This is a genomic window from Paeniroseomonas aquatica (genome assembly GCF_030409335.1).
GTDB classification, from domain to species: Bacteria; Pseudomonadota; Alphaproteobacteria; order Acetobacterales; family Acetobacteraceae; genus Belnapia; species Belnapia aquatica.
Genome location: NZ_JAUFPN010000036.1, coordinates 1 through 50900, shown reverse-complemented (window position 1 = coordinate 50900; position 50900 = coordinate 1). Strand labels below are relative to the sequence as shown.

The 50900-nt window shown below is 64.4% G+C and carries 49 protein-coding genes; 19 read left to right on the top strand and 30 right to left on the bottom strand.

The window, feature by feature from the left end; translation table 11 throughout:
- Positions 1–941 precede the first annotated feature (941 nt).
- A complete protein-coding gene (locus QWZ14_RS04235; protein WP_290315320.1) occupies positions 942–1187 on the top strand; it encodes a hypothetical protein in 246 nt (81 codons plus the stop codon).
- A 29-nt stretch (positions 1188–1216) separates the two neighbouring features.
- On the opposite strand, the gene QWZ14_RS04230 is transcribed toward QWZ14_RS04235, so the two are convergent.
- The 3 genes from QWZ14_RS04230 to cueR (QWZ14_RS04220) form a co-directional block, all read right to left on the bottom strand.
- Positions 1217–2116 carry a CopD family protein gene (locus QWZ14_RS04230; RefSeq protein WP_290315319.1) on the bottom strand — a complete coding sequence of 300 codons (900 nt, stop codon included), beginning with the start codon at positions 2114–2116 and terminating at the stop codon, positions 1217–1219.
- Positions 2113–2469, bottom strand: coding sequence for a copper resistance CopC family protein (locus QWZ14_RS04225; RefSeq protein ID WP_290315325.1), 357 nt, complete (start codon positions 2467–2469; stop codon positions 2113–2115). The genes QWZ14_RS04230 and QWZ14_RS04225 overlap by 4 nt, the downstream gene beginning before the upstream one ends.
- A 264-nt stretch (positions 2470–2733) precedes the next feature.
- Complete coding sequence (gene cueR / locus QWZ14_RS04220) at positions 2734–3216, bottom strand: Cu(I)-responsive transcriptional regulator (RefSeq protein WP_290315318.1); 483 nt, start codon at positions 3214–3216, stop codon at positions 2734–2736.
- Between the two features lie 86 nt (positions 3217–3302).
- On the opposite strand from cueR (QWZ14_RS04220), the gene QWZ14_RS04215 reads away from it, so the two are divergent.
- The 3 genes from QWZ14_RS04215 to QWZ14_RS04205 all read left to right on the top strand — a co-directional run bounded on the left by QWZ14_RS04215 (position 3303) and on the right by QWZ14_RS04205 (position 5816).
- Complete coding sequence (locus QWZ14_RS04215) at positions 3303–3590, top strand: heavy-metal-associated domain-containing protein (protein ID WP_353959273.1); 288 nt, start codon at positions 3303–3305, stop codon at positions 3588–3590.
- A gap of 130 nt (positions 3591–3720) precedes the next feature.
- Positions 3721–4413 (top strand): response regulator, encoded by a 693-nt coding sequence (locus tag QWZ14_RS04210; protein WP_408903636.1) that lies wholly within the window; start codon positions 3721–3723, stop codon positions 4411–4413.
- A gap of 407 nt (positions 4414–4820) precedes the next feature.
- On the top strand, positions 4821–5816 hold the full coding sequence (locus QWZ14_RS04205; protein WP_290315316.1) for an ATP-binding protein: 996 nt from the start codon (positions 4821–4823) through the stop codon (positions 5814–5816).
- Between the two features lie 539 nt (positions 5817–6355).
- Here QWZ14_RS04205 and QWZ14_RS04200 read toward each other — a convergent pair.
- The 4 genes from QWZ14_RS04200 to QWZ14_RS04185 form a co-directional block, all read right to left on the bottom strand.
- The gene (locus QWZ14_RS04200) at positions 6356–7183 is read right to left on the bottom strand and encodes a cytochrome c3 family protein (protein WP_290315315.1); all 828 of its coding nucleotides are present in this window, start codon (positions 7181–7183) and stop codon (positions 6356–6358) included.
- The gene (locus QWZ14_RS04195; RefSeq protein WP_290315314.1) at positions 7180–7848 is read right to left on the bottom strand and encodes a hypothetical protein; all 669 of its coding nucleotides are present in this window, start codon (positions 7846–7848) and stop codon (positions 7180–7182) included. Before QWZ14_RS04195 ends, QWZ14_RS04200 begins: the two co-directional genes overlap by 4 nt.
- On the bottom strand, positions 7849–9615 hold the full coding sequence (locus tag QWZ14_RS04190) for a 2Fe-2S iron-sulfur cluster-binding protein (protein ID WP_290315313.1): 1767 nt from the start codon (positions 9613–9615) through the stop codon (positions 7849–7851).
- A gap of 214 nt (positions 9616–9829) precedes the next feature.
- Positions 9830–10279, bottom strand: a complete 450-nt coding sequence (locus QWZ14_RS04185) for a Spy/CpxP family protein refolding chaperone (RefSeq protein ID WP_290315312.1) — start codon at positions 10277–10279, stop codon at positions 9830–9832.
- Positions 10280–11083: 804 nt separating this feature from the next.
- On the opposite strand from QWZ14_RS04185, the gene QWZ14_RS04180 reads away from it, so the two are divergent.
- The 4 genes from QWZ14_RS04180 to QWZ14_RS04165 all read left to right on the top strand — a co-directional run bounded on the left by QWZ14_RS04180 (position 11084) and on the right by QWZ14_RS04165 (position 14889).
- Positions 11084–11707: an RNA polymerase sigma factor gene (locus QWZ14_RS04180; RefSeq protein ID WP_290315311.1), complete on the top strand. Its 624-nt coding sequence runs from the start codon at positions 11084–11086 to the stop codon at positions 11705–11707.
- A gap of 180 nt (positions 11708–11887) precedes the next feature.
- Positions 11888–12178 (top strand): hypothetical protein, encoded by a 291-nt coding sequence (locus tag QWZ14_RS04175; RefSeq protein ID WP_290315310.1) that lies wholly within the window; start codon positions 11888–11890, stop codon positions 12176–12178.
- Between the two features lie 394 nt (positions 12179–12572).
- Entirely contained in the window at positions 12573–13043 is a 471-nt protein-coding gene (locus tag QWZ14_RS04170; RefSeq protein WP_353959274.1) for a DUF411 domain-containing protein, read from the top strand.
- A 304-nt stretch (positions 13044–13347) separates the two neighbouring features.
- Positions 13348–14889 carry an alkaline phosphatase gene (locus QWZ14_RS04165; protein ID WP_290315309.1) on the top strand — a complete coding sequence of 514 codons (1542 nt, stop codon included), beginning with the start codon at positions 13348–13350 and terminating at the stop codon, positions 14887–14889.
- A 1163-nt stretch (positions 14890–16052) separates the two neighbouring features.
- Here the strand turns inward: QWZ14_RS04165 and QWZ14_RS04160 are convergent.
- From QWZ14_RS04160 to QWZ14_RS04125, 8 genes are all read right to left on the bottom strand, one after another.
- Entirely contained in the window at positions 16053–17468 is a 1416-nt protein-coding gene (locus QWZ14_RS04160; protein ID WP_290315308.1) for an HlyD family type I secretion periplasmic adaptor subunit, read from the bottom strand.
- Between the two features lie 129 nt (positions 17469–17597).
- Positions 17598–20882, bottom strand: coding sequence for an efflux RND transporter permease subunit (locus tag QWZ14_RS04155; protein WP_290315307.1), 3285 nt, complete (start codon positions 20880–20882; stop codon positions 17598–17600).
- A gap of 75 nt (positions 20883–20957) precedes the next feature.
- Positions 20958–22208 carry an efflux RND transporter periplasmic adaptor subunit gene (locus tag QWZ14_RS04150; RefSeq protein WP_290315306.1) on the bottom strand — a complete coding sequence of 417 codons (1251 nt, stop codon included), beginning with the start codon at positions 22206–22208 and terminating at the stop codon, positions 20958–20960.
- Positions 22205–23554, bottom strand: a complete 1350-nt coding sequence (locus tag QWZ14_RS04145) for a TolC family protein (RefSeq protein ID WP_290315305.1) — start codon at positions 23552–23554, stop codon at positions 22205–22207. The genes QWZ14_RS04150 and QWZ14_RS04145 overlap by 4 nt, the downstream gene beginning before the upstream one ends.
- Positions 23555–24000: 446 nt before the next feature.
- Positions 24001–24384 carry a hypothetical protein gene (locus QWZ14_RS04140; protein ID WP_290315304.1) on the bottom strand — a complete coding sequence of 128 codons (384 nt, stop codon included), beginning with the start codon at positions 24382–24384 and terminating at the stop codon, positions 24001–24003.
- 52 nt (positions 24385–24436) lie between these two features.
- The gene (locus tag QWZ14_RS04135) at positions 24437–25858 is read right to left on the bottom strand and encodes an ATP-binding protein (RefSeq protein ID WP_290315303.1); all 1422 of its coding nucleotides are present in this window, start codon (positions 25856–25858) and stop codon (positions 24437–24439) included.
- The gene (locus QWZ14_RS04130; protein WP_290315302.1) at positions 25855–26643 is read right to left on the bottom strand and encodes a response regulator transcription factor; all 789 of its coding nucleotides are present in this window, start codon (positions 26641–26643) and stop codon (positions 25855–25857) included. Before QWZ14_RS04130 ends, QWZ14_RS04135 begins: the two co-directional genes overlap by 4 nt.
- Before the next feature lie 196 nt (positions 26644–26839).
- The gene (locus QWZ14_RS04125) at positions 26840–27760 is read right to left on the bottom strand and encodes a cation diffusion facilitator family transporter (protein WP_290315301.1); all 921 of its coding nucleotides are present in this window, start codon (positions 27758–27760) and stop codon (positions 26840–26842) included.
- 94 nt (positions 27761–27854) lie between these two features.
- Between QWZ14_RS04125 and QWZ14_RS04120 the strand changes: the two genes are divergently transcribed.
- On the top strand, positions 27855–28184 hold the full coding sequence (locus tag QWZ14_RS04120) for a hypothetical protein (RefSeq protein ID WP_290315300.1): 330 nt from the start codon (positions 27855–27857) through the stop codon (positions 28182–28184).
- Positions 28185–28873: 689 nt separating this feature from the next.
- Here the strand turns inward: QWZ14_RS04120 and QWZ14_RS04115 are convergent.
- The 6 genes from QWZ14_RS04115 to QWZ14_RS04090 all read right to left on the bottom strand — a co-directional run bounded on the left by QWZ14_RS04115 (position 28874) and on the right by QWZ14_RS04090 (position 33104).
- Positions 28874–29212, bottom strand: a complete 339-nt coding sequence (locus QWZ14_RS04115) for a four-helix bundle copper-binding protein (RefSeq protein WP_290315299.1) — start codon at positions 29210–29212, stop codon at positions 28874–28876.
- 253 nt (positions 29213–29465) lie between these two features.
- The gene (locus QWZ14_RS04110; RefSeq protein WP_290315298.1) at positions 29466–30341 is read right to left on the bottom strand and encodes an MBL fold metallo-hydrolase; all 876 of its coding nucleotides are present in this window, start codon (positions 30339–30341) and stop codon (positions 29466–29468) included.
- A 223-nt stretch (positions 30342–30564) separates the two neighbouring features.
- Positions 30565–31287: a cytochrome c biogenesis CcdA family protein gene (locus QWZ14_RS04105; RefSeq protein WP_290315297.1), complete on the bottom strand. Its 723-nt coding sequence runs from the start codon at positions 31285–31287 to the stop codon at positions 30565–30567.
- A gap of 87 nt (positions 31288–31374) precedes the next feature.
- Positions 31375–31641 (bottom strand): hypothetical protein, encoded by a 267-nt coding sequence (locus QWZ14_RS04100; protein ID WP_290315296.1) that lies wholly within the window; start codon positions 31639–31641, stop codon positions 31375–31377.
- Positions 31642–31728: 87 nt separating this feature from the next.
- Positions 31729–32229 (bottom strand): signal peptidase II, encoded by a 501-nt coding sequence (gene lspA / locus QWZ14_RS04095; RefSeq protein WP_290315295.1) that lies wholly within the window; start codon positions 32227–32229, stop codon positions 31729–31731.
- Positions 32229–33104 (bottom strand): cation diffusion facilitator family transporter, encoded by an 876-nt coding sequence (locus tag QWZ14_RS04090; protein ID WP_290315294.1) that lies wholly within the window; start codon positions 33102–33104, stop codon positions 32229–32231. Before QWZ14_RS04090 ends, lspA begins: the two co-directional genes overlap by 1 nt.
- Before the next feature lie 86 nt (positions 33105–33190).
- Here QWZ14_RS04090 and QWZ14_RS04085 point away from each other — a divergent pair, with 86 nt between their 5' ends.
- Entirely contained in the window at positions 33191–33544 is a 354-nt protein-coding gene (locus tag QWZ14_RS04085; protein WP_290315293.1) for an ArsR/SmtB family transcription factor, read from the top strand.
- Between the two features lie 44 nt (positions 33545–33588).
- Here the strand turns inward: QWZ14_RS04085 and QWZ14_RS04080 are convergent, their stop codons facing one another.
- On the bottom strand, positions 33589–35775 hold the full coding sequence (locus QWZ14_RS04080; RefSeq protein WP_290315292.1) for a heavy metal translocating P-type ATPase: 2187 nt from the start codon (positions 35773–35775) through the stop codon (positions 33589–33591).
- A 92-nt stretch (positions 35776–35867) separates the two neighbouring features.
- Between QWZ14_RS04080 and QWZ14_RS04075 the strand changes: the two genes are divergently transcribed.
- The 3 genes from QWZ14_RS04075 to QWZ14_RS04060 all read left to right on the top strand — a co-directional run bounded on the left by QWZ14_RS04075 (position 35868) and on the right by QWZ14_RS04060 (position 38290).
- A complete protein-coding gene (locus QWZ14_RS04075) occupies positions 35868–36281 on the top strand; it encodes a MerR family transcriptional regulator (RefSeq protein ID WP_290315291.1) in 414 nt (137 codons plus the stop codon).
- Positions 36282–37577: 1296 nt separating this feature from the next.
- Positions 37578–37787, top strand: coding sequence for a hypothetical protein (locus QWZ14_RS04065; RefSeq protein ID WP_290315290.1), 210 nt, complete (start codon positions 37578–37580; stop codon positions 37785–37787).
- A 23-nt stretch (positions 37788–37810) separates the two neighbouring features.
- On the top strand, positions 37811–38290 hold the full coding sequence (locus QWZ14_RS04060) for a hypothetical protein (protein ID WP_456307216.1): 480 nt from the start codon (positions 37811–37813) through the stop codon (positions 38288–38290).
- A 258-nt stretch (positions 38291–38548) separates the two neighbouring features.
- Here the strand turns inward: QWZ14_RS04060 and QWZ14_RS04055 are convergent, their stop codons facing one another.
- The 8 genes from QWZ14_RS04055 to QWZ14_RS04020 all read right to left on the bottom strand — a co-directional run bounded on the left by QWZ14_RS04055 (position 38549) and on the right by QWZ14_RS04020 (position 46817).
- Complete coding sequence (locus QWZ14_RS04055) at positions 38549–38821, bottom strand: hypothetical protein (protein ID WP_290315289.1); 273 nt, start codon at positions 38819–38821, stop codon at positions 38549–38551.
- An 80-nt stretch (positions 38822–38901) separates the two neighbouring features.
- Positions 38902–42063: an efflux RND transporter permease subunit gene (locus QWZ14_RS04050; RefSeq protein ID WP_290315288.1), complete on the bottom strand. Its 3162-nt coding sequence runs from the start codon at positions 42061–42063 to the stop codon at positions 38902–38904.
- On the bottom strand, positions 42060–43514 hold the full coding sequence (locus QWZ14_RS04045) for an efflux RND transporter periplasmic adaptor subunit (RefSeq protein ID WP_290315287.1): 1455 nt from the start codon (positions 43512–43514) through the stop codon (positions 42060–42062). Before QWZ14_RS04045 ends, QWZ14_RS04050 begins: the two co-directional genes overlap by 4 nt.
- Positions 43511–44809, bottom strand: coding sequence for a TolC family protein (locus tag QWZ14_RS04040; RefSeq protein WP_290315286.1), 1299 nt, complete (start codon positions 44807–44809; stop codon positions 43511–43513). Before QWZ14_RS04040 ends, QWZ14_RS04045 begins: the two co-directional genes overlap by 4 nt.
- Positions 44810–44834: 25 nt before the next feature.
- Positions 44835–45245, bottom strand: a complete 411-nt coding sequence (locus QWZ14_RS04035) for a FixH family protein (RefSeq protein WP_290315285.1) — start codon at positions 45243–45245, stop codon at positions 44835–44837.
- Positions 45246–45445: 200 nt separating this feature from the next.
- Positions 45446–45946: a hypothetical protein gene (locus tag QWZ14_RS04030; RefSeq protein ID WP_290315284.1), complete on the bottom strand. Its 501-nt coding sequence runs from the start codon at positions 45944–45946 to the stop codon at positions 45446–45448.
- A gap of 13 nt (positions 45947–45959) precedes the next feature.
- The gene (gene cueR, locus QWZ14_RS04025) at positions 45960–46430 is read right to left on the bottom strand and encodes a Cu(I)-responsive transcriptional regulator (RefSeq protein WP_290315283.1); all 471 of its coding nucleotides are present in this window, start codon (positions 46428–46430) and stop codon (positions 45960–45962) included.
- An 81-nt stretch (positions 46431–46511) separates the two neighbouring features.
- Positions 46512–46817 carry a hypothetical protein gene (locus QWZ14_RS04020; RefSeq protein ID WP_290315282.1) on the bottom strand — a complete coding sequence of 102 codons (306 nt, stop codon included), beginning with the start codon at positions 46815–46817 and terminating at the stop codon, positions 46512–46514.
- Between the two features lie 235 nt (positions 46818–47052).
- On the opposite strand from QWZ14_RS04020, the gene QWZ14_RS04015 reads away from it, so the two are divergent.
- The 6 genes from QWZ14_RS04015 (at position 47053) to QWZ14_RS03990 (ending at position 50867) form a co-directional block, all read left to right on the top strand.
- Entirely contained in the window at positions 47053–47535 is a 483-nt protein-coding gene (locus QWZ14_RS04015) for a hypothetical protein (RefSeq protein WP_290315281.1), read from the top strand.
- 72 nt (positions 47536–47607) lie between these two features.
- Complete coding sequence (locus tag QWZ14_RS04010) at positions 47608–47997, top strand: hypothetical protein (RefSeq protein WP_290315280.1); 390 nt, start codon at positions 47608–47610, stop codon at positions 47995–47997.
- Between the two features lie 171 nt (positions 47998–48168).
- Positions 48169–48606 (top strand): MerR family DNA-binding protein, encoded by a 438-nt coding sequence (locus QWZ14_RS04005; protein WP_290315279.1) that lies wholly within the window; start codon positions 48169–48171, stop codon positions 48604–48606.
- Positions 48607–48644: 38 nt separating this feature from the next.
- Entirely contained in the window at positions 48645–49277 is a 633-nt protein-coding gene (locus tag QWZ14_RS04000) for a cytochrome c biogenesis protein CcdA (RefSeq protein ID WP_290315278.1), read from the top strand.
- Positions 49278–49321: 44 nt separating this feature from the next.
- Positions 49322–50083, top strand: coding sequence for an ABC transporter permease (locus tag QWZ14_RS03995; RefSeq protein ID WP_353959272.1), 762 nt, complete (start codon positions 49322–49324; stop codon positions 50081–50083).
- A 73-nt stretch (positions 50084–50156) separates the two neighbouring features.
- Complete coding sequence (locus QWZ14_RS03990) at positions 50157–50867, top strand: ABC transporter ATP-binding protein (protein ID WP_456307217.1); 711 nt, start codon at positions 50157–50159, stop codon at positions 50865–50867.
- The last annotated feature ends 33 nt before the right edge of the window (positions 50868–50900 follow it).

The window sequence follows — 50900 nt, the reverse complement described above, 5'->3', positions numbered from 1 at the left end:
TCAGCCCGCGCCGCAATGTGCCAACGCCACAACGCTTACTTCGCGCTATCAAGAGCGGCTCGAAATACCTGATGCAAGCCTAAGCCACCACCCAGACTTACAAAGCATTGCTGAAGTGCTGCACGCTGTTGTCGCAAGGTGGTCATGGAGGCATCTGTATCGGAGCGCCGCAATGACATGAAATGCGCCGCTTCAACGGAGATTCACAAATGCGTCTAAAACTTACCGGGCTTGCGGTAGCTGCCACCATCGCAGTCTTTGCCAGTATGAATGCCGGCGTTGCTCAGCCAACTTTAATTCCGCAGGGTGGAAGCGCTGGTCCTGAGATGGACCACAGCCGAATGGGAGGCGCCCCGGCGCCCGGACAACTTCCGCGGGGACCTGCACCGACGCTCAATCCGCAAGGTGGCAGCAGTAATGCTGAAATGGATCACAGCCGTATGGGCAGCGGTAACGTTGGTAGCCCGTCTGGTGGTACGATTACCGGGAACTCTGGCAGCGGACCGGAAGTTCGGCACGGGCATGAGAGTGGCTCAGCGCCCCGCAAATAGCTAGGCTTCAACGGCTAGCGGCAGCGGCAGGCGCGTGTCCATCCAAGCAGGGCGCCTACGATGCCGATAGCATTCTTTCAGCCTCGGCAGTTGATCCGCTGTACCACGCGGATAATGGGGGATCATGTTAAAGAGAACTGGACTTTCCCTTGCGTTGGTCTCCCTGCTGGCAGCTTGCGCTACTGCGTCGGGCGGTATGCAACGTGCATTGCAGCCCGCGCATGCCTCTGGTGAGGGCTTAAGCCGGCCAACAGGTGCAACTACAGGCACACCGTTGGTGGCACCCGAGCAGCGGTACCGCTGAGCAGACTTACTCCGGCGTGCTTCCTCCTACGACTTGAGCTTGTTTTAAGTGACCAACTTCCTGCCCTCGTCAGTGGAGCGCTTCCCATGCTCGACCACATCATCATCGCTCACGAGGCGGGATCCGCACCAAATCGCTTTTTTCTGGGCTACAGAGATAACGGCAGCTATTGCGAAATCGCTTGGACCTCAAACCCATGGGAGGCAGTGCGCATGGAGCCTAGCGAAGCAGCGATTGAGGCCAGGCGCATCGCAACACTGTGCCCCGATTTTCTAGTGCACTCATGGTGCTTGCCGGCAGAGCAACGGCCAAATCAGAATAAAGGCGGCTAGGTTGACATTAGGTTTTATATTGCGTGTCGTCAGTGCGTTCGATGAGCAAGACCTGGGGGCGAAGTCGCAACCATTTCAGCGACCGCGTAGAGCACAAGCAGCGCGACGATTGACTCTAATGCTATGGAACGGGCCAGCTTGGCCCCAGCACCAGGGATGTGGGCCGCCAGTGCAGGTGTCAGTTGAAAGCGATGCCAGGCGGCAATGCCGAGCAAGCCCGCAACAAGGGTCACCTTGCTGATAAGAATCCATCCGTACCAGGAGCCGAGTAACTGCTCGAAGTTTCCAACAATCCACCATGCCAGGAGCAAGCCTGCTGCTGCTAACACTGGGACGGCGATGGACGCGATGCGGGCCCAGTCTTCGATCAGCCGTGCCGCTTGTGGACCATCGCGCCGGGATACCCAGGCGAGTGGCGGCAAGCTGCCGATCCAGTAGGCTGCCACCATGAGGTGGACCAGCAGCAGGCCCGCTAACAGCGGCCGCGGGACGACCGAGGTGGTATGTCCGAGCAGAGCAAAGCTCGCGCAGGCGATGACGCCCCCGGCTGTGGCCAAGGCTGCCCAGCGCCTGCCAAGGGCTAGCGTCGCCACCAGCATCAGGCCGACCCCACCGACGCCGTAGGACGCCCCCGTTGGGGAGAGAAGAATGATACTCCAGCCCTCTGGGTCGGTGAGGCTCTCGCCTCCCATCAGCACGCCAACCTGGGCAGTCAGGATGCCAAAGCCTGCCACGATGGCCAGCAGGACGGCTCCCATAACCCAGTGCCGAAGTCGCCGGGCATCTTCCCTTTCCAACCGCGACCCGAAGATCAGTGCGAAGAAGGCGAGGCCCGCGCCACCGAGGCTGCCGGCATAGTAGGCAGCGCGTAGAACCACGGCGACGGCGTCCCAACCCAACTCCCCGCCTTGGAACAGGGTCAGGATCACCGGGCGGCGCGCTCGACCCGGAAGGCCAGTGTCCCGCCGCCGACGTGGCCGTCCGGCGAGGCGCCGCGCCACTCGACCCGGTAGGCGCCTGGCGGCAGCGTTTCCTGCACGGTCGCGTGCACTTTTTCGACTGCGGCGCCACGCTCTCCCTCACGAGTTATGCGCCGCTCACGGCCGCTCTCGTCAAGCAGCCGCAGGGTTACCACCCGGACCGGTACCGCAAACATCAGGGAGATAGCGGGTGGAGAGTTTCGGAGCACTGCGCCATCAGCGGGTTGGGCGTGCTGAACGTCGGAGTGCGCCAGGGCGGGACCGGCCGCAGCCAAAGAGAGCAGGACAGCGATAGCGGCCACGAGGGCGGAGCGTTGGGGAAGTTTTACGGTCACGTTGAACCTCGAGTCTGATGCTGCACCGCCCCGTCTGGCGCGGTCCAGGCATGACAAATCTCATCGCACACTCGCAGGGCGGCGCAACGGCCTGGACGGCGCCAGCAAACATTCGAAATGTGAGGCGGCGTAATACCGGCGGCCCTAGTGTAGTGATGCGCTCAGAAGATGCAGGAGTTGACGGACCGGGTTGCCATGGGGCGAAGTCACTTCCTAGCGCCCTGCACTAGCCTACGCCTCGTGACGTGGAATGGCGCCATGAGCTGTGCCATATTTCGGGTGGCTAGCATCCTTTGTCACGACGCCCGCTTGCGTTGACAAGCGGCCACCGCCCTCGAGATCATGCAAGATTGGGCAGTCGGGCCGGTGGTCGCCATGGCAGGCATCGGCCAGGTCCTGCAAAGTGTCCCGCATGGCTGTGAGTTCAAGGATCTTGGCGTCGAGTTCAGCTACGTGCTCCGTAGCGACCCGCTTGACGTCGGCACTTGACCGCTCCCGGTCTTGCCACAGGCCGACTAGCAGCTTGATGCGGTTTATAGATAGACCGAGGTCACGCGCCCGTCGGATGAAACGGAGCGTGTTCACATCTTTGACTGAGTAGATTCGGTAGCCCGCCTCGGTCCGGCTCGCCTGCGGAATCAGGTCAATGCTCTCGTAATAGCGCAGCATCTTGGTTGACACGCCCGAGGTCGCCGACGCCTGTCCAATGTTCATGTCCACCTCCGTTCCGACCGTCCAACAGCATATTCTGATCAAAAGGGTGGGGCTTCCCACGATAGGAAGGTCAAGTGGAAACCGGAATGGCCACCACCTTAGTTAGGCCCTTGACCTTCCCATTGTGGGAAGGCCCATCTGACGAGCTGTCCCGCTTTTCGGAGGTCGGCATGGTAGCCTTTAGAATTCCTAACATGAGGTGCGGCGGCTGCGCCCGTTCGGTTACAGCCGCCCTGCGCGGCGTGGCTCCTGCATCCGAGATCCGGGTGGACATGGAACGCCACGAAGTCACGGTAGAAGGTGGGGCTGACGCGGACGCTCTGGCCTTCGCGCTGCGGCAGGCGGGGTTCAAGGGCGAGAGGCTCGCCGCCTGATGCCCGGCCTGGTGCTCAGACCGGGCCCGGGATGAACCCGGTCCGCAGCGGTAATCCGCCTATAGAGGGACAGGGCCGACGCGGGCTCGGTCCAGAAGCGCACGTCCTCGTCGTTGAGGACGACGCGGCTATGCGCCACCTTATCGCCCGGCTGCTGCGTGAGAACGGATTCCGCTCGACCGGGGTCCGCGACGGCCGGGAGATGTGGGAGACGCTTCGGAATACCGAGGTCGACCTGATCCTGCTCGACATCATGCTGCCCGGTGCTTCCGGCCTTGAGCTTCTCCGTGGCCTGCGAGCCGAGCGGGGCTCACTGCCAGTGGTTATGGTCACCGCTAAGGGAGCAGAAGCGGATCGTGTTCTCGGCCTCGACCTTGGCGCAGACGACTACCTGCCTAAGCCGTTCGGGAGGCGGGAGCTGCTGGCGCGCGTCCGCGCGGTACTGCGCCGCGCTCACTCCCCGACTGCGACTCCTGCAGAACCTTTGGCTCATGCCACCGTCCAACGGCTGCGCTTCGACTGCTGGACCGTAGACCTGGCGCGGCGCGAGTTGCTGGCGCCCGGGGGCACGGTCGTTGATCTCTCCGGCGCTGAGTACGACCTCCTGCTGGCGTTCATCGAGCACCCACACCGGGTGTTGGCGCGGAACCAGATCCTGGAGCTGTCGCGCGGCCGCCTTGCGGACCCGAACGACCGTAGCGTCGACGTGCTGGTCAGCAGACTGCGCCGCAAGTTAGAGGGCAAGGAGAGTGGGACGGCGGTTATCAAGACAGTGCGTGGCTCGGGCTATATGTTTGTGCCAGCGGTGGAGCGCGTGGTTTGAGACGCGGACTCAGCTGGCTCTCGCCAGCGACACTAGCGGGCCGTACCACCCTCGCCCTATTTGTTGGGCTCCTGGTCTTCCATCTCGGAAGCGTTTGGTTGCTTGAGCGGGACGTACGTGGCGCGGTGGAGGAAGGACACGAGGCCCATTTGGCGGATCATGCCGCCATGGCCGCACGAGTCATGGGCACCCTACCCGAGGAGGTGCGCGCGGCCGCCGCGCGCGCCCTCTCGACGTCTACCTTCGAGGCCAGCTGGAGCCGCTCCCCCCCTGCGGCATCTGCGGGCGATACGGCTTTGGCACCGCTTCGCAAGCGGTTGCAGCAGCGCGCGCCCGATCTGGCAGGTCTCCGCCTCCAGCTTGGTCTTACCTCAGCGGACGAGGGTCCGAGGCGCCTCCGAGGCGCCATGCACCTCGCGGACGCCAGTTGGGTTTCATTCGCCGCCGAGTCACCGGACGTCGCGCCGGTCCCGACCCACACCTCGCTCCCCTCGCTCAGCGCAATGGCGCTCGGCATCGTGCTCGCATCGCTGCTCGTGGTGCAGTGGATTACCAAGCCTTTGCAGCGTCTCGCCTTGGCAGTGGAAGATTTCGGTAGGGGCGCGGCGCCAGTGCCGCTACCGGAGACTGGACCCCGCGAGGTCCAGGAGGCCGCGCGAACCTTCAACGCCATGCAGGCAAGGATTCATCGCTTGGTCGCCGACCGCACGCAGGCACTCGCGGCTGTTAGCCACGACCTGCGCACCCCCATTCAGCGGCTGCGCCTACGCGCGGGCTTCCTCGACGACTTGGAGGTGCAGCGAGCGATCGACGGTGACCTCGACGAGATGGAGGGCATGGTGGAGTCAACCCTCGCCTACCTACGTGGCGAAACCGAAAGCGAGGAGCCGCGGCAGGCGGACCTCGCGGCCATTCTGAGTACGCTTGTGGACGACGCCACCGATCGCGGCGCTTCCGCGACCTATATCGGACCGGATCGTATTCCGATGCGGCTCCGTCCGGTGTCGATCAAGCGTGCCATCGGGAACCTCATCGACAACGCCGTGAAGCACGGCGGTGGGGCGCATGTCACCGTCGAAGAGGCGCCGAAAGATGTCATGGTACGGGTCGAGGACAATGGCCCCGGCATTCCGGAGACGGAATTGGAGACGGTGTTCGAGCCGTTCCACCGCCTGGACGCCTCCCGCAACCGCGGCACTGGCGGAACGGGGCTTGGCCTTGCCATCGTCCGCCAAGTTGCCACCACCCACGGCGGCACAGTGACCCTCGCCAACCGCCGCGCAGGCGGGCTGGTGGCGACACTGCAGTTGCCGCGTCAGCACACAGTCGGGCGCGATGGTGATCCCCCCAGCAACGGCGCCCTTCTTTCTCCGGTGACGCCTTCTGGCGTGGGTCAAGCCTAGCCACCTACAGGTGCAGCGCCCCCACTCTGCTTCGATTCTGGAACGAGATGTAAGGCATTGAGCGCTCCTGCGTCATGTCGGCAGCCGCAGACACGGTGCCGGAACTGGCACCGAAGATACGGTCCTTTGAAAGAAAGAAAGTCATCATGACTCTGAAGATCACACGGCTTGTCGCCATCGGCGCACTGATTGCCACGCTTGCCGCTGGCGAGGCGCTAGCACAGCCCACGCTCAACCCCCAAGGCGCCGGTCCCGAGATGGATCACAGCCGGATGGGCGGCCAGGGCCAACCTCAACGTCCCGGCGGGCCTGCCCCGACGCTCAACCCCCAGGGCGGGAGCGCCGGTCCTGATATGGACCATAGCCGGATGGGGGGCGGCAACATGGGCGGGCCCTCGGGCGGTAGGATCACCGGCAATTCCGGCACTGGCCCCGATGTGCAGCACGCCCCAGCGGCCCCGGCTCCTGCGCCCGCTCCGGCGCAGCGGCGGTAGCCCAAGCCAGGGCCGCGTCCGCCTCCATCAGCGGCGGGCGCGGCCTCAGTGATGCTTGTACCAGCCGACGCCGCGGATGTTGTTCCACGCGTCGGTCTGGTGGCATAGAAAGCATTGCTCAACTCGTGCTTGCCCTTGGCCGGTGATGGTTCGGTCCATCATCTCGAAATGCATCATGTAATGGCTCGGCGGCGCTTGGTGGCATTGGACGCAGTCCCGCGAGCGCGGCGAGGGGTGCCGGAAGCCGCCCAATGTCCAAGCCGCGGTAGTGTGACAGCTCTGGCAGTCGCGGCCGAACAACGTCCGGTGCGGGTCGCGGTTGGCGTGGCAACTTGCACAATCGAGCTGGTTCGACCCCTCTGCGGGGAGCGAGTTCGGCACCAGCGTGGAACTACGCAGATCGGCAGCGGTGTGGTCAAGCAGGCTCCGGAGCCGCGCGAGGGTGTGCCATATTGCCTCCCCCTCTGTCTGCATGGCGCCAGACGTTGCCGCTCGGGAGTGCCCCGCCGCGACCAGGACCGCATGGTCCATGTTGACGGGGCGGCGCCCGCGGCCCTGGTGCTCGACATGGCAGCCTGCACACTCGCCGATGTTCTGGTGGAAGGCGGTCGAGGGCTTCGTCACCAGTTCGGGTGCCGCGGTGGCGTGGCAGGTCAGGCAGGACGCGGCCTCGACCCCACGGGTCGGCACGTGGCAGGCTTCGCACTGCGCCCCAAGAATATCATGCGCGGCAGAGAGAGGCCCTGGGTTCGCCGCAGCGGTCCATAGCGGGACGCCTTCGGACCCGAAGCGATGCACCGCCGTAGGCACAGCAACGGCCGCCGCGAGGCCGACCGCCGCTAGCGCCGTGTAAAGCAGGGTTGTGAACCTCACTGGAGCCACCTCAGACCGTAGTAAACTCCGCTCCAAACGTGCAGGGCGAGCAACGGGTAGAGCGCGATCGCCGCCGCTACATGCAGCACGGTCCAGCGCGAAAGGGTACGCTTCAACGCCTCACGTCGGCCGATCGCGTGCTCCAGATCGGCGATGGCAGCCACGAGGGCACGCATGGATATATCGGCCAACCCCACGATAGCGGCCGAACCAACGCTCCTTTCCGCGGCTAGCAGATCGTATCGATTGCGGAGTGCACCAAGTTCCTCCCGCTGGTCGCGGATGTCAGTCCCAAGTTGTACCAGGTAGTAACGGCCGACGAAGCCGCTCAGCACCACGGCCAGCATGACGGATACCAACGCGATCCCGAGCGGGCTTCGGTAGTAGTGCCCAGTATGGAGGATCCCGAGCACCGCCCCGATCATGCCCGCGTAGACATGGAAGGAGAGCATTGTGCCCAGCGCGACGCGCCGTCTCAGCCAGGGGATGCGCTTCGTCAGCGAATAAGCGAGCAACAGGAGCATGCCCAGGACACCACCGATCCCAAGCAACCCCCCGGTCAGGCTGCCCGGAAAGCGCGGCGCCGCATGCAGCAGAAAGCCAGGCACGAACAGTGCCACCATAGCCATAAGCAGGCTGACGGTGAGCCGCTCCCGGGCGCTCAATTACGCCTCCACCTCGAGGCTGCCGACCGACTTTGCTTGGCAGGCTAGAACAATGCCACGAGCCTTCTCATCGGGAGGAAGCCCCTCCTCAACCTCCATGGTCACCTCGCCCTTGAGGAGCAGCACCTTGCAAACGCCGCAGATGCCGACCCGGCAGGAGTAGTCAATCTCGACGTCTACGGCCTCAGCTGCCTCAAGCACCGTCTGGTCCGGCGCCAGCGCCCCGGTCTTGCCCGACTTAGTGAACCGAACCTCGGTCGTGACGATTCGTGGGACTGCTGAGGCCGAGGCTGTCTGTGGAGTAGGCCCGGGTGATGATGTCTGAGTAGGTGTTGGCAAGGGAGCCGGGGTTCCCGGTGCGACGCCCCGGGCCGGGCCAAACGCTTCAGTCTTGATCTGCTCCTTCGGCACTCCAAGCTCGGCGAGCGCCGCTTTCATTGCCTCCATCATTGGCGGCGGCCCGCAGAGGTGGACGCGTCGCTTGGCAATTTCGGGGACGGATCCTGCGATGAAGTCCTTGGAGACGGGTCCTTCCGGCCCCATCCAGGCGGTCCCTTCGGCGCGCGACATCGTCGCCGCGACGTGCAGGTTGGTATGTCGCTTTTGGAGATACTCGAGCTCTTCACGAAAGATGAAGTCGTCTGTCGTGCGCGCACCGTAGAGAAAATAGATGTCCCCAGGGTAGGAACGGTCGGTTAGGTAGCGGGTGACGCTCATCATTGGCGTGATGCCGACCCCGCCCGCTATCAGCACGATGCTGTTGGCCTCGGTGCCGGTGAAGGTAAACACGCCCAATGGGGCCGACACATCGAGCAGGATGCCGACCGCCACCTTGTCATGCAAATGGCGAGAGATAAGCCCCTGGTCCTCGCGTTTGACGGTTACCTCGACGTGGCTCCGCTGGGTCGGCGAGGAGGCGATTGTGTACGAGCGTCTGTTGCGCACGCCACCGATCTCGGCCGAGAAAGTCACGAACTGGCCCGGCATGAAGGTGAAAGGAATGTCCCCGCCCTCTGGATTCACGAGGCGAAAGGTTTTCACGTCGGGTGTTTCGGGAAAAATCAATGCGACACGCAGTTGGCCCGACCACGGACGCCGCGCGGCCGCAGCAGCCGCGATAGGCGACGGCGCGGCGCTGGTGGCCAAGGCGGGAGCAGCGGACGCCCCGGGGAGCGAGAGAACGGCGACTTCGGCGGGAGGCGCTGCTGGCAGATCTAGCTTGGATGCTCCTCCAAAATTTGGCGCCCGGTCCAACCTGTCCTCGGTTGTGGGCACAGGGGAAAGCCGCCGGACAAGTGCGTTGACCCGCCGCATGCGCGCGTACTGAATCAGGAGTGTCCCGACCAAGAACGCGATAAGGAACGCCATGGAGGTCAGGTGGTACCAGGAAAGGCCCCAAGGGCCGCCGTCCATCGCCATCGGTGCCGCCTCGCCAAGCAGCGGCAGGCCAAGCTGGTCCCTGAACCAGACCAGGGCGAACTGCTTCGGTGGTGTTCCTGCCTCGATAGCGCGCAGCGCCGCCGTCCCGCTCTCAAGCAGCAGCAGACCCTCTCGAACGCCAGCCGTAATCTGCTGCACCGCCGCTGTGTCGTTGGCGGCCAGCGCGTGGTGAAGCCGCGTCTGGCCCGAGGTAATGGCCTGGGACCCCCATCCGATGCGCCGTTCAGCTTCGGCCTCGATGACGCGGCGCGCCTCGGCCGTGAGTGCGGGCATGTCCAGAAGGGAGGCGTAAAATGGCCGCCCCGGACCACCCATGCAGCCCATCATACCGCCGCATCCCGCGCCCGTCTGAGGAGCGGGCATGGACGGCATGGCGGGGACGTTTGCTGGTGGTGCCGCCGGTTCTGTACTTCCCGTGGACTGGCCCGGATGGTGCGCACTGTGCTCGCCAGGATCGGTCTGCGCCACGGCGATCCCAATCAGTGCCGCGCTAAGCAGCGCTGCGAAGCGGCCGGTGTTTCCGAGGCTTCGCTGCACGCTTTTAGAAAGCTCCGATGAAAGGCAGCATTGTGGCGGTCGCCGTGCGCTTTTGAGCGTCGTCGAACAAGCCGTAGAGGTTGCCGAACGCCATCCGCGTCATGTGAATGGCCTCGGTACGCTCCCGCAAGTGGCTTTCGAAGGATGTGAGCCGGGCCATCGGATCGGCCGCCGTGCCGCTGTCCTGTAGTGCAGCACGAGCGGCGTCGAGGTGCTCGCGTCCAGCGCGGAGCGTGCTGGCAAAGGTGTCCCAGGCAGGCGCCTGAACGTCCGTGATGCGGAGCTCCATGCGGAGAAAGGCGATGCGCCCCTCCAAGCGTGCGGCGGAGCTACCCGTGGGCGGGCCATTACCCATCGCACCCATCCCGGCCGCCGCGCCGCCTTGCATCCCCTGCGGCATGGCGCCACTGCGCATCATATCCCGCATCATCCCCATCATCGGGCACTCGGCCATCGGCTGCTGAGCCTGACCCGTCGGCATCCGAGGCTGTGCCTGACTGGGCGTACCTCCACCCATTGGCATCTGGGCTCGCCCCTGCCCCGGGGCGCCACCCATACGCGTTCTGTCATCATCCATCATGCCGCTCGATGCTGGCGGCCCCGCTTGCGCGCCCGGCATTCCAGGCATCGCCGCGCCTCCGGGCGAGGCTTGTTGTGCAGCCCCGCTGCCCATCGGCATCATTTCCATCATGGCAAGCTGCAGGGGCACGGCACGCTCTTCCGCCGCTGCTCCAAGCGGGAGCAGCGGCACCAAAACTACAAGCGCGGCCGCAGCACAGAATGCCTGTCTACTATGCATGTCTCTGGTCCTTCCGTCTTGCTATGTCGAACGCAGCGCGCCGGACTGCCTGTATGACGTCGAGACCCAGCATGCCTTACAGCCGGGACGATGAGATTGATCTGACGCAACGAACGGCCGGTGCTGCGATCGCAACTGCGGCTTCCAGCCGAGCTGGCTCCGTAGGAGCATGCTGAGACAGCGTTCATGAATGGTCGGGCCCGCCGCCTTTCCACTGGAGTGGATAAGCCAAATACCTGACCGGTGCCGCCGTCGGCATGACGCTCGCTTTGGTTTGCGACAAAACATTTCCCGAAGATGCTTGACGACGGGAAACAGTGGTCTCGGTTTCCATCCGCATCTAAGCAGTGACGACGGTCCTACGACACCCTGCATGGCATGGGCATGGCGACCGCCTCGAGTACAGGTGGCTAGTGGGACGTTCATCACCTCAGGCCTCATGATCGGCGAGGAGCAAGCATGCGCGACCACGACGGCCCAATTCCCTGCGCCGAGGCTGCATCTCACGCTGCCGTCCGCGGCGCCGTCGCCGAGGCGCAGGCCAGACTGCGCGGTGTAGTCATCCGGCACTTAAATGGTGATCGCCAAGGCACCGATGACGTTCTCCAGCGCTTCGCACTGCGGGCGCTAGAACACGCGGGGGAGCTACGCGACCCGGAGCGCGTCCACGGTTGGCTCGGGCGTGTGCTGTCCTCCACTCTCGCCGACCACGGGCGCGAGTTTGCGCGTCGACGAGAGTCGCTGAAAGACCCGCAAGAATTTGCAGAAACGCTGGTCGCTCCAGAACCGGAGCCTTCTCAATGTGCCTGCGACAGCATCGTGCCACTCTTGGCCGCGATGCGGCCAGACCAGGCGGCTCTAATTCGCCTTCTCGACCTCCGCGGCGAGAAGCGGGACAATGTGGCAGCGGATCTCGGCATATTGCCGAACGCACTGCATGTGCGGCACCACCGAGCGCGGCGTGCACTTGCGTCGCTGTTACTCGCCGCCTGCGCCTCCTGTCCGTTGGAGAGCTTCATGCACGGCTCCTGTCCGAAGCCACTTGCGGTGGAAGAGGCGCGCCGTACTTGTGTAGCAGCCTAAGCAACTACGCACGATGACATGCCTTGGGTAGCTGAAGTCGCAATACGGCGGAGCACGTTATTGATTTGACTCAAGGGCGGATCGGCGCACGTCCGTCAGGATGGCACGTGCGCGAGGTCAGCACCGCGCTGCGTCGGTATGGGTTGCCACCGAGCAACCGTTTTAGAAAAGGAGAACCGCATGAAGAAATTGAAGAGCACTGGTATGGGCCTGACGGTGCTGCTGACGGCAAGCCTCTCGGCCTGTGCGCCGCAGCAGACTTCCCGCCCGGTGGCTACATCCCCCACCCCAGCTAGTGCTGCCGTAACGCCCCCGGGTGACCATCAGGCGATGATGGCCCACTGCGACGACATGCGGCAGCAAATCAGGCAGGGCGCGCCGATGTCGCCCGACATGCAGCGGATGGCGACGTACTGCCAGCACATGGACCACACCATGGGTTCCCAGCGCGGCCGCTCCGGCAATCCGTAGGCTAGTCCTGGAGCAGCTTGGTCTGGCTGCACCAGCCTTGGTGAAGCACCTTTAAGAATTGAATTGTGGTTTCATGGTTCGGAGTTGGCCGCATAGAGGCTGGATTGGTTTTGGGGCTAGCTGAATCGCATATGATCCTCGCGCCCACCCCAAGCTGGCTCAGTTGCTTTTTGGCGAGGGGGCGATGGGCGTGTCGGTGGATCGGGTAGTTGCGGCGGTGACGGCGAGAGCATCCTGCCGAGCTGCGGCAACCCACTTCGGGATCAGCGCCTGCTGACCTCAATTTCGCACAGCGGCGAGGCACTAATTGCCTCGCCAATCGACTCCAGGAGAGGGCTGGTAACAACGGAACAACTAGCAGTATCAACGATTGCTAAATCAGAAAGATATTGAAATGAAACGGCGTTTTTTCTTTGCAACTTTTGCCGCGACTGGTATTGCATCTGACGCTTTGGGACTGTCTACCGACCAGCGATTGCTTCGCGTTTGGCGCGACCCCAACTGCAACTGCTGCACTGGCTGGGTAAGGCACATGCGTGGTGCTGGGTTTATTGTAGAGGATAACCTTGTAGCTTCGGCGGACGCTGTCCGTCGCACGCTTGGCATTCCAGCGGACCTGCTTTCCTGCCACGCAAGTTCAGTCGAGGGGTACGCACTGGAGGGTCACGTACCTGCCGGAGCTGTCCTGAGGCTCCTCTCACAACGCCCGGGCGGCGTGCGCGGCTTGGCCGTACCATACATGCCTATTGGGTCGCCGGGGATGGAAGTGCCAAACCAGCCCGACGACATTTATAATGTTATTGCCTTTGGTCCGGGCAACCGGCGCCAGGTTTTCATGCGTTTTCGAGGGGGACAGGTTATCTGAGCGTCCCAATCAGTAGCATGTCGGTAAAGCACCAACACCAGTGAACAAAGATAGCGTGGCCCTGCGCGCCTCAGGCGAGTACGCCAGCGCCTGATCGGCGCTCCCCTCACGGGACGGTCCCTTTACGCATTGGCGTGCCGGCTAATCCCACCAGCTGAAGGCTAGTGCGGCTTCGCCTTCTCGTCAGATTAAAGGCAGAACATCATCTAACTGACACCGAAACTGCGTCGACCAAGCGTGACGGATGTTTACATGGGTTGTTGTTCATGTCGCCCCAAGAATGGCGCGCCGAACCGGAGCAGACATGAGCGACATCAGGACAGACAGCGCAGGCGCCGAGTTTCCCACGCTGAGCCCCATCAAGAACGTCATTCTCATGATCGCCGATGGCGCCGGGGCCAACACCCTGGAAGCGACCCGGCTGTATCTTCAGGGCCTGCCTGCAGGGGATGAGCGCGGCGGCAGCGCTGGCTCCCTGGTGGTCGATGGCCCCGGGTTCACCAATGCCATGCAGTCGGTCTACCCGCTCGATACCCGCACGACCCCCGGCAGCGACGAGCAGAACCCGGATGTCGTCTACGACCCGACACAGAACTATGATGCCACGCCGGTCGCGGGTATCAACGCCGCTGGCTATCTCCGCGCCTTCGCCGGCTACGACTGGAACCGCGCCACCTACCCAGACTCCGGCAACACCGCCTCGGCGATTTCGGACGGGCAGAAGACCTACAACAACGCCATCAACGTCGACGGTAGCGGCGACGCCCAGTTCTCAACGGCTGAGCTGGCACACTCGCTGGGTAAAGCCACCGGCGTCGTCTCCACCGTGCAGGTCTCCGATGCGACGCCCGCCGCCGGTGGTGGCGCCCACAACGTGGCCCGCTCCAATGCCCAGGATATCGCGGCCGAGATGTTTGGCGCGGGTATCCTCGACGTCATCGCCGGAACCGGCAACCCGGACTTCAACGATGACGGCCAGGCCCGCGCCACGCCGAACTACCAGTGGATTGGCCCGAATGTTTGGAACGCCCTGAAGGACGGCTCCTACACCTCGTCTGACGGCGGTTCCTGGAACCTGTTGCAGGACCGGGCCGACATCATAGCCGCTGGCACCGGCGCCCCGACCGACGAGCGCCTGGCCATCCTGGTCGAGGCTTTCACCGGCAGCAACTTTTACCGAGCAGGCGGCAGCCCACCTGGCGAGACGGAAATTCCGTTCTCCGTGCCGCGCCTCGACAGCTCGCCGACCCTCACCGAGCTTTCGGCCGCAGCGCTCAACCGGCTCAACGCCGACGAGGACGGCCTTTATGTCTCCATCGAAGGCGGCGCCGTGGACCGTGCCATGCATGCCAACAACTTTGGCCGGATGATTGAGGAGTACGTCGACTTCAATGACGCGGTGAAGTTCGTGGTCGACTGGGTGAACTCGGAAGAAAGCCGGGCTACCTTCGCCGATACGCTGCTGATCGTCACCGCCGATCATGACCACCTGCTGTTCGGCCCGGACGGCGCCACTATCCCGTACCAGCCGGTACTGCCGGACCAGGACGGCGACGGCGTCCCGGAATATGCGTGGTTCAGCAACAACCACTCCAACCAGCTGGTTCCCCTCTACACCGCAGGTGCCAACGCAGGTGATACGCTCGTCTTGTCCGACCAGGTCGATGTGGTGCGGAACGAGCAAGGTCAGGCGATTGGTGGCAGTGGCCGGACCTATACCGATGAGGCCGAGCTGGGAGACTACGTGCTGAACCAGTTCCAGCTCGGTGACACCGTGGATTGGAATGCGACCGCCGAGCGGGTGCTGGCCAACTACGCCGAGACCGGTGAGTGGTTCTTCTCCTGACGGTTGCATGACGCGACGACCGGGTGCTCGGATGCGCACCCGGTCACCTAGGAGACGATCGGCCTGGGTGACAATCTCGCGCAGGTCCAATGCCCGTTATTGATCCTGTGATGCGTAGCGCACGGCGTTTTATTTTGCCATTGAAATCAACGGCCTGTTGTTAATCGGTGTGCATCATCAAGGCGGGACGGCAATACGCCAAAATGCTGTCCTGAAAACGCCCTGTCTACGACATACCGGCTTCCCATATTAAAAGGGAAACAACAGCCGGAGACGTACTGTGCGTAGGGTCATTGCAGTAGTAGCATTGCTTCTCGCCACGGCAGTAAGCGCATGCGCTCATCCAGGGTTAGGCGGGTATACCCCTGGCGGGTTTGCGACTGGCTACCCGGTCTATGCTCCAACGCCCTACTTAGGCTCCCCCTGGTATGGCAGAGGCGGAGGCCACCGTTTCCATAACCACACTCCACCAAGACACCATCATCATAATGGGCATCACGGTGCGCATGGTGGGCAGCCCCACGGAAGCCACCGTCATCATCGGTAGCGATTAGATATTAGTTCCAGCGAAAAGAGCGGGGCACTTTGTAATCTGCAACCTAAGATTATCGAGCGGAAATAAGCAAGAATTCGACAATAAGCATCCATTTTGAACCTCGAAGTGATTCAAAAAATGGCAGGAAACATTTGCCAAATACCACGAAGTGCTGCAAACAGCACATAGAACCACGCTAAAAAAGCTAGGCATAATGATAGAACAAACGAATTTCCTGCCCAATAAGAAAATATTCCCGCCAAGACCCAGCCAATGCAGTATACATATATAGCGTCCTTTTTAAGATCAGCAGCCATACCTTATGCTCCAGTCATTTCAATTATTCAAAACAGTTTCGACGGCCTATTCCATAATATCATATGGAGCAGAACGGCGTATTTATCAACAATAAAGGACCAGCTTAAACATTTGGGTAGCGGCATTGAATCTTGCTTATAGAATCTGAGTATGCAGTTGAAAGCAAATTAAAATATGGAAGGTCATTCACCTGGGCTTGGGCAGTCGACTGCTGCAAAGGCTAACCAGCAGTCTAGCTAAATTGCAGGAAACAGCGATTTTAATATGAATATTAATTGCCAATCCACAGCGCGCCTCAAGCAGTGGCACTTCACTGCTCGCGGAAGGCGCGGTGGAAGCTGTCGCGGATCGGCTGGGTGATATAGCGGAAGAAGCTCCGCTCGCCGATCTGCACATGAGCCTCCACCGGCATGCCCGGGGTAAGGAACACGTTCGGCAAGCTGGCCAATTGTTCCTGATCGATCAGGATATAGGCCCGGTAGTATTGCTGGCGGTTCTGGTCGTTGGTGGTCACGTCCGCCGCGACCCAGGTCACCTGGCCGTGCAGATAGGGGACCAGCCGCTGCTTGAAAGCGGGCAGGCGGATCTCTGAGCGAAGACCGGGATAGACCACATCGATATCGGTGGGCTGAACGTTCACCTCAGCGATGAGCCGGTCGTGGTCGGGAACCAGATCCATCACCGGGTCGCCCGGCTTCACCACGGCGCCCAAGGTAAAGAAGCGCTGGTTCACCACCGTACCGCTTTCCAGCGCCACGATCTCGCGCCGGGTCATAACATCGGAGGAAGCGCGGAGCTTCTCCTCGGCCTCGGCCAGCTTGCCCCGAACCTCCCGCAGCTCCAGCGAGTTATCCTGCATCCGCTGCTCCTCAGTCTGCTGGATCTGCCGGCGAGATTCGGCGATGGCGCCGTTGGCGCGTTCGATCTGGCCGTTCAAATCCTCGATGCTGCCCTCAAGCCCGGCCGAACTGCGCTGCAGCGCGAGCAGCTGCGGCAGCCGCTGGAGGCCCTGGTTGACCAGGGCACGGGTCATCTCCTCCTCTTGCCTGATCAACGAGAGCTGGCGGCGGGTGGAGGCGAGCTGGCCACGGGCGCCGGAGATGACAGCGGTCTGCTGGTCGATGCGGGACTGCAGGACCTGGATCTGGCTCAGCAAGCTGGCGGTCCGCGCCTCGAACAGGGCGCGCTGGCCGGTCATGCTGTCCATGGCGCGGGCGCTGGTGCTGGCCACTAGCTCGGGCGGGAAGGCGATGTCGCGGGTCTTCGCCAGTTCGGCGGTCAGCCGGGCGTCCTGGGCCAGGAGCGCCCATCGCTGAGCGCGTTGGGTTTCTAACATTACGCTGGATTCAATACCGTCCAACCGCATCAGCACTTGGCCCTGTTGAACCTTGGCGCCATCGCGCACCAGGATCTCGTCTATGATTCCACCTTCGAGATGCTGGATGGTGCGGCGGCTGCCCTCGACCTTGATGACGCCTGGTGCGACGGAGGCTTCTGCTAACGGTGCGAACACCGACCAAGCGACGCCGCCAACGACGAAAACCAGGAAGATGGACAGCCCAAAGATCACAGTGCCGCCGGTGCGCGGCGCGGGGGAATCAAGCAGCGGATTGAAAGGAAAGGGCGGCAGGTTGGCGCCGAGGTCGCGGCTGCCGGGCACCAATACGCGGCTAGCGGAAGAAGTAACCGCCAGCGATACCTTTGAAGGTTGATTTGTAAGGCTCATAGAATAACTTCTTTCCGCTTATAATAAATAAAAGTTTCTTTTATTTGGAATTTCTATGATTAAATGGAAATGTAAACTCATTTAAGGCTTGCTCCTTTCAATAAAAATAGATGTAATTCTTACCGTATTCTATTTTACCAGCACTGGTTTATCGAAGCGCTCGGCAGCGAGTTCCACATTATTAAGTGGGCCCATTGATTTTTCGCCTTCTGGCGGCACCCCATCAGCGCTGCCGAAGCGAGCGTAGAGCGCCGGCAGTACCATCAAGGTCAATAAGGTGGCGGTGATCAAGCCGCCGATGACCACAGTAGCGATCGGTTTCTGCACCTCGGCGCCGGCCCCGGCGGCGATTGCCATTGGGACAAACCCCAGGGAAGCAACAAGAGCGGTCATCGCCACCGGTCGCAGCCGGTCCATCGCACCCTGGCGCACCGCATCCTCGCGCCCGAGCCCCTCAGCCCGCAGTTGCTTGATGTGGTTCAGCATGACCAAGCCGTTCAAAACAGCGACGCCGGACAGCGCGATGAAGCCAACCGCAGCCGAAACCGATAGTGGCATGTCGCGCAGCCAAAGCAGGGCGATGCCACCGGTGAGTGCCAGCGGCACCGCGCTGAACACCAGCAGCGCATCCCGCGGCGAGCCAAGCGCGCTGTAGAGCAGCAGGAAAATCAGGAAAAAGCAGCCAGGCACCACCACCAGAAGCCGCTGGCGCGCGGCTTCCAAGTTCTCAAACTGCCCGCCCCATGTGATGAAGTACCCGGCCGGTAGCCGCACCTCACGTGCCACCCCGGCCTGTGCCTCCGCCACCACCGAGGCGATGTCGCGGCCGCGGACATTGGCGGTGACCACTACACGCCGCTTGCCGTTTTCGCGGCTGACCTGGTTCGGCCCCTCGGTCAAATTAAAGGCGGCAAGGCTGCGCAGCGGCACCGACGCCGTGCTTGACCCTGAGCGCCCTTCATTAGGCAGCGCCACGGGCAGGTTCCGCAACGCCTCGATGTCGTTCCGCACTACCTCCGGCACCCGGACGATGATGGCGAAGCGGCGGTCGCCCTCGAAGACGAAGCCGGCCTCGCGGCCGCCGATGGCGGTACCGATGACCTCCTGCACAGCGTTGAGGCTGAGGCCGCGCCGGGCGATCTCCGCCTTGTCCACGGTGATCTCCAAGAAGGGCAGCCCCGTCGCCTGCTCCACCCGGACATCCTCGGCGCCGGCAATGCCGCGCAACACACCGGCCACTTGGTTTGCCGTTGCAAGCATTGGGCCAAATTCTTCACCGAAGACCTTGACCGCGAGGTCGCCACGGGTGCCCGCCAGCAGTTCGTTGAACCGCATCTGGATAGGCTGAGTAAATTCGTAATTGTTGCCGGGTACCTGCTGCACAGCCTCCTGCACGCGGCGAACCAGTTCCTCCTTTGTTAGGGACGGATCCGGCCATTGGTCCCGCGGCTTGAGGATGACGAATGCGTCCGAGACGTTCACCGGCATCGGGTCGGCGGCGACCTCCGCCGTGCCCGTCTTGGAGAAGACCAACGCCACCTCGGGGAAGCGCGACACCGTCTGCTCGACCCGCAATTGCATCGCCTGTGATTGGGTGAGCGAGGTTGAGGGAATGCGGAGCGCGTGCATTGCAATATTGCCCTCATCCAGCTGTGGGATGAACTCCGAGCCAAGGCGCGACCCGAGCAAGAGCGCACCGGCAAAGAGCAGGGCGGAGGCGCCGATGACCGGCACTGGCCGGCGGATAGAGAACCGCAGCGCTGGCGCATAGGCTCGCTTGAGGCCGCGCACCAGCCAATTGTCTCTCTCCTGCACCTTGCCGGTGACCACCAGCGCGATCATCGCCGGCACAAAGGTGAGCGATAGGACGAAGGCTACCACCAGCGCGATGATGACGGTCATCGCCATCGGCGCGAACATCTTGCCCTCGACGCCTTGGAAGCTGAGCAGAGGAACATAGACCAGGATGATGATGGCTTGGCCGAAGACCGATGGCTTGATCATCTCTCGCGCCGAGGCCGCAACCGTCTCCAGCCGCTCCGGCAAGGTCAGCTTGCGTCCCAGGTGGGTCTGCTTGTCCGCCAAGTGGCGCAGGCTGTTCTCGGCGATGATCACCGCCCCGTCCACGATCAGCCCGAAATCAAGCGCGCCGAGGCTCATCAGATTGGCACTGATGCCGGCTTCCAGCATCCCCGTCGCGGTCATCAACATGGTCACCGGGATGACCAATGCCGTGACCACTGCGGCCCGCAGGTTGCCGAGCAGCAGGAACAGCACCACGACAACCAACAGCGCCCCCTCGGCGAGGTTCTTTGCCACCGTCCACACCGTGGCATCCACCAGTTCGGTCCGGTTGAGGACGGTGCGAAGCTGGATCCCGGGCGGCAGGGTGCGGGCGATCTCCTGAACCTTCGCATCGACCGCCGCGGCGACGGTGCGGCTGTTCTGGCCGATCAGCATCAGCGCGGTGCCAATCACCGCTTCCTGCCCGCCAATGCTGCCACTGCCGGTGCGCAACTCCCGCCCGATCAGCACCTGGGCGATGTCGCGGACCCGGACCGGCACGCCCTCGCGGGTCGAGACCACAACGTTGCCGATATCCTCTAACGTCTCCAATCGACCACCGGAGCGCACGACGTACCCTTCGCCACCGCGCTCGATATAGCCGGCGCCGCGGCTGGCGTTATTGCGCTCCAGCGCGTCGGCCACATCCGCAAGCGAGAGGCCAAGGCCGATTAGCCGTGCCGGGTCCGGCTGGATGTGGAACTGCTTTACCAAGCCACCGATCGAATCGACGCCGGCGACCCCGTGCACATTGCGCAGCTGAGGCCGAACCACCCAGTCCTGCAAGGTCCGCAGATAAGCGATGCGCTCCAGCTCCGTCGTCAGCCGCTGGCCTTCAGCCGAGACGTAGCTGCCATCGGCTTGCCAGCCCGGCCGGCCGTCGCGCACCACGTCACCCGTGCGCCGCGGGGCATAGTCGATCGCCCACATGTAAATCTCGCCAAGGCCGGTTGAGATTGGCCCCATGCGCGGCTCGGCGCCGGGCGGCAGCAGCTCACGCGCGTCAGAGAGGCGTTCCAGCACCTGTTGCCGGGCGTAGTACACATCGACCTGGTCGCTGAAAATCGCGGTGACCTGAGAGAAGCCGTTGCGCGAGAGCGAGCGCGTCGATTGCAGACCGCGGATGCCGGCCAGCGCTGTCTCGACCGGGAAAGTCACTTGCTTCTCGACCTCGTAAGGCGAAAGCGCTGGAGCTAAGGTGTTGATCTGTACTTGATTGTTGGTGATATCGGGCACCGCGTCGATCGGCAGCGACTGCAGCGAACGCAGGCCGAAGCCCGCCGCCGCCGCGACCAGCAGCACCACCAGCCAACGCTGCCGGACGGAAAAATTAAGAATAGCTGCAATCATAGTCCGGCGCCTTCATGAGGAGAGCGGGCCGATTCAGACCTGTGGCGCCTGCGCGCCGTCGGTCGTCGGGTCGCGTCAGTGCGAGTGCTCGGCTTCGGACTTGCCGAGTTCGGCCTTGAGGACGAAAGTGTTGCCCGCCGCATAGCGTTCGCCAGCATCAAGGCCGAACACCACCTCAACGGCATCCTGGTCGCCGCGGCCAAGCACCACCTCGCGCTTCTCAAAGCCGTCCGGGGTGCGGACGAAGACCACGCTCTCCCCTTCGATCTGCTGCACGGCGCCACGGGGGACCAGCACATCCACCGGCTGCTCGGCGGTGGCGACATCGGCGGTGGCATAGCCGCCGGGCCGGAAAGTGTTTTCCGGGTTGGGTAGCTCGACTACAGCACGGGCCGAGCGCGTCTCCGGATCAAGCACTGGGCTGAGGAAGACGAGGCGGCCCTCGGCGCGCGTCTCGCCCTCGCCGCGCACCCGCACGCTCATGCCTTCCTTGACGAAGCTCAGGTCGGCCGGCGGCACCGCCATCTCAACCCAGACGGTGGCGAGGTCAGCTACCGTGTATACCTCCGCCTCCGCCGCAACGGCGGCGCCGAGCACAATGGGGCGGGCGGTGACCCGGCCAGCAATCGGCGCTCGTACTTCTTGCCGCCGCAACGCCTCAATGGGCTGCCGCGGCAGCGCCTCCACCTCGGCTTGGCCGAGGCCAAGGGCCGCCAGCTTCTGTCGTGAGAGGTCGAGCCGGATCTGCGCCTCCTGCCAGTCGGTCCGCGCCTTTAGGAAGTCCTGCTCGGCGGAGACCTTGCGCTGCCAAAGCCGCTGCTCGCGCTCGAAGGTGACGCGAGCGAGCTCAGTCGTCCGCAGCGCGGCAAGATACTCGCCTTTTACCGTGGCGATCTCGGCGCTTTCGATCAGCGCCAGCACCTCACCGGCGGCGACCTGGTCGCCCAGCCGCTTGTGCAGGGCGGTGACAATGCCGGCGACCCGCGCCGGAACGCGCGCCAGCCGGTCGGCATTAGCCGCCACCGTCCCGGGCAGGGAAACCCGCCGGACCACCGCGCCCGGGACAGCATCCGCGAGTTCGATCGCCGCGCCGGCAATCTGCGCCTCGGTCATGCGGATGCTGCCTTCGGGGGCAGCTTCGCCGCCATGGCTTTCGCCCGGCTTATGCCCGTGGCCATCGCCAGCCGCCGCCTGCGCTGGGGCTAGGCCCTGGCTCGCCGGTGCAAGGGCTAATCCGACCCGCAGCGCCGCCGGCACGCCCGGGACAAGAGCCACGACGCCAAGGGCGATGGCGCCGCCGACGAGGAACGGAATGATCGGCTTCATGGGCGCTGGTTCCCTGCGGGAAGGATGGGCGCGGGCGGATTAGCCACGGTGCCGCGCAGCCTGGCGATGTCGGCCCGGACCTGCTGAACATCCAACAGGGCGAGGTTGAGCTGGTCCCGCACATCCGACAAAACACGCTGCGCATCCAGCACCTCCAGTAGCGAGAAGCGGCCGGCGGCGTAGCCCTCCCGGGCGAAGCCTGCGGCTTCGATGGCGGCCGGCAGCACGGTACGGCGGAGTGAATCCGCAGCGCGCCAGGCCTGATCTAGCCGACGCTCGGCATCAGTAAATGTGGCGTCCAGGTAGAGCCGGCCGCGCTCCGCATCGGCCTCGGCCCGGTTCACCTCGGCGCCGGCGCGCAGGATGTTCCCCTGGTTGCGGTCGAAGATCGGCAGCGGCACCGAGAGCCCCACGACGAAAGCGGTGCCGGTGCCGGTCTGGGAAGCCTCACGGAGCCGGCTGACGCCCCCGCTGACGGTGAAGTCCGGGATTGCATTCCGCCGCTGCAGGTCCAACTCGGACCGGCGCTGGTTGACCAGGGCGTCCAGCCGCAACCGGTCAAGCTGACCGGGCGGAAGCGCTGGCGCGCGGGCGGGGTTGGGCCGCGGCCCGAGGTCGTCGAACCATGCCGCGCGGTCGGCGTCGAACTCCACCCGCGGCGCCGCCAGCAGCACCGACAAGGCGCGCTGCAACACTGCGGCCTCGCGTTGCGAGCGCTCAAAGCCGACGGCGGCGGTCTCCCGCGCCACCTCGGCTCGGCGCTGCTGCACGAAGGGCTCGCGCCCGGCCTCGAAGCGCGCGCGTGTGGCGCGCAATACCTCGTCAGCGAGGCGTACCCGCTCCTGGGCGATCCCAACCGCCCGGGCGCCCGCCACGGCGTCGGCGAGGGCGCGCACCACCTCGCGAATCAGATCCAGACGCACCGCCTCAGCATCGAGGCCAGTGATCGTCAGGGCGCGGCCCGCGGCCTCAACGCGCGCCTGCCGCTTGCCAGCGGTTTCGATGCGCTGCGACAGGCCTACGCTCGTCTCAAGGGGGCTGCCGCCCCGGTAGGGGCCTGATGCAAGAAAGCTCTGGTTGTCGATCCGGGCCTCCGGATTCGGGCGAAGCCCGGCCTGGACGCGGTCGCCCAGCGCGGCCCGGCGGCTCGCCTCGGCGCTGCGCAGAATGGGCGCGCGAGCTAGGGCAAGTTCCACGGCTTGCTGCGGCGTGGTGATGGTGAGGGTGCTGGCTGAGGCGGGCGTTGGCGCGGCCGCATGACGGCGGCTTGCCGGCTCCGCCGCCGCCGATGTGGCGGTAGTGACAACAACGGCCAGGCCGCAAGCGAAGCTGAAGTGGAGAAACATCGGCAGGCACCCGAAACTGAAGGAACACGAAGCGAGCCCGTCCCCAAAATCGGAGGCAGACTGGAACGGCGGTTCGATCAGGCTTGCGGGGGCCGAGAAGGTGGATCCGCGTTGCGGGAAGTATAAGTGCGGATCGTGCGGATCGGATGCTCGGCACGCCCGAAAGCTGTAGGCCCAGGCTGGCCCTGGGGGTCGACCCGATCGCCCAGATGGCAGGCGCAATGCGCCCCCGGGTGGGCCATTCCATCGTGATGGTCGGATGACTGGTCATTGGAGTCAGATGACGGCATTGCCGCCCAGACTGGCTGCGTTGCAACTGCAGAGGCGTGCTCAGAAACGGGCGGCACGAGCAGGGCGGCGAGCAGGACGGCAACGGATAGAAGGCGCGCCACTAACGACCGCCATCCCGCTCCCAGTGCCATGGCTCGCACGCCGTACCGCATGCCTTAGCGCACCGGATCAACGTTGTAGCGGGCCGATCCCAGGTTGCCGTTCGGCCCGCGCAGGGTCACGGTCGCGCGGAACTTCCCATCGAACGGGAAGTCGACGGCGGCGGTCAGCCGATTGGCGCCGGCCGGGCGAAATTCCACCGTCCGGCGCTCATTGCCGCGGGCGAGCACAACGGCCGTGGCGCCGAACCGCGCCGCGTCCACCGGCTGCTCCTTGTCGTCCACGATGATCAACGCGGCCTCGCTGCCGCGGACCGTCAAATCCACCTCATAGGGGCCGATCTTCTGCTCCGAACCACTATGGGCGTGGCCACCCGCCGCCTGCGACCAGGATGTCGCGGGAGCGGCGCCGGCCAGGATCGTTGCCGTGGCCTGCATCATTGTTCTGCGTCGCATTGAATGTCTCCTGCGGGTCTGTTGATGTGGAAGGGGATCAAGCGATGCCCCGGACGGGATCATGTGCCGCCCCAGCCGGCATCCCGGCCGCCCGGCTGCCGTTGGCGCCTCGGGACGCAGGTTCCGGTTCGGTTCTGGCAAAAGGCAGCGAGACGATCGCCGAAAGGCCGCCGCCTGTGCGGTTCACCAAGCGGAGCGTCCCGCCTTCAGCCTCGACCGCCCGGCGAGCAATGGTAAGCCCCAGGCCAACGCCGCCGGTGGCCCGATTGCGGCTCGCCTCCAGTCGGCGGAACGGTTCGAACACGGCCTCGAGCTGCGCCTCGGGGATGCCGGGGCCATCGTCTGCAACTTCGATCACCACCCGCCCCGCCTCCCTCCGCAACGCCAGCCGGGCGGTGTCGCCATAGGCAACGGCATTGCCGACCAAGTTGGTCAGCGCCCGCCGCATCGCCACCGGACGCAACGGCAGCACCAGCGTCTCCGGTCCCGCATAACTCACCTCGCCGCCCGCGTCGGTAGCGGCATCGCAGACGGTGCGCAGCACGGTCACCAAGTCGGCGGCGCGGCGTTCCTCGGTCTCGCGGCCCTCGCGGAGGTAGTCGAGCGTCGACTCGACCATCGCAGCCATCTCGTCAAGGTTGGCGTCGATCCGTTCACGTGCCTCGACATCATCGAGGAAGCCGGCATGAAGACGCAGCCGGGTGATCGGCGTTCGCAGGTCATGTGAGACGGCGGCGAGGGCCTGAGTGCGATCCTCCAGCAATCGGCGGATACGCTCCTGCATCGCATTAAAGGCAGCCGCTGCACGGCGGACTTCTGTCGGGCCGGACTCGGACACCCGGATCGCGCCGGCATCGCGCCCGACGCGGTCGGCGGCGGCCGACAGATCGCGCAATGGCCGGGTCAGCCCGCGCACCACGAAGATCGAGGCGAGGCCAATCCCAATCGCCATGGCGGCGAGCGAGGTCAAGCCACCCGGGTCAAAAGGCGCGGCATGGCTGGTGCGAAAGATTGGCGCTGCAAAGGAAATGGCTCCTGCCTCGCCGATCGGCAGCACGCCCACGAGTAGGTGACGCTCATCATCGGCCCATCCCAACCTGACGCTCACCAACTCCGGCGCTGTCCGGGCCAGTGATTCCCGCACAGTTAGTAGGTGGGGGTCCGCTCCGGCCTCCTCGGCCGGGGGCAGGCCCTGGCGCCAGTGCAATTCTAACCCGGGACTGGACAGGGCATGTGCCGCCCGGTCGCGCTCGGCCTCGGGCAAGGCGGCCAAGGCCCGGCCAGCGCGGGCCAGGCCTTCGGCCAAGGAGCGCTCCCGCGCCACTTGGTCGCTGCCGCGCAGCGCCGTCTCGTGGATCCAGACGCTGCCGAGATGCAGCGCCAGCAAACCAACGAGCAGTACCAGGGTGGTGCGGCCCGCGAGGCTATCTGGCCAGATCCGTGCGAGCACGCGCATCATGCGCGTTCAACTGTTGCTACGAAGACATAGCCAACGCCACGTACCGTCTTGATGAGCGGTGGTGCACTTTCGTTTGGCTCAATCTTGCGCCGGAGGCGGCTGACCTGCACGTCCACGGTGCGGTCGAAGGCGTCGCCGAGCCGCCGGCGGCCCACTTCCAGCAGCTGGTCGCGGCCCAGCACCCGCTGAGGATGGGCAAGGAAAGCCATCAGCAGGTCGAATTCCGCACCGGACAAATCCACCAACGCCCCGGCGGGAGAGGTCAACTCGCGCCTCCCGGGCTCCAGCGTCCAGCCGGCAAAGCGCAGCACGGCGGCGGCCCCCGCTGGCGCCGCCGCCGCCGCGTCGCTGCCGCCCTCCACCCGGCGCAGAACGGCGCGCAGCCGGGCGACCAATTCGCGACGGCCGAAGGGTTTGGTGACGTAGTCGTCAGCGCCGAATTCGAGGCCAAGCACGCGGTCGGTCTCTTCGCCCCGGGCCGTCAGCATCACCACCGGCAGGCGCGAGGTGGTGCGGATCTCGCGCAGCAAATCCATGCCCGAAATGCCCGGCAGCATCACGTCCAGCAGCACCAGCTCGACTGGAGGCATGGCGGCGCGCAGCACCTCCCGCATCTCCCGGCCATCTCGGGCGGCGCTGACGGCGAAACCATTTTCCCGTAGCAACCGGGCAAGCAGATGACGGACTTCGCCATCGTCCTCGACGATGAGGACATGCGGCTCCGGTGCAAGGGCATCGCGCAGGTTAGGCACGGCGCTCCCGCCATCCGGGGTGAGACCGGACATGGTTCAGTCGCCCCCGTCGAGGCGCCGCAGCGCCCTATCGAAAGAAGTGCTGCAGGCCAAGGCTGGCCGGCCGCTTGTATTCCCGCCCTGCTGCACGATCGCCTCCGTCTGGTCAGGCCACGGGTTAGCAGCGTTCGTTCGTAGTAACCTCTCTACATTATGACAAAACATGTCCGGATTACCGTCAGTGCCACCGTCAATGGATGATCAGCGCTGCCCCCGTATGCGTCTTGGGCAGTTCTATCTGCACCACCACGTGCGTGATGTGGAAGCGCTCCGCCAGCATCTTCCCGGCGAGCACCTCCAATCCTTCCTCCCGGTGCAACCGATCATCCGCCTCGACATGCGCGGTCAGCGCAACCCGACCGGAAGACAGCGCCCAGACATGCAGGTCATGCACGCCGATGATGCCCGGCAGGGCCAGGAGTGCCTGTTCCACCGCATCGAGGTCGATGCCCTCCGGCACGCCTTCCAGCAGAACGTTCGTGGACTCGCGAAGGAGGATCCAGGTGCGCGGCAGCACCCAGAAGCCGATCGCCACGCCAACCAGCGGGTCCACCCAGGACCAGCCGGTAAAGCGGATGACCAGTGCCGCCGCCACCACGCCAAGCGAGCCAAGCAAATCGGCCCAAACTTCGAGGTAAGCACCTCTGACGTTCAGGCTGCTTTCGCCACGGCCGCGCAGGAGGCGCATGGAAGCCGCGTTCACCGCCAGCCCGCCCAGCGCCACCAGCAGCATACCAAGCGATTGCACCTCCGCTGGGGCGCGGAAGCGCTGCACTGCCTCCCATAATATGTACATGGCGACCAGGAACAGTAGCGAGGCGTTGAAGGCGGCGGCCAGCACCTCGAATCGATGGTAGCCGTATGTGCGGTGCCGGTCAGCCGGGCGGCGGGCGATACGGATGGCGGCGATGGCGATCCCCAGCGCGGTCACGTCCGTGAACATGTGCGCCGCATCGGACAGCAGGGCCAGGCTGTTGAACCATAGCCCGGCCACCACCTCAGCCACCATGAAGCCACTGGTAAGCGCCAGCGCTGTTAACAACGCCCGTTCGTTGCCGGCAGCGCCGGTGGTGTGGTCATGCCCAGCGCCCATCATTGCCTCCGTCATCATTCGTCATATGCTCGAGAAGATATGACAGCGCGGGACGGCTACCTCCACGCCTATCGAAGCGGCATCAGGCCGCCCAGACGATACGGAGCCTTCCATGATCCCCCGCATGCTTACTGCCCTTGCCCTGGTCGCCGCCTTTGGTAGCGCCGCCGTCGCTCAGGGCAATCCGCAATTCGCGCCGGGCAACGTGTCAGGCCACGCCACGCCACATATCGATGGGACGACCGGCGGAGGCCCAGAGATCCATCGGCCCGTGCCGGTGTTCGGACAGGCTGATGCGCGCCAGGCGCCGCATCTCGACAATCAGAGTGATGGTCCGGTGCCGCACCAGCCGGGGCCGGAGCCACGTTCGGCGAATGCTGGCCCGGCGCCACATCTCGACAACACGACCGATGGCCCGACCCCGCATACCGGGACGCATTGAGCCAATACTGGCGCCATGCCGAATGGTAGGTGGAGAAGCGGACTGAAGCGCCTGTTTCTGAATTAGCGGCCGGGCTGGGGCGCGCCTCGACCAGGAACGTGTGGCTGCTGACCTCCACCTTGTGTGGAGTCGAAATGCGCGCCTGGTCCGCTACCCCTTTGACCGGTCGCAGTGCCTGGACGGTGCGGCTGCTGGCCATCGCCTTGCGTGCCGTCGAAGTGCGCCGGGGGACCGCTGGGTTGCGTTGGCGCGGCGTTCGGGTTGTGCGGTTGCTGACCGCCGCCCTGCGTTGAATCGAAGTGTGGACCTTGCGGGCGTTGTTCCTGCTGTCTGGTAGCCTGCGCCAGCGACAGCTCACGATCGGCAACGCCGTCCGCGATAGCTGGAGGTACCATAGCGAAGATCCCCGCCGCGATCGCAGCGCCGAGTAGTGTGTTTGAAATAGTCATTTGTTTTCCCCTGGCAAGCCGCCAAGCGCGGCGACCGCAATAAACAACAATGTAAGCCGCAACGCTGCGGGCATGCTTGGCTTCGCGTTGTCGCGTCTTAGTAAGACCTAGTAGAGGGCGGATGCGCCGCCCGCTACGACGGGCCCTAGCATCATTGCGCGGTGTTGCTTCAGCCTGTGCGCTCTTTGCGTGCCCCGGGCTTCTGAGTGGCGGGCGGCCTGCTTACCCACGCGAGACGATTCAGTCGTGGCCGCTCATCTCCCGACAAGCCACGGCGCATTGTCGACAAACCTCGGCGCAGCGCTTGAAAGTGCCGTCCGGATCAGCATGCGCTTCGCACAGCGTGGCACAACCTTCGCAGATGTCGGCGCATTCGCGACAGATATGCGCGTGATGCGGCGATGATCGGGTCATGAAGTCGGCGCAGGTTACACAGATCTGCGCACAGTCGAGTAGGGCAACAAGGTGCGCCTGCTCATCATGGCCCTGGCCGGTTCCGCCATGCAGTAGATGGATGACAGAGGCAGTGCATGTGCGGTGGCAGTCCAGGCAAAGCTGGATATGGGTGGACAGCTCCATAGGCGTGTTTCCTGAACCAGCAGATTCAAGAAACGCGGAATGTTGTGGTAAGTGGCACGTAACACTGTGACAAAATATGCCCGGGCAGATGGGACCGGCAGCAGAAGGCAGCAGCCGGTCCGTTTGACGAAAGACAAATCAAAAAATCTGGTAGCAGGGCATACGGCAACTACCCCTTTAGGAAGGCAAGCCAGACCGTCGTGAAACTAAGCCAGTTCCGCTCGCTCAATCCGTTTCGAAGAACCGCTCGTGGTCACATGCCAACACGATTCAGCGGCAGTTTGAGGTAAGAGGTACCGTTCGCCTCAGGCTCCGGCAGACGTCCGCCGCGGAGATTGATCTGCAGCGCGGCAAGCATCAACCCGGGCAAGGGCAGCGTTCGGTCGCGCTCTTCTCGAAAGCCCACGAACTCCTCCTCACTGACGTGGTCGTTGAGGTGAATGTTGCACGCCCGCTGTTTAGCCACAGTTGACTCCCAGCACGCCTCGCGCCCACCCGGGCGGTAGTCATGGCCGGTGAAGAGGCGCGTCTTCGGCGGTAGCGCAAAAATTTTCTGGATGCTGCGGTACAACGCACGCGCATCACCACCGGGAAAATCGGTCCGCGCCGTGCCGGAGTCCGGCATGAACACGGTGTCGTGGACAAAGGCTGCGTCCCCGATAAGGTAGGTGACGGAGGCCGCCGTGTGACCCGGGGAGAAGAGTACCTCGACCTCCAGCCCACCAACCCGAAAGCGGTCACCCTCGGCAAACAAGCGGTCCCAGTAGCGGTGGCCCTCCATCTGAAGCCCTGGCAGATTGTAGATATCTGCCCAAATCTCCTGCACTGCGGCGACGCGCGCACCGATGCCGGTTGGCGCACCCAGCTGTTCGCCCAAGTAGGCCACGGCGGACAAGTGATCGGCGTGTGGGTGAGTATCGAGCACCCACTCTACGGTCAGGCGTCGCGCCTGAATGTTATCAGCGATCTTGTCCGCAAGTCGGGTGTCGGTGGCGCCAGAAGCGCGGTCGAAGCCGAGCACGGGATCGATGATAACGCACCGTCCTGTCCCGGGGTCCGCGACGATGTAGGCGACGCTCCCAGTGCCCTCGTCGTAAAAGCCGTGCACCATCGGTCCGTGTGGCGTCATCGTATCTCCTTTGTCGTTTGCTAGGCCGGCGCGGCCATCAATAACCGGCGAGTATCGCCGCGCCGAGCGTGATACGCTGCCAAGCGAAGGGCGCGAAGCCGCAGTGCCCGACGAACGCCAGGGGGCAATGCGAAAGGCAGAGGCCAGGCAAGAGGGCCCGCATGGTGGGGTTCTCCGCCTTTAGGTCGATCCCACCGCCAGAGGCTACGCGGCCTTGCCACTTTCATCCAATGCTCGCCAGCCAGGGAAAAGCGCGCAGCATCCAGCCAGCCATGGTCGTCAGCTCGCCCGTGGCGATGGCGACGCCGGCCGCCACCATCACCGCACCGCTTGCCAGGCGCAGCCCATGGCCGAGCCGTCCCAGACGCCGGCCGCGCTCCAGCAGCGCCGGCAGGTAAAGGGCGGCGAGCAGGAAAGGCACGCCGAGGCCGGCCGCATAGGCGGCCAGCAGCGCCACACCTCCGGCTGGGGCCATCGCTCCGGCGGCCAGCACGGCCGCCAGCACCGGGCCGATGCAGGGCGTCCAGCCGAAGCCGAACGCAACGCCGATCAACACGGCCGAGATAGGATTGCCGCCGGCATTGGGCGCGGCGAAGCGAAGGTCGCGCGCCAGCGGAGCCAGCCGCAACAAGCCCATCTGCAGCAGGCCGAGGCACACGATCAGCAGCCCGCCTGCGATGGACAACTCATAGCTCCATCGCCGCAGCAAGCCGCCGAGCAGGGTGACACCTGCGCCGAGGGCTACAAAGACGGCCGAGAAGCCGAGCACAAAGAACAAGGCCAGGCGCAACGTGCGCCAGGGTCGCGCTTGCGCCTGGGCGAGGTTCGCGCCGGCAATCCAAGCCACATAACCCGGCACCAGCGGCAGCACGCAGGGCGAAAGGAAGGATACCAGCCCGCCGCCGAAGGCGAGAAACAGGCCAAATGCCGATAGCTCAAGCATCATAAAGGGAGGCGGCCTTATCGTCTCAAAGCGCGCGAGCACGGGGGCCACATCTGGTGTGGCCCCCAGCATCTACGGACGGCGGTAGCCCTAGCGTGGCGTGGCGGGCGCGTTCGGCTGGGCGGGCGTCGAGACGCCGGCCCGATCCTCCAGCTGCCGCACACGCTGATCCAGCGACGCCATGCGCTGCATCATCGGGCACGGGCAATCCATCATCATGCCGCCCTGGCTCTGCATCATCGGCATGTGCTGCATGCCGGGCATGCCGCCTTGCGGCGCATTGCTCTGGGCGAAGGCACCGGCAGTGGCGAGAACTCCGGCGAGCATGATGGCGGGTAGTGCAATGATCTTACGCATAAAGCCTCCTTTGCCGTTGAAACCAGTCGGTAGAGACCCTCCCTTGTGGGAAGGTGACGTGGCGAGTAGCGCGATGGAAGCTCACGCTTACCGCCCGCTCAGCGCGCGGCCCGTTGGCGCGCGCAGCTCGGCGATCAGCAGCAGCGCTACCCCAAGCACGATGCCGCTGTCCGCCAAGTTGAAGGCCGGCCAGTGGTAGCCCTGGGCGTGGAAGTCCAGGAAATCCGTCACTGCGCCGTGGCGCAGGCGGTCCATTAGGTTGCCAAGCGCCCCGCCGATGATGAGGCCAAGCGCCGCCGCTTGTGTGCGGTTCTGCGCCCGCCTCAGCCATACCAGCAGAGCCACCGTGATCGTGCCGGTCAGCAGGATCAGCAGCCACCGGCCGGCCGGGTGATCGCTCGCCAGCAGTCCGAAGGTGACACCCCGGTTATGCACCAGCACCAGGTCGAGGAAGGGCAGCACCTCGATCCCGTGTGTCAGAGCAGGGGCGGCGGCCAACGCCACCCCCTTCGTCACCTGATCTACGGCGAAGGCGAGGACGACAAAGACCAAGCCCCACACCAGGAAGCGACGCGGTTGGGTCTGCATCAGGCCGCGGCCTCGGCCAGGTCGCGCCGGGCGTCATGGATAATCGACCAGGCGGATTGCAGGAACAGCCCGGCGATCACCAGCGCCACCACTAGGTCAGGCCAGGCCGTGCCGGTCCACCAGACCAGCCCGGCCGCCACCACCACGGCCGCATTGCCGATGGCGTCGTTGCGCGAAAACAGCCAAACAGCGCGCGCATTGGCGTCGCCTGTGCGGTGCGGGATCAGCACGGCGGCGGCGGCCACGTTTACCACCAGGGCGATGGCTCCGAACATGCCCATCAGCTCGGAATCCGGCTGGTTGAGCACCAGTACCCGGTAGCCGGTGGCGACCAGCACGCCGAGGCCGAGCACACCAAGGAAGATGCCCTGGATCAGTGCCGACCGCGCGCGCCAAGCCAGGCTCCAGCCAATAGCGATCAGGCCGAGGAAGCTGATCAGGCCGTCGCCGAGGAAGTCGAGCGCGTCGGCCTTCAGTGCCTGGCTACCGGCGAGGAAGCCGCCGACGATCTCCACCAGGCCGTAGCCAACATTAAGCAGCACCACGATCCACAGTGCCCGCTTGTAGCCCTGTGTGATGCGACTGAGGTCTTTGGGCAGATCGTCGTCATCGTTGACGATCTCGGCACGGGCGGGCCGGTCCAGCCGGTCGAGCTGGTAGCCGAGGCCGGTGATGGTGCGCTCGATCTCCGGCAAGCGGGCGTCGGGATCGTCCAGGCTTAGCGTCATGATCTGTGAGGCGATAGAGACCGTCACGTCCTCCACGCCACCGACCGTCCGCGTGGCCTTCTCGATTTTGGCCGCGCAGGACGGGCAATCCATGCCGGTAATGCGGTAGCGCGCCGAGGCGGGCGCGGAGGTCGTGGTGGTATTCATCGTCGCCCTTCTCGTATCAGCGATGAATGATATGTCGCATCATATCAGTGGAACTCAATATGTCGAGCTGCTAGTTAAAAAGGACCATGCTTATCGATACCAAAGCGCAAACACTTGATCTTCAGGCAAAGCTGTTCCGCGGCCTAGCCGACCCGTCACGCCTGGCGATCCTGACTGCCTTACGCGGCGGACCGCTGCATGTCGGCGCCGTGGTCGGCGCCACCCAGCTCAGCCAGTCGAACGTGTCCAATCACCTGCGCTGCCTAAGTGAGTGCGGGTTGGTGCAGGCCGAGCCGCGCGGCCGGTTCGTGTACTATCGGCTGGGCGATGCCCGGGTCGGTGAGCTGTTACAGCTGGCTCTTGATCTACTGGGCGGCGTGGCGAATGGCATCGCCGCCTGCGACCGCTATGGAGACGAGGCGACCAAGCCGTGCACCTGACGTTGCCACGTCAGGTGCATGCCCATGATTGAGACTTGGCTGCCTTATGCGGCTTCTTTGAAACGGTAGCCGAGCAGCCGCAGCGCATTCAGCGTGACCAGCACCGTGGCGCCGGTATCGGCCAGCACGGCAGGCCAGAGACCGGTAATACCGGCTACCGTCGTGACCAGGAATACGGCCTTTAGGCCCAGGGCGATGGCTACGTTCTGGTGGATATTGGCGAGGGTTGCGCGTGACAACCCGACCAGGGCGGCAACATCCATGACGCGGCTGTTCAGCAGCGCGGCGTCTGCCGTCTCCAGAGCCACATCGGTCCCGCCGCCCATGGCAACCCCGATCGAGGCTGCCGCCAAGGCCGGCGCATCGTTAATGCCATCGCCAACCATGGCGACCGGCGCCTGGGCTTTCAGGGCGCCGATTTCTCGTAACTTGTCCTCCGGTAGCAGCCCCGCCTTCACCTCGAGGCCGAGCGTTTCGGCAATAGCGCGGCCGGTACGGGGATTGTCGCCGGTGAGCATGACAGAGTGGATGCCGAGGGCACTAAGCGCCCGAATACCGGCTGCCGCATCAGCGCGCGGCTCGTCACGGACCGCAATGAGGCCGGCGGGTACGGTATCCACCGCCACGACCACCACTGTCTTCCCCTCATTCTCCCAGGCGGTGATGGCCCCTTCCGCCTCTGACGTCAGCGGCGCCTGCTCGGCCGCATAGGACGGGGAGCCGACAGTGACCCGCTTGCCGGTAATGATGGCTTCGACAGCTTTGCCGGGGATGGCGCGCGCGTCCTTGGCCGGACGCAAAGGGATACCGTCCGCCGCCGCTCGATCCACGATAGCGCGGCCAAGTGGGTGGCTTGAGCCGTTCTCAACCGCTGCCGCTAGCCCCAGCATCGTACGCTCAGACCCGGACAGGGCACGGATGTCGGTCACGCGCGGGCGACCTTCCGTCAGCGTACCGGTTTTATCGAAGGCGACGGTACGGATGCGGCCGATAACTTCCAGCGCGCCACCGCCCTTGACCAGTAGGCCGCGCCGGGTGCCGACCGCCAGCCCGGAAGCGATGGCGGCTGGTGTCGACAGCACCAGGGCGCAGGGGCAGGCCACCAACAGGAGCGCCAGCCCGCGGTACACCCAGGTGTCCCAGTCGGCCCCGAAGAGCAGTGGGGGCGCCACAGCCACCAGAGCCGCCACGGCCACCGCAATGGGGGTGTAGATGGCGGAGAACCGCTCGATGAAGCGGGCCGTCGGGGCCTTGGCCTCCTGCGCTTCTTCGACCAGACGGATGATGCGGGCAATGGTGTTGTCCGAGGCGGGCTTGCTGACCCTGACCTGCAGCGCGCCGGAGGCGTTGACGCTGCCGGCGAACACCGGGTCGCCCTCCGACTTGGCCACGGGCACCGATTCTCCGGTGACCGGGCTCTCATCGATCTCGGATTCGCCTTCGGCCACGACGCCATCGGCAGACACCCGGTCGCCCGGTCGCACCAGCACGAAATCGCCAATTTTCAGCTGGGCGGCAGGCACCTCACGTGCCGTTCCGTTCTCCACCAGGAGCGCGGTTCTCGGCACCAGGCTGCCCAACGCTTCAATGCCCGCACGGGCCCGACCGGCGGCCACATTTTCCAGCAGCTCGCCGATAGTAAATAGGAACACGACGACGGCCGCCTCGGAGGTCGCGCCAATCAGGATGGCGCCAACCGTGGCAATCGACATCAGCATCTCGATCGAGAACGGCGAGCCGGCGCGGGCCGCCGCTACTGCCTTGCGACTAAAGAAGGCGAGGCCGAGCAGAGCGGCGGGCAAATAAGCCCAATGCTCCAGGTCAGGGAAGGCCAGCGAGGCGGCGAAGCCGGCTACAGTCAGGGCCGCAATAAAGGCTGCCAAGCGGGTCTTGGTGCCTTTCCACCAGGGCAGAGGAGTACGGCTGGGCCCCACGACCCCGGCTGCTTCGCCTGCGTCACCCGCTTCGACCCGCAACGCCTCCACAGGCGCGATGCCATAGCCCAGCCTGCGGACTTGCTCCTCGATGGCCGTCCGGGGTGTAGCCGCTTCGTCCAGGCGGAACGCCAGGACCCGGGTGCCGTAATTGACCCGAATATCCTCGGCGCCGGCCACCCGGCCAACCGCCGTTTCGATTTTCGAGGCGCAGCTGGGGCAGTCCATGCCCTCCACCCGGTAGCGCAGGGTTGCTCTCGGCTTTGCGCCTACGCTTGCCAGTTCGCCGTCCGCCATTGTCGTTTTCCCATTCTGGAGCAGGTCTCGGGTTGCCCGAACCATGCGCCACGCCCTATATGGACCCTGTGGTCGCTACAGGGTCAAGGACGGTGGAGACAGAAACTACCTTCAACATCGGTATTTTGGCGAAGGCGACCGGCACGAAGGTGGAGACGATCCGCTGGTACGAGCGGGTGGGGCTGCTCTCCGCCCCTGACCGCACATCTGGCAACTATCGAGCTTACGGCGCCGCGCACCTTGGCCGCCTGAGCTTCATCCGGCGCGCCCGTGACCTTGGGTTTTCGCTGGACCAAATCCGCACGTTGCTGGACGTCGCTGGGCAACAGGACCTGCCTTGCGAGGCTGTCGATGCGATTGCCCGTGAGCATTTGGAGGAAGTGGACCGCAAGATTGCTGACCTGCAGGCGCTGCGCCGGGAGCTAGACTCGCTGATCGGACAGTGCCGGCATGGCCGGGTCGCCGAGTGCCGCATCATCGAAGCGCTCGCCCCAAGTAAGACCTAAAGCACTTTTGGTTTTCACGGGTTCAGTCGAGCCCAGGCAGTCTTGGAAAGGATTGCCAAACCGCCGCTTCGCAGGCTTTGGCCGCCCGATGTGGGTCTGACCAGCCCGAAACTGCTCTAGGCGCGCTATCGCGGCATTACGTCGTTCGAGCCGCTGCAGGAGCGGCCAGATCTCTACCCTGGGCATGCCTTCTTCGCAGCGATAGCTTCGCAGTTGCAAATCCACAGGCGAATCACTGGCGTACCGCTTCATTCTAATCATGACCCTCCTTGTCGGCCTGTAGCTCCCCCAGCCGGGACGAGCGGCTGACGACGCCGCGGTTCAAACTGCCTGGTACCTTCTGGACTACATTGCCGTGGTTTATCCGGGAGCGGTCGAGGACGGGCGCGTCGTCAGTCGGCCCGAGTATGAGGAGATGGTTGAGTTTGCCGGATCGGTACGAACCCGCCTCGGCGGGTGAACTTCTAGTGTGCCAGGTAGGTCCCCATCGTGCGCACCGCCAGCCGCACGTTACAGCGCTTTTCGATCAGAGCCGCAACCGCCGCCCGACCCCACATCGCAAAGGGCAACCCATACGCGTCCGGCGTGCCGCAGCAGATCAACTCCCAGCCATCCCGCTATCCCGGAAGCGCTTGCAGATGTCGAACACCCCGTTGCGGGTCAGCGCGGCCGGCGCGTCCTGGCGCGACTTGCCTGAGGGCTTGGGCCTCTGGTCAATCATGCATGACCGCTGGCGGCGCTGGTGCCTGCGCGCGTGGTGAGGGTTAGCTTTCGAGACGCTTCCTCCAAGGCTGTCAGCTGACGGGCTTCTGTTGCTGGACAGTACCCCCTGCAAAGCCCACCGCGCGGCGAGTGGGGCTGTCGGTAGTTCGGCGCCAGCCGAAGCGCTGACCATAGCCGCGGGAAGGCTATGCTTCAAGCTGCATGCTGATGGTGCAGGCCACATCTTACGGCTAATTGGCAGCCCCAGGCAGCATTCCGCTCGGCGCTACGCGACAGCGTTGGCCTCGGGCATCCGACCTGCGACGCGGCGCTCGATCGCGGTTACGTCTCGGCACCACTCTGTGCGATTTTCGCCGCTAAGGGCTGCACCGTCTACACCCCACCAAACGGCAAATGGTCGATCCACCGTCGCCAGGCGTGCCCTTTTGACCACGCTGTCGCGCTCGGGCAACCATGCCACCTACGCTCCGCTAATGAAGGGCCCATGCTCTGCGCGTTTCCTTCTTGACCTTCCCATCGCTGAAAGCTGCAGGGTCACTTCCACTGCCATGATGACCTGAACCGGAGATGGCCATGCAATATCCGCGACCCCTTGAAAAACAAATTATCGCCGCGCTCCGCCAAGCGCTGGCCGAGAACCAGCTGGAAGTGGCGGAGCATCTACTGCGCGCCATCGAAGCGCTCTGCAGCGATGCGACCCTCGGCACGGCGCTGGCCGAGGCGTATTCCACTGCCTTCGGCGCGCCGCTGAAGCGGTCGACGGCACGGATCCTCCTTCAGTGAGCGCAGTCGGCGCGGAGCACCCCGTGCTTGCCATGGCGCCAGACTGGCCGGCGGCCCTCCGCGTCTATCTGGGCGTCATCGCCGTCGGCAATCTTGTCTGGGAAGCCGCCCATCTTCCCCTCTACACCCTGTGGAATACTGGAACGGCACAAGAGAAGCTGTTTGCTATCGTTCACTGTACTGGCGGCGACGTGCTGATTGCCCTCACCTGCTTGGCACTCGCGCTGATCACTGTTGGTCACCGCGACTGGCCACTGCGCGCCTTTCGAGCGGTTGCTGCGGTGACGGTGGTTCTTGGCGTCGGCTACACAATCTTCAGTGAATGGCTGAACATCGTCGTTCGCCAAAGCTGGGCCTACTCGGAGTTGATGCCTGTCGTCCCAATCATCGACACCGGCGTCACCCCGCTCCTGCAATGGTTGGTGGTACCGCTGGTTGCCCTTTGGCTGGCACGCCGGACAGTACAGCGTAATCTGGTCGTCACGGCATCGATGAACCGTTAATGTGGTCCACCACGACGTGTTGTCAGGTACTTCACCAGTACCGCGATACCGAGGAGGAACAGGATGACGAGGAGGAGCCACACCAGCCCCATGCCCCACATCATGCTGCTACCGTCCATCCTCCTGATTGCCTAGTTCCGTCGGTGAGGATCGTTGTCTTGCATCACCAGCGTAGTAGGCGAGCCGGCTAGCTCGGCTGGCAGCCGAAGCCGTGGGGCGGGCTCTCGCTATGAAAGCCCGCCCCTTTTACCAAAGCCGTTAGCGGCTTGTGCTCGGCGTCTGGTTCGGTTGGCCACTCTGATGCACGGCGGTCCGCATCATCTCCATGCAGGTCTCCATCATGCGGGTGTGGGCCTCCATCATCTCCTTCATGCCGCTTTGGCCCATCATCATCTCGCCTTGACGTCCCATCATGCCCTGCCCTGGTGCCGGGGCGGTGGGCGTGTTCTGAGCCGTCTGCGCATAGGCGGCACCGGCCATTGTCAATGCTGCCGCGAGCGTGACAGCCATTACGCGAATCCTGTTGCTCATGCCTTAGTCTCCTTCAGTACGACCGACCACATTGGCCAAGCCGCCATCCTGCCAAAAGACAGGATTCCTGGCTTGCGGCATCACTTCGCCGCCGCAAGAAAATGCATTTGATGCGCGGCGACCGTCGTGGTTTTCGGCAAACCCCAGCCCTTGATAGCACTGAAGATTGCGGGGATGACCAGCAACGTAAGCACCGTCGACGACACCATGCCGCCGACCATCGGCACAGCAATGCGCTGCATGAGCTCCGAGCCGGTGCCGGTGCTCCAGAGGATTGGCAGCAGCCCGGCCATGATGGCGGTGACGGTCATCATCTTCGGGCGCACCCGCTCGACGGCGCCTTCCATGATCGCCAGACGCAGGTCGGCCTGGGTCAGTGGCCGCCCTTCCAGCCGACACCGCTCGCGTATCTCATCAAGGGCATGGTCCAGATAGATCAGCATGATGACACCGGTTTCGGCAGCCACCCCCGCCAGGGCGATAAAGCCAACCGCCACGGCGACGCTCAGGTTGAAGTGCATCAGGTACATGAGCCAGACGCCACCGACGAGCGCGAAGGGTACTGAAAGCATGACGATCAGTGTTTCGGTCAACCGCCCAAAATTCATGTAGAGCAGCACGAAGATCAGCAGCAGTGTTACAGGCACCACCACCGTCAGCTTCGCTTTGGCGCGCTGCATGTACTCGAACTGCCCGCTCCATTCGACATGGAAGCCGGCAGGCATCGTCACCTGTTCTGCCACCGCCCGCTGCGCATCGGCAACGTAGCCGCCGATGTCACGCCCGTGCATATCGACATAGACATAGTTGACCAGCTGGGCGTTTTCGGTGCGGATCGTTGGCGGACCGCGCTTTACGCTGACCGCAGCCAACTGTCCGAGTGGGATGGCCACCCCCGTTGGGGCCTGGACCAAAACCTGGTTAGCGATACCTTGCGGATCGCTGCGTAGGCCGCGCGGGTAGCGGACATTGACTGAGTAACGGGCACGGCCCTCAACCGTGGTGGTGACCGGCTCGCCGCCGAGTGCCGTCGCAATGGTCTCCTGCAGATCACCGACCATCAGGCCGTAGCGGGCAAGCGCCGAGCGGTCCGGTTCGATTTCCAGGTAATACCCGCCCTCTACCCGTTCGGCGAAGGCGCTTGTGGTACCAGGCACCGACCGGATGGCCGCCTCGACCTGGCGCGAAAGCTGATCGATGCCGCCCAGATCTGGGCCGTACACCTTGACGCCAACTGGCGTGCGGATCCCGGTCGAGAGCATGTCGATGCGCGCCTTGATCGGCATGGTCCAGGCATTGCTGACCCCTGGCATACGCAGCGCCGCATCCATCTCGGCTGTCAACGAATCTACCGTGATCCCCGGCCGCCACTCAGCTTCCGGCTTTAGGTTGATGATGGTTTCAAACATTTCCGTTGGCGCCGGGTCGGTGGCCGTTGCAGCACGTCCCGCCTTCCCGTAGACGCTCTCCACCTCTGGAAAACTTTTAATAATCCGGTTCTGCGTTTGCAGCAGCTCGGCCGCCTTGGTGACGGACAGTCCGGGCAGGCTGACCGGCATGTACATCAGCGTCCCCTCGTTCAATGTCGGCATGAACTCGCTGCCGAGCTTCGAGAACGGCCATGCGGTAGCGCCCACAGCCACCAGGGCTAGCAGAATGGTTAGTGTACGGACGCGCAGAACGACGGAGATCACTGGCCGGTACAGCCAGATGAGCAACCGGTTTACCGGGTTCTTGCGCTCCGGCATGATGCGGCCGCGGATGAACAGCACCATCAGCACCGGCACCAATGTCACTGACAGTAGCGCGCCGCCGGCCATGGCAAAGGTTTTGGTAAAGGCAAGCGGCCGGAACATCCGCCCTTCCTGATCTTCCAACGTGAACACCGGCAGGAAAGAGACGGTAATGACGGCCAGGCTGAAAAACAGCGCCGGGCCCACTTCGACCGCGGCATCGGTGAGCACCTGGACCCGCGAAGCGCCCGGTGGTGCCTGCTCCAGACGCTTATGGGCGTTCTCGATCATGACAATGGCCGCATCAACCATAGCGCCAAGCGCGATGGCGATCCCGCCCAGGCTCATAATGTTGGAACTGAGGCCGAGGAAATGTAACAGTGTCATGGCGATCAGCACGCCAATCGGCAGCATGATGATGGCCACGAGCGCGCTACGGACATGCAGCAAAAAGACGACACACACCAGTGCGACGATGATGCTCTCTTCCAACAGCGTATATTTTAGGGTGTCGATGGCACGCCCGATGAGCGTCGAGCGGTCATAGACCCCGGTGACGGTCACGCCCTCCGGCAGGCTGCCGGCAATATCGGCCAGGGTCTTCTTAACGCTGTCGATCACGGTAAGCGCGTTCTGCCCCTGACGCTGCAAGACAATGCCGCTGACCACCTCGCCTTCGCCGTTCAGTTCGGTGATACCGCGGCGTTCCTCTGGGCCGAGTTCGACGCGGGCGACGTCGCGCAGCAGTACCGGCGTGCCGCCCTGCATCATCAAGACGATCTGCTCGATGTCCGCGATGTTACGAAGGTAGCCGCGGCCACGGACCAGGTATTCGGTTTCCGACATTTCGACTGAGCGACCGCCAACATCGCGGTTACTGGCGCGAATGGCCTCGGTGACCCGCGATAGCGGGATGCGGTAAGCCTGCAGCCGCTGCGGGTCGACGACAACCTGGTACTGCTGGACGAAGCCGCCAACGCTTGCCACCTCGGCGACGCCCTCGGCGCGGGCCAGCTGATAGCGCAGGAACCAGTCCTGGACCGAGCGCAGCTCAGCCAAGGAGCGCTGCGCCCCGGTGACGACGTACTGGTAGACCCAGCCGACCCCGGTGGCATCGGGCCCGAGTGACGGCGTGACGCCCTCCGGGAGCCGCCGCGCGGCCTGGCTTAGATACTCCAGCACGCGCGAGCGTGCCCAATAGAGGTCAGTGCCGTCCTCGAACACGACATAGACAAAGGACGCCCCGAAAAAGGAAAAGCCGCGTACCGTCTTCGAGCGCGGCACCGTCAGCAGTGCCGTGGTCAAGGGATAGGTTACCTGGTCCTCGACCACCTGCGGCGCTTGACCAGGATAGTCGGTGTAGACGATGACCTGAGTGTCCGAGAGGTCGGGAATGGCATCGAGCGGCGTGTTGCGTACCGCCCAAACGCCGGTGCCGACCACGAACAGTGTGACCAGCAGCACTAGGAAGGGATTGGCCACCGACCAACGGATAATGCGGGCGATCATCGCGGTGCCTCCGGGCCCGGAACAGGTGCCGGTGGGGCAAAGGATTGCAGCGCGGCGCGCAGGTTGCTCTCGGCATCGATCAGGAAGTTGGCGCCGACGACAACCATCTCGCCCGCCGCGACGCCATTTCGGATCTCCGCGTAGCCGTCCGCCCGGCGGCCGACCGATACTACCCTTGGCTCATACCGCCCGGGGCTGTGCTCAACGAGCACGGTCTGCCGCGTGCCGCTATCGAGCACCGAGGAGTCCGGCACGACAACCATGGACGCGGTGCCGACCGACGCTGCGATCTCAACCGTTGCATACATATCGGGCTTGAGCCGCTGGTCGGCGTTGGGGATCTCGATGCGCACCCGGGCCGTGCGCGTTGTGGCGTTCACGGTGGGGTAGACGAAGGTGACTTTCCCGGCAAAGCGCCGATCGGGATAAGCGGTCAGACCAATCGTGGCGTCCTGACCGGGGCTGACCAGACCCAAATCCTGCTCGAAGACCTCGGCCAGCAGCCAGATAGTCGATAGATCGGCCAGCCGGTACAGCGTGTCGCCAGGGGCAAAGCGCATGCCCTGAACGGCATTTTTCTCCAGAACAACGCCGTCCATGGGGGATGTTAAAGTGAGGCTGCGGCTGACCGTGCCGGTGCGGCGCAGGCGCGCCACTTCCTCGGCCGGCAGGTCAAAATTGCGCAGCCTTGCCAGCGACGCCGCCGCAATGCTCGACACACCGCCCCGCATGCCCGGATCGGCCTGCGCCATGGCGCTCTCCGCTTGGCGGGCGATAACGTATTCCTGCTCAGCTGCCGCCAGCTCGGGGCTATAGACCTCGAACAGCGGCTGCCCCCGGCGTACCGGCTGCCCGGTCTCATTGACCAGCAGCTTTTGAATCCATCCCTCAAAGCGCGGCGCAATGACCACCAAGCGGCGTTCATCGACGGCTAGGGTGCCGACCGCGCGGATGGAGCGCGTCAAGGTCCGTTCGGCCGCCGCTTCGGTCCGGACACCAAGCATCTGTACCCGCTGCGGGCTGATGGTGACCGTGCCCGCCGGCTGGTTCGCTTCCTCCTCGTAGACCGGGAGGTAGTCCATCCCCATCGAGTCCTTTTTTGGCCCCGGCGAGGTATCGGGCAGGCCCATCGGGTTGCGGTAGTAGAGAAGCCGGCCACGCCCGCCAGGCGTAGCGGGAGGGGGTGCTGCGGCGGCCGGCGCTGGCGATGCACCCGCCTCCTCATGGACCGCCACGAAATCGCGCCCGTCCGCCGCTTTCTTCGGCGTGGCCGAGTAGTCCAGCCGGCCAGCCGGATCCCGATAATAGAGGACCGGACGATCAGACGCCGGCTGCGCCAGCGCTATCCCGGCGCCCATAACACCCGCCGGGCGGCCCGCCATCCAGTAGCCACCGGTCCCGGTGGCTACGGCCAGCGCTACCAAGCCGCTGGCCCACAGGTGGCGGTTCACAAGTCACCTCCCACCAGCCGCTCGATGACGGCCAGCTGGCGCTGTCCGTCGAATTCAGCCGACAGTAGCTGTAGGCGGAAATCGGCTAGATCATGCTGGGCCCGCAGGACGGTGGCGAGATCAACTCGACCGAAGCCGTACCCGGCGGCCCCAGAGCGCACGAGTGCCTGGGCCTGTGGCAGGAGTCGACGGCGGATGAGGTCCGCCGTCCGGCGGTTGCCCTCGAAGCTGGCCACCGCCTCTGCCAGGTCACTGCGGATCTGCAGCTCGCGGGCATCGAACCGTGCCCGCGCGGCGCCGGCCTGCGCCCCGGCCTCGCGGGTCTGCGCCTCACGCAAACCCCATTGCAGCGGGACCTTCAGCGCGACCCATGCCTGATAACCGCCTGGCCCGAATCCGGATCGGTCGACGGCCGCTGCGCCGACGGTGATATCCGGGTACCAGTTGCGGTCGGTCAGCCGCCGGTTGGTGTCAGCGCCATTGATGGCGGCGGCATCGGCCGCCAGCGCTGGATTGGCAGCCCGGGCACGATCGGCCAGCCGGGCGGCGTCCAGGGCGCGCACCTCAGGTAGAGGCCGCAGGCGTTCTGGGGTTGCGAGCGGCGCGCCGATCGGACGGACCAGCAACGCGTTCAGTTGACCCTGAGCGCTTTTCAGCGCGGCTTCCAAACGGACGATTTCAGTGGCCACGCGCGTGGTCTCGACCTCGGCCCGGAAGACCTCCTGCTGTTCGCCGCGTCCCTGCGCGTAGCGCTCACGGGCGACCTGCGCGACGCCATGGATGGCTTGGTGGAGGTCCTCCGTCCGGTGCACCGCCTCATAGGAGGTGTAGTAACGCGCGAAGGCCGTCTTCACCCGCTCGATCAGCTCAGCCTCGGCCGCCTGGGCCTGAGATGTCATCTGGCCGACCTCAGCGCGAGCCACCTGGCGCCGCAGATCACGCCGGCCCCACAGCGGGATCTCCTGCTGGAAGCTGTAAATCATCTTGTTCGGCCGTGAACCCGAGGTTCGGTCAACGTCATCCGACATTACCTGGATGGTCGGGTCGGGCAGCGAACCGGCGATGGCCACCCGCGCCTGGGCGGCAGCAGTGTCCATGCCGCGGGCTGCCAGTTCGGGGCTGAGTTGACGTGCAATGGCCAGCACGCTGTCCAACGTCGCCCCAGGGAGTAATCCCCCCGAGGTGCGCTGCGTAGTCCGGGTTTGGGCGTGACCCGCCCCGGCCAGCAGGATGAGCGTCAGGCCGAGCGCGACCGCCGCGCCAGGCTTTCGCCTGACCAACTGCTGGGGTACCAAGACCCCCTCCAATGCGTGGGCCATCTCATTGGGCCGCGCTGAAGGGAACGGTGGCACGTACAGTCTCGGCCTCCCCTTGGACCTTGGCAGACAGTGTAAGTGCCCAGTTCCCGGCCATGCCGGTCTCGACCTGGAGCCGATAAGTACCTGGCGGCTGCTGCGCAGCCGGCGGCGAGACGTTACCTGTCATCGTTGGCATACCTGCCGGCGCCATGTCGGCCCGGGTCTGGAAAATGACCGCGTCCGGCACCGGCTTGTTGTCCGGTACACGGATCAGGCGGATGGTAACGTCCGTTTTGCCTGCCCCGGCGGCACGGGCGCCGACAACTTCAACGCGGTAATCGGTAGCCGCAGCAAAGGCGGCCGAGCCCAGAAGACCAGACGCAAGGAGGGCGCTTACGCCGAGAGCGGCACGCAAAAATGTGGAAATCATCATCGTATCTCACTGATGCGCCGCCCACGAAGGGGCGCAAGCGGCAGGGTTCGTCTGAAACGGAAGCGGCAATCCGCCGTGCTCCGCAGAAATCTCCGGTCATTTGCCAGGACACATTACCCTGCAAGCCAAAGCTGCAGAGGACCGTAGCCATCAACAAACAAACGAAGGCAAACCGGTGCGACACAGTCGCGACCGATGGCTCAGACGAGCGAGATAGGTGGATTTAAGGCCGGTTTTCGAGACAGCCCGGTGTGGACGACCGATGTCATCCAATAGGTAACGCTCGATAAGGACAGCTGCGTCACAGCCGACATCGAGGGTAGCGGCAGCCCGACCATGAAAATGCAGCCGAGATCCAGCATGCAGTCGGGTATCTTCTCCTGACAGGGCACCTGCGTACCGGTGCTTGCAATGTCCATGGTCATCATCGCCATGCTCGGCGGAGGCGCTACGGCCCGTGGCACAGCCTGAGTCACGCCGGCGGTAAGGAACGCGCCAAGGGTCACCAGGAAGACAATCTGCCGAAGAAGCCTCATAGCCATCACCGGTGTATAGCCCCGCCGCATCCGCGCAGAAAGGGCCAGCAGTGGCCTGCTTACTAAGGGAAGACGACAAAGACGGGTATTTGCAGATTGCATGGTGTCCTTCAAGCGGTGGCCTTGGCGGAAAACGTGGCCGCGGCAAATGTCGGTGGACAGCAATCCTCAGGTAGCCTCAACGAACTGGCCGTGGGCGCGCCGGCTGGCGTTCCGGGAAACCGGACGCCCTGGCACCTCCGCGAGGCTCTCCTTGCTTTTCCGAACGGTTCAGATCGGCCAGGATCGGGCAGTCGGGACGCTCGTCATTGTGGCAGAGTACCGCCAGATGGCGCAGCGTTTCGGCCATCTCCTGCAGTTCGTTGATCTTGTCCTCCAGCTCCGTGACGTGCTCGAGCGCAAGGGTGCGCACCTCCGCGCTGGCACGCGACCGGTCGTGCCACAGTGCCAGCAGCCGTTGGATCTGTTCGATCGAGAAGCCAAGGTTTCGGGCACGTTTGATGAAACGGAGCGTCTGCACGTCGGCGTCGGTGTAGACCCGGTAGCCACCCTCGGTCCGGGTGGCCGTCGGTACTAGGCCAATCCCTTCGTAGTAGCGGATCAGCTTGGCCGAGACGCCGGAGTTGCCCGACGCTTCGCCGATTGTCATCGCTCGTCCTGCGCTGCCGGTCACGGCGGATGCCGCCATCCCGGCACTCGTGTTGTGAGCTGGGTGCATGGGACGGCTCCTTTACTGCTGGTCGGCCGACGGACCGGTCTCGGCGCCAGTCGCGCCCGGTGCCTTGTTTCCGCCCGCATGGCGCATGCACATGAGCATCATCAGCGCGCAAGGCAGCACAAAGAGCAGCGGCAGCAACCGCTCTGCCACTGCCACGCCGCCGAACCCCACCGCGATGACCACGACGATGGCAACGGCTGCGGCAAGCGCACGCCAGTTGCTCAGCCAGGTATACTTGGCTTGGTGGTCGGCTGGTACCGCCGCCGCGCCGAGCGCTGGGGTGGTCGTCACCGCCTGTTGGGTTTCCATGTCCTGCATCCTTTCCATTCCTGCTGGTAGTCAGAGGCTGCGGCTTCCTATCGCTGGAAGGTCAAGGACAATTTTGCCGTAGATATTACAAAATCGCGATAAGCAGATTTTCCGCTTGAGCTTCCCATCGTTGGAATCCGGACCTTCACCTGGCCGGTGCAGTCCCACCACCGGCTGGCCTCAGCACGACCCTCAGTCGGCTTGAGATCCAGTCACCGGGACCACGGTACTGAAAAGGTGGACCATGCTCGAATCAGTCGTCGGCAACCGTACGCACGACCCGCATCGTCAAGTTCCCAGCAAACGCAGCCTGTCGCTGCGCGCTGCGGCGCTGGCAGTCGGCATCACCGTTAGCGGTTTGGCTGGAGCGGCCTACGCCGCGCCCATGACCTACCGCTTCGAGGTGCTCGATGCACAGGTGCGGCCGAGCCGGGACACCACCGACCTGCGTGTACGCCTGGTGCGCCAGGCGGATGGGCAGCCGGTGACGGGCGCCGCGCTTGATGACGTGCGGCTCGGCATGTGGCCGATCCAACTGCACAAGGCCCCCCCTGCCCCTTGGATGCCACACGTGGTTGGTCCGGCGGTGGCGGAAGGCAGCGGCGTCTACCGCCTTCCAGCCGACTTCTCGATGACGGGCAGCTACCGCCTTACCCTCTCGGCGCACGTGCCCGGCGAGGTGGAACCGGTGCAGAGCACCGTCACCGTTCGCGCCGCTTACCGGTGACGCGCTGAAACCACAGCGGCTGGCGTCCAGTCACCTGCGGCACATTGCCAACTTATCCTACGGAGCATCTTCATGATTAAAAATACCAGCAATCTGGCTTCCCTTGTTGCAGCCGGTATCGCCACGATCTTCATGGCAAACATTGCATTGGCTCAGCCTATGCCCGGCCACCACACCGGCCAGAGCCCAGCACAGGTCGCCCCGACGATCGGCTCGATAACGGGTGGAGGAACCAGTGGTGCCGAGATGGATCATCGCACGATGGGCGCGCTCAGCCCGAGCGCTGTCGATCGCACGGGACCGACCACGGGTGAAGGAACGAGCGACGCCACGATGGACCATAGCCGCATGGGTATGATCCAGGGCCTCGGTGTCGCGGCACAGGTCGGCCCCACATCCGGTGGCGGAACCAACGATGCCGACATCTCACACGGACCAAACGTCGGACCGCCCCGTCGCTAACGCGACATGGGGCTGGCAGGCGCGATCCGAAACTTGTTTGTCGATCAAGAAAACAACTACGCATCATGACGCTTGATGCAAGCCTCTCCTGCTCCCGATAACAGCGCTACCTGTTCCCATGCTTGACTCCGTACCATGATACGGATCCCACATTGGGCGGGAGGTAACGAGATGAAGCAGGGGCTGACCGTCGGCGGAGCTACCCGCGAGGCAGGCGTTGGCGTTGAGACGATCCGGTTCTATGAGCGGCGGCGGCTGGTGCCGCAGCCGCTCAAGCCAGAAGGGGCGGGTATCCGTCTGTACCCCAATGCCACCGCAGAGCGGGTCCGTTTCATCAGAATGGCACAGGGGCTCGACTTTTCCCTGCGCGAAATCCACGACCTGCTGGAACTGCGGGCGGCTCCTTCCACCGACTGTTCCGAAATCCGGGATTTGGCGGCGACGAAGCTCGACGAGGTTCGCTGGAAAGTCCGGCGGCTCCAGGGTATCGGCACGGCCCTGAAACGGCTGATCGCGGCTTGCCCGGGCAGTGACGGACTACAGTCATGCTCGATCATGAACGCGTTGACATCCCATCCGAGTGGCCGATGCCTCGGCGAGGGCAAGTGATGGACGGGGCTACTCTGACAAGTCTTGTGTTGCTCCCCGTGGGCCTCGGCCTGCTCGGGTTCGTTGAACCCTGCTCCGTTGGCTCGACGCTGCTGGTCGTCAAGCACATGGAAGGAAGGAGCACCGCCAGCAAGGTTGCCCAGGTGGGCGCCTTCGCGGGAACGCGCGCGGTGTTCATCGGCCTTTTGGGTATGCTCGCCGCGTTACTGGGGGCCGCCTTCCTCGACTTCCAGCGGGCTGCGTGGGTCATTCTCGGTGCTGTCTACGTGTTGATCGGTCTCACCTATCTCCTGGGCAGGTCCAGGGCACTGATGGTCTCCCTAGGTCCAGGTTTCTCGCGCTTATCCGGCCTGCGCGGCTCCGCCGCCCTCGGCATTGCGCTCGGATTCAACATCCCCGCCTGCGCCGGGCCGCTGCTGGTCGCTTTGCTCGGCGCCGCCGCCGCGGGTGGCGCATCCGGGGCGGCGCTCGCCAGCGGCTTCGTTTCACTCGCCTTCTTCGGCTTGGCGCTGTCGCTGCCATTGGTACTGGCCGTGCTTTTCGAGCCTGCGCGTCGCGCGCTCGACCGGCTCGCGGGGATGTCGCAACGCCTGCCCTTTTGGACGGGCCTGCTTCTGGTCGCCCTCGGTGCCTGGTCCATCTGGCTCGGCCTGTCCGGCTTCCGTACATGACGCGGGAGGCTGACCTAACGCCTGCACGACCGCGCATCGAAGGCGTGAACTGGATCGGGGTCGCCACCCTTTATCGACGCGAGGTGCAACGCTTTCTCGCCGTCGCCGCGCAGACCGTCGGCGGCCCGGTGGTGAGCACGCTACTTTTTCTTGCGGTCTTCGGCGTCGCATTGGGCCGCCACGCACCGGCGCCGGGTGGCGTCCCCTACCTTGCTTTCATTGCCCCAGGCTTGGTCATAATGGCGATCGCACAGAACGCCTTTGCCAACACCTCGTCGTCGCTCCTGGTGGCCAAGGTCCAGGGCAACATCGTCGACTTGCTCCTGGCCCCGCTCAGTCCAGGGGAGTTCCTGGCCGGACTGGCGCTCGGTGGCGTCACGCGTGGCCTCCTCGTCGGCTTGCTAACCGCGCTTGCTACCGCCCTGTTCGTGCCGCTGCCGCTGGTAAATCCGACCCTTGGCCTGTTCTATGCTGTCGGCGGCGCCCTAGTGTTCTCGCTGCTCGGTGTCCTCGGCGGACTTTGGGCGCAGAAGATGGACCACCAAGCGGCGGTCACCAATTTCGTCATCGCGCCGTTGACGCTACTCTCGGGCACCTTCTATGCGGTCAGCACGCTGGACGAACCGTTCCGCTCCATCGCTTACCTCGACCCCGTCTTTTACATCGTGGACGGCTTTCGACACAGCATCACCGGCACGTCGGAGGCGCCGCCCCTCGTTGGGATCATTGTCGTGCTTGTCGCCAATGTCTTGCTCGGTGTCGTCTGCCACAGGTTGCTCGCATCCGGCTGGCGCCTGCGGCAGTGACTGAGATGGAAGCTGGCTGCATGAATGAGAACGTGCCCTCGAGGGCTCAACATGTCGGATACCCCAAGCCGTGATGGAGACGAACGAGCCTGCGGCCGCAATCGAGGTTAAGGATCTTGACAAGATCTACCCCGGAACCGGCGGCCGGGCGGCCAAGCACGCCCTCAAGGGGGTGAGCCTCGCCATTCCCCGTGGGAGCATCTTTGGCCTGCTCGGGCCGAACGGTGCCGGGAAATCAACCCTCATCAATATCCTCGCCGGACTGGTGCGGAAATCGGGCGGAAAGGCGTGGGTCTGGGGCATCGACATCGACAAGCAGCCACGGGCGGCCCGTGCCGCGATCGGTGTTGTCCCGCAGGAGCTCACACTCGACCCCTACTTCCCGGCGCGTGCCGCACTCGAGTTGCAGGCCGGGCTGTTTGGCATCCCCAAGGTAGCGCGTCGCACGGACGAACTCCTGAAAGTCCTGGGTCTGGCGGACAAGGCGACGGCGTCAGCCCGCAGCCTGTCCGGAGGCATGCGGCGGCGCCTTATGGTTGGCAAAGCACTGGTCCACAATCCGCCGGTTCTCGTCCTCGACGAGCCGACCGCGGGCGTCGATGTCGCACTGCGCCAGCAGCTCTGGGACTACGTCCGGCTCCTCAACCGCCGTGGCACCACCGTCCTCCTCACAACGCACTACCTCCAGGAAGCCGAGGCGCTATGCGACCGCATCGCCATCATGGCCGACGGGCAGGTTGTTGCCAACGACACGACTGGCGCTTTGTTGCGCGGGGTCGAGTGAACCGCTCCAGGTTCGCCGGAGGCTGGTGAGCTT

Coding starts and splice junctions, on each gene's coding strand:
- QWZ14_RS04050 (WP_290315288.1), bottom strand. CDS start 42,063: ATGATCGCCCGCATTATCCGTTGGTCGGTGGCCAATCCCTTCCTAGTG.
- QWZ14_RS04180 (WP_290315311.1), top strand. CDS start 11,084: ATGCGCGACCACGACGGCCCAATTCCCTGCGCCGAGGCTGCATCTCAC.
- QWZ14_RS04110 (WP_290315298.1), bottom strand. CDS start 30,341: ATGACGCCACACGGACCGATGGTGCACGGCTTTTACGACGAGGGCACT.
- QWZ14_RS04150 (WP_290315306.1), bottom strand. CDS start 22,208: ATGAAGCCGATCATTCCGTTCCTCGTCGGCGGCGCCATCGCCCTTGGC.
- QWZ14_RS04090 (WP_290315294.1), bottom strand. CDS start 33,104: ATGAATACCACCACGACCTCCGCGCCCGCCTCGGCGCGCTACCGCATT.
- QWZ14_RS04145 (WP_290315305.1), bottom strand. CDS start 23,554: ATGTTTCTCCACTTCAGCTTCGCTTGCGGCCTGGCCGTTGTTGTCACT.
- QWZ14_RS04080 (WP_290315292.1), bottom strand. CDS start 35,775: ATGGCGGACGGCGAACTGGCAAGCGTAGGCGCAAAGCCGAGAGCAACC.
- QWZ14_RS04235 (WP_290315320.1), top strand. CDS start 942: ATGCTCGACCACATCATCATCGCTCACGAGGCGGGATCCGCACCAAAT.
- QWZ14_RS04170 (WP_353959274.1), top strand. CDS start 12,573: ATGAAACGGCGTTTTTTCTTTGCAACTTTTGCCGCGACTGGTATTGCA.
- QWZ14_RS04005 (WP_290315279.1), top strand. CDS start 48,169: ATGAAGCAGGGGCTGACCGTCGGCGGAGCTACCCGCGAGGCAGGCGTT.
- cueR (WP_290315318.1), bottom strand. CDS start 3,216: ATGAACATTGGACAGGCGTCGGCGACCTCGGGCGTGTCAACCAAGATG.
- QWZ14_RS04035 (WP_290315285.1), bottom strand. CDS start 45,245: ATGATGATTTCCACATTTTTGCGTGCCGCTCTCGGCGTAAGCGCCCTC.
- QWZ14_RS04085 (WP_290315293.1), top strand. CDS start 33,191: ATGCTTATCGATACCAAAGCGCAAACACTTGATCTTCAGGCAAAGCTG.
- QWZ14_RS04175 (WP_290315310.1), top strand. CDS start 11,888: ATGAAGAAATTGAAGAGCACTGGTATGGGCCTGACGGTGCTGCTGACG.
- QWZ14_RS04165 (WP_290315309.1), top strand. CDS start 13,348: ATGAGCGACATCAGGACAGACAGCGCAGGCGCCGAGTTTCCCACGCTG.
- QWZ14_RS04055 (WP_290315289.1), bottom strand. CDS start 38,821: ATGAGCAACAGGATTCGCGTAATGGCTGTCACGCTCGCGGCAGCATTG.
- QWZ14_RS04105 (WP_290315297.1), bottom strand. CDS start 31,287: ATGATGCTTGAGCTATCGGCATTTGGCCTGTTTCTCGCCTTCGGCGGC.
- QWZ14_RS04015 (WP_290315281.1), top strand. CDS start 47,053: ATGCTCGAATCAGTCGTCGGCAACCGTACGCACGACCCGCATCGTCAA.
- QWZ14_RS04205 (WP_290315316.1), top strand. CDS start 4,821: ATGCACCTCGCGGACGCCAGTTGGGTTTCATTCGCCGCCGAGTCACCG.
- QWZ14_RS04020 (WP_290315282.1), bottom strand. CDS start 46,817: ATGCAGGACATGGAAACCCAACAGGCGGTGACGACCACCCCAGCGCTC.
- QWZ14_RS04210 (WP_408903636.1), top strand. CDS start 3,721: ATGCGCCACCTTATCGCCCGGCTGCTGCGTGAGAACGGATTCCGCTCG.
- QWZ14_RS04010 (WP_290315280.1), top strand. CDS start 47,608: ATGATTAAAAATACCAGCAATCTGGCTTCCCTTGTTGCAGCCGGTATC.
- cueR (WP_290315283.1), bottom strand. CDS start 46,430: ATGACAATCGGCGAAGCGTCGGGCAACTCCGGCGTCTCGGCCAAGCTG.
- QWZ14_RS04185 (WP_290315312.1), bottom strand. CDS start 10,279: ATGGCCGAGTGCCCGATGATGGGGATGATGCGGGATATGATGCGCAGT.
- QWZ14_RS04130 (WP_290315302.1), bottom strand. CDS start 26,643: ATGTCCGGTCTCACCCCGGATGGCGGGAGCGCCGTGCCTAACCTGCGC.
- QWZ14_RS04100 (WP_290315296.1), bottom strand. CDS start 31,641: ATGCGTAAGATCATTGCACTACCCGCCATCATGCTCGCCGGAGTTCTC.
- QWZ14_RS04155 (WP_290315307.1), bottom strand. CDS start 20,882: ATGATTGCAGCTATTCTTAATTTTTCCGTCCGGCAGCGTTGGCTGGTG.
- QWZ14_RS04215 (WP_353959273.1), top strand. CDS start 3,303: ATGGCCACCACCTTAGTTAGGCCCTTGACCTTCCCATTGTGGGAAGGC.
- QWZ14_RS04190 (WP_290315313.1), bottom strand. CDS start 9,615: ATGATGGGCTGCATGGGTGGTCCGGGGCGGCCATTTTACGCCTCCCTT.
- QWZ14_RS04135 (WP_290315303.1), bottom strand. CDS start 25,858: ATGATGCGCGTGCTCGCACGGATCTGGCCAGATAGCCTCGCGGGCCGC.
- QWZ14_RS04065 (WP_290315290.1), top strand. CDS start 37,578: ATGCAATATCCGCGACCCCTTGAAAAACAAATTATCGCCGCGCTCCGC.
- lspA (WP_290315295.1), bottom strand. CDS start 32,229: ATGCAGACCCAACCGCGTCGCTTCCTGGTGTGGGGCTTGGTCTTTGTC.
- QWZ14_RS04115 (WP_290315299.1), bottom strand. CDS start 29,212: ATGGAGCTGTCCACCCATATCCAGCTTTGCCTGGACTGCCACCGCACA.
- QWZ14_RS04140 (WP_290315304.1), bottom strand. CDS start 24,384: ATGATGCAGGCCACGGCAACGATCCTGGCCGGCGCCGCTCCCGCGACA.
- QWZ14_RS03990 (WP_456307217.1), top strand. CDS start 50,157: ATGGAGACGAACGAGCCTGCGGCCGCAATCGAGGTTAAGGATCTTGAC.
- QWZ14_RS04160 (WP_290315308.1), bottom strand. CDS start 17,468: ATGAGCCTTACAAATCAACCTTCAAAGGTATCGCTGGCGGTTACTTCT.
- QWZ14_RS04120 (WP_290315300.1), top strand. CDS start 27,855: ATGATCCCCCGCATGCTTACTGCCCTTGCCCTGGTCGCCGCCTTTGGT.
- QWZ14_RS04125 (WP_290315301.1), bottom strand. CDS start 27,760: ATGATGACGGAGGCAATGATGGGCGCTGGGCATGACCACACCACCGGC.